This is a genomic window from Streptomyces sp. HUAS 31, assembly GCF_028198125.1.
Classification (GTDB): Bacteria; Actinomycetota; Actinomycetes; order Streptomycetales; family Streptomycetaceae; genus Streptomyces; species Streptomyces chartreusis.
Map to the genome: position 1 here is coordinate 8,612,675 of NZ_CP116353.1, position 57,671 is coordinate 8,670,345.

Consider the following 57,671-nt stretch of genomic DNA (forward strand, 5'->3'; position numbering starts at 1 on the left):
CCCGGCCGCGCGCCTGCGCGAAGAGCTCCGTGCCCTTCCCGCTGCGACCGAACGCGCCGACCGGCTCCTGCGTCTCGTGAGGGAGAAGAGCGCCGTCGTCCTCGGCCACGGCCACGGCACGTCGGCGGCCGACGCGATCGAACCCGACCGCCCCTTCCGCGACCTCGGCTTCGACTCGCTCGCCGCCGTCGACCTGCGCGACCAACTGGCCCGCGCCACAGGTCTGTCGGTCCCCGCCACGGCCGTGTTCGACCACCCCACCCCGGACGAACTCGCCCGCCACCTGCTCACCGAACTCCTCGGCGGCACCGGAGTGCGGTCCGAGCGGACGGACACCCTCGCGGTCCCCGCCGCGGCCACCGACGACCCGATCGTCATCGTCGGCATGAGCTGCCGCTACCCAGGCGGCGTACGGTCCCCGGAAGACCTGTGGGACCTCGTCGTCGCCGGAGTCGACGCCACCGGCGACATGCCGCTCGACCGCGGCTGGGACTTCGACCGGCTGCTCTCCGGCGGCCCCGGCGGCAGCGTCACCCGGCGCGGCGGATTCCTCGCCGACGCCGCCGACTTCGACCCCGGCTTCTTCGGCATCTCGCCCAACGAGGCCCTCGTGATGGACCCGCAGCAGCGGCTCGTCCTGGAGGCCGCCTGGGAGGCGCTGGAGCGGGCCGGAATCGACCCGACCGGGCTGCGCGGCGGCGACGCGGGCGTGTTCGTCGGCGGCACCAGCGGCGACTACCGGCTCCCGGACGACCTGGGTCGCTGGGAGACCGCGCAGTCCGGCAGCCTGCTCTCCGGCCGAGTCGCCTACGCACTGGGGCTTCAAGGCCCCACCGTCTCCGTCGACACCGCCTGTTCCTCGTCCCTGGTGGCGCTGCACCTCGCCGTGCAGGCGCTGCGCGCGGGGGAGTGCACCGTGGCGCTGGCCGGCGGTGTGACGGTGATGTCGACGCCGGTCGGCTTCGTCGAGTTCAGCGCGCAGGGCGCGCTGTCCGCGGACGGCCGCTGCAAGGCGTTCTCCGCAGACGCGGACGGTACCGGCTGGGCCGAGGGCGTCGGCATGCTCGTCGTCGAACGGCTCTCCGACGCCGAACGCCTCGGACACCGGGTGCTCGCCGTCGTCCGCGGTACGGCCATCAACCAGGACGGCGCCTCCAACGGGCTCACCGCCCCCAACGGGCCGGCCCAGCAGCGAGTCATCCGCCGGGCCCTGGCCAACGCCGGGCTCACCCCGGCCGGCGTCGACGCCGTGGAGGCGCACGGCACCGGAACCAGCCTCGGCGACCCGATCGAGGCCCAGGCCCTGCTCGCCGCCTACGGCCAGGACCGTGAACGGCCCCTGCTGCTCGGCTCCGTGAAGACGAACATCGGCCACACCCAGGCCGCGTCCGGTGTCGCCGGCGTCATCAAGATGGTGCAGGCGATGCACAGCGGACTGCTGCCGCGCACGCTGCACGCCGACACACCGTCCCCGCACATCGACTGGGCCTCCGGCGCCGTACGGCTGCTGACCGAGGCCACCGACTGGCCGGACACCGGCCGGCCGCGCCGTGCGGGCGTGTCCTCCTTCGGCGCGAGCGGCACCAACGCCCACGTCGTTCTGGAACAGGCGCCCGCGGCGCCGAGCGAGGAGCCCGCGCCGGACGTGCGGCACCCGCTGCCGGTCGTCCTGTCCGCCCGTACCCCCGCCGCCCTGCGCGACCAGGCCCGCCTACTGCTCGCCCGGATCACCGCCGAGCCGCGCCCGGCCGTCGCCGACCTGGCGTACGCGCTGGCCACCGGCCGAGCCCTGTTCGAGCACCGTGCCGCGCTCACCGTCACCGGCCACGACGACCTCATGACGGGGCTCGCGGCGCTCGCCGACCCGTCCGGCACCGCCGACACCCCCGGCGTGCTGCGGGCGGACGCCCCTCGTCCCGGCCGGGTCGCGTTCCTCTTCCCGGGGCAGGGCAGCCAACGCCTCGGTATGGGGCGCGAGTTGTACGGCACCCACCCCGCCTTCCGTGCCGCCTTCGACGAGGTGATCGGGCACTTCGACCCGGCCGTGCGGGACGTGATGTGGGGCGACGACGAGGCGGCCCTCGACCGCACCGGCATGGCCCAGCCGGCCCTGTTCGCCGTCGAGGTCGCGCTGTTCCGGCTGCTGGAGCACTGGGCCGTCACCCCGGACTACGTCGTCGGGCACTCCGTCGGCGAGATCGCCGCCGCCCATGTCGCGGGCGCCCTCCCGCTCGCCGACGCCTGCCGACTGGTCGCAGCCCGGGCCCGGCTCATGGACCGGCTGCCCGAGGGCGGCGCCATGAGCGCGGTGCAGGCCACCGAGGACGAGGTGCGTCCGCTGCTCACCGACCGGGTGTCCCTGGCCGCCGTCAACGGCCCGGACGCGGTCGTCGTCTCCGGCGACGAGGACGAAGTCCTGCGCATCGCCGGCCACTTCGCCGGTCTGGGCCGCCGTACCGGCCGCCTCCGCGTCAGCCACGCCTTCCACTCCCCGCACATGGAGCCGATGCTGGAAGACTTCCGCGCCGAACTCACCGGACTCACCGTCATGGCACCCGCGATCCCGGTCGTCTCCAACCTGACCGGACGCCTCGCCGTGGCCGACGACGGCTTCGGGACGCCCGAGTACTGGGTGCGGCACGTACGGGAGGCCGTCCGGTTCGCCGACGGTGTGCGCACCCTGAGCGAGCGTCAGGCGTCGGTGCTGGTGGAGGTCGGACCGGGCGGCTCGCTGCTCGGTCTGGCGGGCGCCGGTGACGCCGCGTCCGCACTCGCCGTGCCGCTGCTGCGCCGGGACCACGCGGAGGCCGCCTCGCTGAGCACCGCCGTGGTTCGGCTGCGGATCGCCGGACTCGGCGTGGACTGGGAGGCGTACTTCGCCGGCACCGGGGCGCGCCGCGTCGACCTGCCGACGTACCCCTTCCAGCACGAGCGGTTCTGGCCCGAGCACACCGCCAAGCGGGCCGCGCGGAGCCTGGACGGTGACTTCTGGGCGGCCGTCGAGCAGGAGGACTTCGCCGAACTGGGCGCCCGTCTCGATGTCGACGACGATGCCCTCGCCGAGGTGCTGCCCGCGCTCCTGGACTGGCGGCGCGGCCGTGACACCGAGACCCGCATGGACGGCTGGCGGTACCGCGTCGAGTGGCAGCCGCTGTCCGGCCTCCCGGCCCGCCGCGCCACCGGCACCTGGCTCGCGGTACTGCCCGATTCCGGCGCCGACGACGCCTGGACGGACGCCGTCCTCGACGGGTTCGGTGCGAGTGTCGTGCGGATGCGTGCCGACAGTACGGAGAGGGCCCGACTTGCTGTTGAAATAGGCAAGTTGAAGGGCGGCTTCGCGGGTGTGCTGTCGCTGCTGGCCCTGGACGACCTCACGGCCGACCACGAGGTTCCCTCCGGGACAGCGGCCCTCGTCCAGGCGCTCGGCGACGCGGGTGTGACCGCGCCCCTGTGGTGCGTCACGCGCGGGGCGGTCGCGGTCGGTGCGGCGGACGTGGCCCCGGCGCCGCGGCAGGCCGCCGTCTGGGGCCTGGGCCGGGTCGCCGCGCTGGAGTACCCCGACCGCTGGGGCGGCCTGGTCGACCTTCCGGCCGCCGTGCCCGGCGCGCGTGAACTCGACGCCCTCGCCGCCGTGCTCGCCGGACAGGACGGCGAGGACCAGGTCGCCGTCCGTGGTGGCACGGCCTTCGCGGGACGCATCGTGCCGGCGCCTGCCGACGGACGTGACGCCGGCCTCCCGGCATCCGGCACCGCCTGGCAGCCCACCGGCACCACCCTCATCACCGGCGGCACCGGTGCCCTGGCCGCCCATGTCGCGCGACGTCTCGCCAAGTCCGGCGCCCCGCACCTCGTACTCGCAGGACGACGCGGACCCGACGCACCGGGTGCGGCCGCACTGCGCGACGAGCTGACCGGCCTCGGCGCGCGCGTCACGCTCGCCGCGTGCGACGTCGCCGACCGGGAGCAGCTCACCGGCCTGCTCGCCGCGATACCGGAAGACCTGCCGCTGAAGGCCGTCGTGCACACGGCGGGGGTCGTCGACGACGGCGTGCTGGACCGGCTCACCCCCGAGCGGTTCGCGACGGTCTTCCGCGCCAAGGCGGCCTCCGCGCTGCTGCTGGACGAACTCACCCGGGACCGCGACCTGGAGGTGTTCGCCCTGTTCTCCTCGGCGACCGCCCTCGTCGGCAACCCCGGCCAGGCCAACTACGCCGCAGCCAACGCCGTCCTGGACGCGCTCGCGGAACGGCGCCGGGGCGAGGGCCTGCCGGCGACGTCCATCGCGTGGGGCGTCTGGGGAGGCGGCGGCATGGCCGGGGGCGCCGCCGCCGAGGAGGCCATGCGGCGGGTCGGCATCGAGCCCATGGACCCCGAACTCGCCGCCGAGATGCTGTGCCGGCTGGTCACCGAACCCCACCCGACGCCACTGGTAGCGGGACTGGCCTCCGGCGCGTTCGCGGGGCCCGCCGCCGGACGTCCCCGCGCCCTGCTGCGCGGCCTGCCCGGCCACGACCGGCCACACGGCACCGCCGAGCCGACCGTCGAGCCGGCCACCGAACTGCGGGAACGGCTCGCCAAGCTGCCCCCGGCACGCCGCACCGACGCCGTCCTCGACCTGGTGCTGGCCCGGTCCGCGGCCGTCCTCGGCCACCGCGACCCGGCCGCCATCGGTGCCGAACGCCTCTTCCGCGACCTCGGCGTCGACTCCCTCGGCGCGGTCGAACTGCGCAACCGGCTCACCGCCGCGACCGGTCTGCCCCTCGCCGCCACCCTCGTCTTCGACCACCCGACGCCACTGGCCCTCGCCGAGCACCTGACGGAGTGCCTGGCCCCCGCGACACCGCAGGGGTCCACCACCCCGCCCGACGACACCCCCGAGGACGCCGGGATCCGCTCGGCGCTCGCCCGGCTGCCCCTGGACCGGCTGCGCGAGAGCGGCCTGCTCGACGAACTCCTCGCCCTCGCCGCAGAGCAGTCGGCGGATCCAGGGCCCGACGCCGACATCGACGGCATGGCGCTCGACGACCTCGTGCGCGCCGCGCTCCAGGGGCACGGAGCCGGCCCCGACGACCCCACCGAACCCGATGACCCGGACGACCTGACCGACGAGTCCGCCGAGTGACGGAGCCAGCCATGACCACGATGCCCAGCGAGCAGGTCGTCCAGGCCCTGCGGGCCGCCATGAAGGACGTCGACCGTCTGCGCAGGAAGAACCGGCAGCTGGCCGCCGCCGCGGCGGAGCCGATCGCCGTCGTCGGCATCGGCTGCCGCTACCCCGGCGGCGTGCGCTCCGGGGAGGACCTGTGGCGGCTCGTCACCGACGGCACCGACGCCGTGTCCGCGCTGCCCGCCGACCGCGGCTGGGACCTCACCGCGCTGAACAGCGCCGGGACCGACGAGCACGGACACGAACTCAGCACCCGCGGCGGCTTCCTCGACGGCGTCACCGACTTCGACGCCGCCTTCTTCGGCATCTCCCCGCGCGAGGCACAGCGCATGGACCCCCAGCAGCGACTGCTGCTGGAGATCTCCTGGGAGGCGATCGAACGCGCCGGCCTCGACGCCACCACCCTGCGCGGCAGCCGCACCGGCGTCTTCATGGGCACCAACGGCCAGGACTACGCCCATCTCGTACTGCGCTCCCTGTCCGACGCCGACGGCGAGGTCGGCAGCGGCATCGGCGCCGGCGCCCTGTCCGGACGGCTCTCCTACACGCTCGGCCTCGAAGGGCCCGCGCTGACCGTCGACACGGCCTGCTCCTCCTCCCTCGTCGCCCTGCACCTGGCCTGCCAGTCGCTGAGGGGCGGCGAGAGCACCCTGGCGCTGGCCGGCGGTGTCAACGTGATGGCGACGCCCGGACCGCTCGTCGAGTTCAGCCGGCAGGGCGGGCTCGCCCGGGACGGCCGCTGCAAGGCCTTCGGCGACGGGGCCGACGGCACCGGGTGGGCCGAGGGCGCCGGAGTGCTGCTGCTGGAGCGGCTCTCCGACGCCGAACGCCACGGCCATGAAGTGCTGGCCGTCGTCCGGGGCTCCGCCGTCAACCAGGACGGCGCCTCCAACGGCTTCACCGCCCCGAACGGCCCCTCCCAGCAACGCGTCATCCGCGCCGCCCTCGCCGCCGCCCGGCTCACGCCCGCCGACATCGACGTCGTCGAGGCTCACGGCACCGGCACCCCGCTCGGCGACCCCATCGAGGCACAGAGCCTGCTCGCCACCTACGGTCAGGACCGCGCGCGGCCCTTACTGCTGGGGTCGGTGAAGTCCAACTTCGGGCACGCGCAGGCCGCCTCCGGGGTCGCCGGCGTCATCAAGACCGTCATGGCGATCCGGCACGGCATCGCACCGCGCACCCTGCACGCCGACACCCCCACCCGCCTCGTCGACTGGACGTCCGGCGCGGTCGAGGTCCTCGGCACCGAGCGGCCCTGGCCCGACACCGGCCACCCGCGCCGCGCCGGCGTCTCCTCCTTCGGCGTGACCGGCACCAACACCCACGTCATCCTCGAACAGGCCCCGCCCGCCCCGCCGCGGCCCGAGCCGACGGCCCCCACCCGCACCCCAGGCGTCCTGCCCTGGCTGCTGTCCGCCGCCACCCCGGCCGCCCTGCGCGACCAGGCCGACCGACTGCGCGACCTCCTCGCCGCCGACGAGAACCTGCGGCCCCTCGACGTTGCCTACTCCCTCGCCGTCACCCGCGCCGCCCTCGACCACCGCACCGCCGCGGTCGACCGTACGCCCGCCGCGCTCGCCGACCCCACCGGCCCCGGCACCCGCCACGGCCAGGTCACCGGCCGGCCCAGACTGGCCCTGCTGTTCTCCGGCCAGGGCAGCCAGCGGCTCGGCATGGGCCGTGAACTGCACGCCCGGTTCCCGGTGTTCGCCACCGCCCTGGACGAGGCGCTGGCCTGCTTCGACCCCGGGCTGCGCGAGGTCATGTGGGGCACGGACGAGGCGCTGCTGAACCGCACGGACCACACCCAGGCCGCGCTGTTCGCCGTAGAGGTGGCGCTGTACCGGCTGCTGGAGTCCTGGGGCGTGCGCGCCGAGTTCGTCGCCGGGCACTCGGTCGGCGAGATCGCCGCCGCGCATGTGGCGGGCGTGTTGTCCCTCGCGGACGCGGCAGCCCTGGTGGCGGCCCGCGGCCGCCTCATGGCGGCCCTTCCGCCGGGCGGCGTCATGGTCGCCGTCGAGGCGAGCGAGGACGAGACACGGCCGCTGCTGACACCCGGCATGGCGGTGGCCGCCGTAAACGGGCCGCGCGCCCTGGTCCTTTCCGGCGCCGAGGCGGACGTCGAGCGGGTGCTCGCGGCGCTGGGGGAGCGGCGGCACACCCGGCTCCCGGTCAGTCACGCCTTCCACTCACCGCTGATGGACCCGATCCTGGACGACTTCCGTGAGGTCGCCGAGGGGCTCACGTGGCACGCACCGGACCTGGCCGTCGTCTCGGGACTTTCCGGCCTGATCGCCGAGCCGGAGGAGCTGTGCTCGGCGGAGTACTGGGTACGGCACGTCCGTGAGACCGTGCGCTTCGCCGACGGTGTGACGGCCCTCGCCGAAGCCGGGGCCACCGCCTTCCTGGAGGTCGGCCCGGACGCCGTACTGTCCGCCGCCGCCCACGGCTGTCTGCCCGAACGCGCCTTCGTGCAGCCGTTGTTGCGCCGGGACCGCCCCGAGGAGCCCGCGCTCGTCGCCGGCCTCACCGGGCTCCACGTCCATGGCGTCACCGTCGACTGGGCCGCGTTCTTCGCCGGCACGGGCGCCCGCCGCGTGGACCTGCCGACGTACGCCTTCCAGCGCGAGCGGTACTGGCCGGCCGGTGGCGCCCGCACCCTGGAGGTGACCGGCGCCGGGCTCGAAGCCGTCGGGCACCCCCTGCTCGGCGCCGCGATGGTCGTCGCCGGCTCCGACGACCTCGTGCTCACCGGCGTGCTCTCCACCGCCGTACAGCCCTGGCTGGCCGACCACCGCGTCGGCGGCATGCTGTTCTTCCCCGGAACCGGCTTCCTGGAACTGGCGATCCGCGCCGGGGACCAGGTGGGCTGCGCCCGTGTCGCCGAACTGACCCTCGCCGTACCGCTCGTGCTGCCCGACGAGGGCGCCGTGCAGGTCCAGCTGAAGGTCGGCGGGCCGGACGGGACCGGCCGCCGTGAGCTGTGGTTCCACTCCCGCCCCGCCGACCGGCCCGAGGCGCCGTGGACCCTGCACGCCACCGGCCGGCTCGCGCCGGACGCCGCCGAACCGGCCCGCCTCGACGTCGCCGAGTGGCCGCCGCGCGACGCGCAGGCCGTCGACATCACCGACCGATACGAACGCTACGAGGCCGCCGGCCTGGTGTACGGGCCCGCCTTCCGCGGGCTGCGCGCCCTGTGGCGGCGCGGCGAGGAACTGTTCGCGGAGATCGCCCTGGACGCCTCGGTCCGCGACACCGGCGAGTACGGCGTGCACCCCGGACTGCTGGACTCCGTACTGCACGCGGCCGCCCTGGCCCAGGACTCCGAGCGCCTGCTGCCGTTCGAGTGGCGCGATGTGACCCTGCACGCCTCGGGGGCCGGACTGCTGCGCGCCCGGCTGCTGCGCACCGGACCGGACACCGTCGTGGTCGACGCCGCCGACGCACAGGGCGCCCCGGTCGTCTCCATCGCCGGCCTCACCCTGCGCGCCGCACCCGACGCCGCTACGCCCGCCCTGCCCGACCCGGCCGGGTCGCTGTTCCGCCTGGAGTGGCAGCACCACGAGGTGCCGGCCGCCGCGCAGGGCGGCTGGGCACTGGTCGGCGAGGACCTGTTCGGGCTCGCGGCCCATCTGGAGGGCGCCGCGCACGTGCCGACGCTGGACGCGCTGTCGGGCGAGCGGGCTTCGCGGCATCCTGTGGTTCCCGTGGGCGGGCCGGGTGATGGTGCTGAGGCGAGCGCGGTGTCGGGCGAGCGGGCTCCACGGCACCTCGTGGTCTCCGTCGCCGGGGCGGGCGAGGGTGCGGAGGCGGCCCGCGCCGCCACCCGTCAAGTGCTCGCCCTGCTGGGGGACTTCCTCGCCGACGACCGCTTCCGCCGTTCCCGGCTGCTGCTGGTCACGCGGGGCGCCGTCGCCGCGACCGACGCCGACGACGTGACGGACCTGGGCGCCGCCGCCGTATGGGGACTGGTCCGGTCCGCGCAGGCCGAGCACCCCGGCCGGCTGCTGCTGGTGGACACCGACGAAGCCTCCGCCGCGCTGCTGCCGGCCCTGCCCGCCCTCCTCGACGACGCCGAACCGCAGGCCGTCCTGCGTGACGGGGAACTGCGGGTCGGGCGGCTCGCACGGGGCGCGGGCGACTCGCTCGTGCCGCCGGTGACGGGGCCGTGGCGGCTGGACGTGACCGAACGCGGCAGCCTGGAGGGGCTCGCCCTGACGCCCTGCGAGCAGCAGGAGCTGACGGGGCGGCAGGTACGGATCACGGTGCGAGCCGCCGGAATCAACTTCCGGGACGTGCTGAGCGCGCTCGGCATGTACCCGGGCGAGGCCGGGCTGCTGGGCTCCGAGGCCGCCGGTGTCGTCGTGGCGACCGGTCCCGAGGCCGAGCTGTGGCGGCCGGGCGACCGCGTCATGGGCATGGTCGCCGGTGGCTTCGCGCCGGACGTCGTCGTGGACGAACGGCAGCTGACCGCCGTGCCCGTCGGCTGGTCCTGGGAGACGGCCGGTTCGGTGCCGCTGGTGTTCCTCACCGCCTACCGTGCGCTCGTCGAACTCGCCGACGTCGGGCCCGGTGAGAAGGTCCTCGTGCACGCGGGCGCCGGCGGTGTCGGCATGGCCGCGATCCAGCTCGCACGCCATCTCGGCGCGGAGGTCTTCGCCACCGCCAGTGAGTCCAAGTGGCCCGCGCTGCGCGAACTGGGCCTGCCGGACGACCACATCGCCTCGTCCCGCGACACCGGCTTCGCCGACCGGTTCGCGGCGGTCGGCCTCGACGTCGTCCTCAATGCACTGTCCGGGGAGTTCGTCGACGCCTCGCTGCAACTCCTGGGAGCCGGCGGACGGTTCCTGGAGATGGGCAAGACCGACCTGCGCGCCGCCGACACCGTCCCCGACGGCATCCGCTACGAGCCCTTCGACCTGGGCTGGGTGGACCCCGACGGCATCCGGCGCATGCTGACCGCCCTCGACACGCTGTTCGCCGAAGGCGCCCTGCGGCCCCTGCCGGTCCGGTCCTGGGACGTACGTCGGGCCGCCGAGGCGTTCCGTTTCATGAGCCTCGCCCGGCACACCGGCAAACTCGCCCTCACCCTGCCGCCCGCCCTTGACCCCGACGGCACGGTCCTGATCACCGGCGGCACCGGCGGCCTCGGCAGCCTCCTCGCCCGCCATCTCGTCACCCGGCACGGCGTACGGCACCTGCTGCTGGCCGGCCGCCGCGGACCGGACGCGCCCGGCGCCCGCGAACTCGCCGGGGAACTCGCGGCGCACGGCGCCGAGGTCGGCCTCGTCGCCTGCGACCTGACCGAGCCCGGCGCCGTGGCCGCCTTGCTCGACGCCGTTCCCGCGGCGCACCCCCTGACGGCGGTCGTCCACACGGCGGGTGTCCTCGACGACGGCGTGCTGGACGCCCTCACACCCGACCGGCTCGACACCGTGCTGCGGCCCAAGGCGGACGCGGCCTGGCAACTGCACGAGCAGACCCGAGACCTGGACCTGGCCGCCTTCGTGCTGTACTCGTCCACCGCCGGCCTGATGGGCAGCCCCGGCCAGGCCAACTACGCCGCCGCCAACGCCTTCCTCGACGCGCTCGCCGAGCACCGCCGCGCGCACGGCCTGCCCGCGCTGGCGCTGCGCTGGCCCGGCTGGGAACAGGACGGCGGCGGCATGACCGCGGCGCTCTCCGACCGCGACCGGCACCGCGTCTCCGCCCTCGGGCTCCCGCCCCTGACCGCCGAGCAGGGCCTCGCCCTCCTCGACGCCGCCCTCGTCTCCGACGCGGCCACCCTGGCCCCGCTGCCCGTCGGCGGCGCCCCCCTGCCCCCGGGCGTCCCCGTCCCCGCGCTGCTGCGCGGCCTCGTCCGCCCCGGGCGACGTACCGCCGGCAGCGGAACCGTCACGCGTGGCGCCCTCATGGACCGGCTCGCGGGACAGCGGCCCGACGAACGCCGCCGCCACCTCGTCGAGTTGGTGCGGGCGGAGGCGGCCGGTGTGCTGGGGCACGGCACGAGCGACGCGGTCGACGCCGACAGCGAGTTCCGCCGGCTCGGCGTGGACTCGCTCACCGCGATCGAGCTGCGCAACCGGCTGGCCACCGCCACCGGCCTCCAACTCCCCGCCACGCTGGTCTTCGACTACCCCACGCCACGCCGTCTCGCCGTCCACCTGCTCGGCGAACTCATCGAGGAAGGCGCCGTCGCCGACGCTCCCACGCCCAGCACCCCCGCCACGGACGAACCGCTCGCCGTCGTCGGCATGGCCTGCCGCTACCCCGGCGGCATCACCTCGCCCGAGGAACTGTGGGAGTTCGTCGCGGCCGGCGGTGACGCCATCTCCGGCATGCCCGACGACCGGGGCTGGGAGAAGCACACCGGCGTCGCCTCCGCCGACGGCGTCGCGGGCGGATTCCTGCGCGGCGCGAGCGAGTTCGACGCCGCGTTCTTCGAGATCTCCCCGCGCGAGGCCGTGGCGACGGACCCGCAGCAGCGGCTCCTGCTGGAGACCGCGTGGGAGGCACTGGAGCGGGCCGACCTCGACCCGCACGGCCTGCGCGGCAGCCGCACCGGCGTCTTCGTCGGCCTCAGCGGCCAGGACTACGGCACCCTCGTCATGCAGTCCGCCGTCGACGTCGAGGCCCACGCCACCACCGGCCTCAACACCAGCGTCGCCTCCGGCCGGCTGGCGTACGTGTTCGGTCTTGAGGGCCCGGCCCTCACCGTCGACACCGCCTGCTCCTCCTCCCTCGTCGCCCTGCACCTCGCCGGGCAGGCGCTGCGCGGCGGCGAGTGCGGACTCGCCCTCGTCGGAGCGGTCACCGTCATGTCCACACCGGTGGGCTTCGCCGGGTTCTCCCGCATGGGCGGACTCGCCACCGACGGCCGCTGCAAGGCCTTCGGCGACGGAGCCGACGGCACCGGGTGGTCCGAGGGCGTCGCGGTGCTCGTCGTCGAGCGGCTGTCGGACGCCGTGCGCAACGGGCACGACGTCCTCGCCGTGGTGCGCGGCTCCGCCGTCAACCAGGACGGTGCCTCCAACGGGCTCACCGCCCCCAACGGCCCCTCCCAGCAGCAGGTCATCCGCCAGGCCCTCGCCAACGCCGGACTCACTCCGGCCGACGTGGACGCCGTGGAGGCGCACGGCACCGGCACCAGCCTCGGCGACCCGATCGAGGCCCAGGCCCTGCTCGCCGCGTACGGCCGCGACCGTGAACGACCCCTGCTGATCGGCTCCGTGAAGTCCAACCTCGGCCACACCCAGGCCGCCGCCGGCGCCGCCGGACTCATCAAGACCGTGATGGCGATGCGGCACGGCGTCCTGCCGCGCACCCTGCACGCCGACCCGCCGTCCCGGCACGTCGACTGGTCGAGCGGCGCGGTCGAACTCCTCACCGGGAACGTCCCCTGGCCGGACACCGGCCGCCCCCGCCGCGCGGGCGTCTCCTCCTTCGGCATCAGCGGCACCAACGCGCACGTCGTGCTCGAACAGCCGCCGCAGGACGGGCCCCCGTCGGATGCACCGGAGCCGGACCTTTCGACGCCCACAGCCGGGCTCCCGTGGGTGATCTCCGCCCGCACCGAAACCGCCCTCGACGCCCAGATCGCCCGGATTCGGGCCGCCGCGGAAGGGCTCGACGCCCGCGACGTGGCCTGGACGCTGGCCGGACGTGCCGGCCTCGAACACCGTGCCGTCCTGCACCCCGACGGCACGACCGAACTCGCCCGCGGCCTCGCCGCCGACCGTCCCCTCGCCGTCGTCTTCCCCGGCCAGGGCAGCCAGCGCCCCGGCATGGGCCGCGAACTGCACGCCCGCTTCCCGGAGTTCGCCGCCGCCCTCGACGAGGTCCTCGGCCACTTCGACCCGGCTGTCCGGGACGCGATGTGGGGCACGGACGAGGTGCTGCTGGGCCGCACCGACCACGCCCAGTGCGCAGTGTTCGCCGTCGAGGTGGCCCTGTTCCGGCTGCTGGAATCCTGGGGCGTCACCGCGGGACACGTCACCGGGCACTCCGTCGGCGAGGTGGCCGCCGCCCATGTCGCCGGTGTCCTCTCTCTCACGGACGCCTGCGCGTTGGTGGCGGCCAGGGGCCGGCTGATGGCCGCGCTGCCGCCGGGCGGCGTGATGATCGCGGTCGAGGCGACCGAGGACGAGGTACGGCCACTGCTCACCGACGGCGTCTCCCTCGCCGCGGTCAACGGCCCCACCGCGGTCGTCGTCTCCGGCACCGAGGACGAGGCGACCGCCGTCGTCACCGCCCTCGGAGAGCGGCGCCACACCCGCCTCGCCGTGTCCCACGCCTTCCACTCGCCGCTCATGGAGCCGATGCTGGACGACTTCCGGCAGGCCCTGGCCGGACTGGAGTTCCGCGCGCCCCGGATGACGGTGGCGTCCGCCCTCACGGGCCGTGTCGCCGAGCCGGAGGAGCTGTGCTCGGCGGAGTACTGGGTGCGGCACGCCCGGGAGACCGTGCGGTTCGCCGACGCGGTGGACGCCCTGCGCACCGCGGGTGCCGGGGCCTTCCTGGAGGCCGGCCCGTCCGGTGTGCTCAGCGGCATCGTCCTCGCCACCGGCCCGGCCGACTGCGTCGCCACCCCGATGCTGCGCCGCGACCGGGGCGAGGAGGACACCGTGATCGGGGCGCTGGCCACGCTCCACGCCGCGGGCGTACCCGTCGACTGGCGTGCCGTCGGCGCGGGCACCGGGGCACGCCGCGTGGAGCTGCCGACGTACCCCTTCCAGCGGGAGCGCCACTGGCCCGACGGCGGCCCCGCCGCCCCGCGGCCCGTCCCCCGGACCGAGCCGGCCGTCCCCCAGAAGGAGCTTGCCGCGCGGCTCACCGCCCTTGGTCCGGAGGAGCGCAAACGACATCTGCTGGGGCTGGTGCGCACGGAAACAGCCGTCGTCCTCGGCCACCGCGGCCACGACGAGATCGACCCCGACCACGAGTTCGGCAGGCTGGGCATGGACTCGCTCACCGCCGTGGAACTGGCCCGACGGCTCACCGCCGGCACCGGTCTCCAACTGCCCGCTACCTCGGTCTACGACTACCCGAGCCCGCGCCGACTGGCCGCGCACCTGCTCGCCGAACTGCTCGGGGACACCGCCGAGCGGTCGGCCGTGCCGGCCGCGCCCGTCGCCCAGGACGAGCCGCTGGCCATCGTCGGCATGGCCTGCCGCTTCCCCGGCGACGTCAGCACCCCCGAGGAGTTCTGGGAGCTGATGCTCGCCGGCCGCGACGGCACCGGGCCCTTCCCGGACGACCGCGGCTGGGACCTCGACACCCTGCACGGCACCGGCCCCGGCAGCAGCGCCACCGGCCGCGGCGGATTCCTGTACGACGCCGCCGACTTCGACCCCGCCTTCTTCGGCATCAGCCCCCGCGAGGCCCTCGCGATGGACCCGCAGCAGCGGCTGCTCCTGGAGACCTCCTGGGAGGCGTTCGAACGCGCCGGACTCGACCCCGAGGCGCTGCGCGGCAGCCGCACCGGCGTATTCGTCGGCACCAACGGCCAGGACTACGTCCACCTCGCCACCCGCGCCCGCGAGGACATCGGCGGCCACCTCGGCACCGGCCTCGCCGCGAGCGTGATCTCCGGCCGGCTGGCGTACGTGTTCGGCCTGGAAGGCCCGGCGATGACCGTCGACACGGCCTGCTCCTCGTCCCTCGTCTCGCTGCATCTCGCCGCCCAGGCGCTGCGCGGCGGCGAGTGCGAACTCGCCCTGGCGGGCGGCGTCACCGTGATGACGACCTCGGTCAGCTTCGTCGGCTTCAGCATCCAGGGCGGCCTCGCGGCGGACGGCCGCTGCAAGGCGTTCTCCGAGGACGCCGACGGCACCGTGTGGTCCGAGGGCGTCGGCATGCTGGTCGTGGAGCGGCTGTCGGACGCCGTGCGCAACGGGCACGAGGTGCTGGCCGTGGTGCGCGGCTCGGCCGTCAACCAGGACGGTGCCTCCAACGGGCTCAGCGCCCCCAACGGGCCCTCCCAGCAGCGTGTCATCCGCCAGGCACTCGCCAGCGCCCACCTCACCCCGGCCGACGTGGACGCCGTGGAGGCGCACGGCACCGGAACCCGGCTCGGCGACCCGATCGAGGCACAGGCGCTGCTAGCCACCTACGGCCGCGACCGTGAACGGCCCCTGCTGCTCGGGTCGGTGAAGACGAACATCGGCCACACCCAGGCCGCCGCCGGAGTCGCCGGCGTCATCAAGTCGGTGCTCGCGCTGCGCCACGGCCGGCTGCCCCGCACCCTCCACGCCGGCACACCCTCCAGCCGTATCGACTGGTCCTCGGGCGCCCTGTCCCTGCTCACCGACACCACCGAGTGGCCCGAGACGGGCAGGCCGGCGCGGATCGCCGTGTCCGCGTTCGGGATCAGCGGCACCAACGCACACGTCATCATCGAGGGCGCGCCGACACCCGAGCCGGAGACGTCCGAGGCCACACCCGCCCGCGCGGAAACGACCCTCGCGGCCTGGCCGGTGTCCGCCCGCACCGAGGAGACCCTCCACGCACGGATCGCCGCGCTGACCGACTGGGCGCGCGGCCGGACCCCGCGCGACGTGGGCCACTCCCTCGCCGCCCGCTCGCACTTCGCCCACCGCGCGGTGCTCCTCGCCGACGGCGACACCGTGCGCGGCACCGCCGCCGAACGCAGCCCGGCCCTGGTCTTCTCCGGACAGGGCGCACAACGGCCCGGCATGGGAAGGGAGTTGTACGACCGCTTCCCGGTGTTCGCCGCAGGCTTCGACGAGGTGCTCGGCCATCTCCCGCCCGGCCTGCGCGACATCGTCTGGGGCGACGACCCCGACACCCTGCGCCGCACCGAGCACGCACAGCCCGCCCTGTTCGCCCTCCAGATCGCCCTGCACCGCCTCGTGACGTCCCTCGGCGTCACACCGGATTACGTCACCGGGCACTCCGTCGGCGAGATCGCGGCCGCCCATGTCGCCGGCATCCTCACCCTCGACGACGCCTGCGCCCTGGTCTGCGCCCGCGCCCGCCTGATGGGCGAACTGCCGGCCGGCGGCGTCATGGTGGCCGTCGCCGCCACCGAGGACGAGACGCTGCCCCTCCTCGCCGGAGACGTGGCGGTCGCCGCCGTCAACGGCCCGAACGCGCTCGTGCTGTCCGGTGCCGAACCCGCCGTGGAGGCCGTCCTCGCCCGGCTCGGAGACCGCCGCACCCGCCGACTGGACGTGTCCCACGCCTTCCACTCCCCGCTGATGGACCCGATGCTCGACGACTTCCGGACCGTCACCGCGACCCTCACCCACCACCGGCCCCGCATCCCGTTCGTGTCCGCCGCGACCGGCGCCCCGGCCGGCGACGACCTCGCCTCACCCGAGTACTGGGTGCGGCACCTGCGCGAACCCGTCCGCTTCGGCGACGCCATCGGCACGCTCACCGGCAGCGGAGCCGACGCCTTCCTGGAGATCGGCCCCGACGGCGGCCTCACCACCCTCGTCGCCGACCTCGCACCCGACGCCGCCGTCGCCGTACCGCTGCTGCGCCGCGACCGCCCCGAGGAGGCGTCGGCCGTGGCCGCGCTCGCCGCCCTGCACGTCCAGGGCGTCACGGTCGACTGGACCGCCCTGTACGCCGGCACGGGCGCCCGCCGCCTGCACGACCTGCCGACCTACCCCTTCCAGCGGCGCCGGCTGTGGCCCACCGCCTCCCTGCGCTCCGCCGACGCGACCGGACTCGGCCTCGCCGCCACCGACCACCCCCTGCTAGGCGCCGCGCTGCCCGTCGCCGGAGCCGGGGACCTCGTCCTCACCGGCACCCTGTCCCGCACCCTGCACCCCTGGCTGGACGGCTCGGCCCTCGACGGCACGGTCCGGCTGCCCGGCGCCGCCCTGGTGGAGGCCGCCGTACGCGCCGGCGACCAGGTCGGCACACCACACGTCGCCGAACTCGCCCTGACCGAGCCGGTGACCGTGCCCGACCAGGGTGCCCTCCAGCTCCAGCTCCGTATCGGCGCCCCCGGCGACGACGGCGCCCGCCCCCTGTGGTGCCACACGCGGCCCGCCCACGAACCGGACGCCGCCTGGACCGAGCACGCCCACGGCCGCCTCACCGCCGAGCCACCGGCCCCCGCACCCGACACCACCCGGTACGCCGCCGGCCAGTGGCCCCCGCCCGACGCCACCGAACTCGCCCTGGACGGCCTCTACGACCGGCTCGCCGACGCCGGAGTCGACCACGGCCCCGCCGCCCGCGCCCTGCGCGCCGCCTGGCGGCACGGCGACGACCTGTACGCCGAACTCGCCCTGCCCAAGGAGACCGGCGAACACACCGGGTTCGGACTGCACCCGGTGCTCCTGGACGCCGCCCTGCACGCCGCCCACCTCGTCACCGAGCCCGGACGGAGCGAGCCGGAGCGGCTGCTCGCCGCCGACTGGCGGGAGGTGTCCCTGCACGCCGTATCGGCCACCGAACTCCGGATCCGGCTGACCGGCGGCGGCGACACACGCCGACTCGTCGCCGCCGACCCCTCCGGCGCACCCGTCCTCACCGCCCGCTCGGTCACCCTGCGTCCCGCACAGCGGCCCGCCGACGCGCCCGCCGCCGGACCCGACCTGCGCACCTCCCTGTTCCACCTGGACTGGGAGAAACGGCCCGTCCCGGCGGCGCCCGCCGAACCGGCCCCCTGGTACGTCCTCACCGACGACGACACCGACCCGGCCCTCGCCCTCGGATCGCTCGCGGAACCAGTGAAGTCCCTAGCCGAACTACGAGAAGGTGACGACGCGCCGGTGCGGCTGCTCGCCGTCCCGCTCACAGGCCGCGCCGACGCGGCCGCGGCGGTCCACGAACTGACGCACCGCGCACTGACGTTGACGCAGGAGTTCCTCGCCGAGGACCGGTTCGCCCGCACCCGCGTGGTGTTCCTCACCCGCGGCGCGGTCGCACCCCACGGCGCGGACGTCACCGACCCGGCCGCCGCGGCGGTCTGGGGCCTGGTGCGGTCCGCCCAGATGGAACACCCCGGCCGGTTCCTCCTCGTCGACGCCGACGGCGGCGCGTCCACCATGTCCGTGCTGCCCGCCCTGCCGGACACGGACGAGGAGCAGTTCATGGTGCGCGACGGATGCCTGCGCGTGGCGCGCCTCGCCCGCGTGCCCGACGCCGCCGCCACAGCCACCGCGGGACCGGCCGGCTGGCGCACCGACGGCACCGTGCTCATCACCGGCGGCACCGGCGGCCTGGCCCGCATCCTCGCCCGCCACCTGGTCACCGCCCACGGCGCCCGTCACCTGCTGCTCGCCGGGCGACGCGGCCCCGACGCCCCCGGCGCCACGGAACTCCGCGACGAACTCGAATCACACGGCGCCCGGGTCACCCTGGCCGCCGCCGACGTCGCCGACCCCGCCGACGTGACCGCCCTGATCGCCGGCATCCCGGCCCAGCACCCGCTGACCGCCGTGGTCCACACCGCGGGCGTCCTCGACGACGGCGTCCTGGACGCCCTCACCCCAGACCGGTTCGACACCGTCCTGCGGCCCAAGGCCGACGCGGCCTGGCATCTGCACCGCGCCACCGCCCACCTCGACCTGGACGCGTTCGTCACGTACTCCTCCACCGCCGGCGTCGTCGGCAGCCCCGGCCAGGCCAACTACGCCGCCGCCAACGCCTTCCTCGACGCCCTCGCCCAGCACCGCGCCGCCACCGGACGGCCCGCCCACTCGCTGGCCTGGGGCCCCTGGGCGCACAGCGCAGGCATGACCGGCGGTCTCGGCGAGGACCACATCCGGCGCATGAACCGCTCCGGCACCCCGCCCCTCGAACCCGAGCTGGGCCTCGCCCTGTTCGACGCGGCCACCGCCCGCGACGACGCCCGGCCCGTGCTGATGCGCACCGCCGCCCGCACCGGCGCGGCGCTGCCCTTCGCCGGACCCGTGCCGCCCGTCCTGCGCGGACTGATCGGCGGCCGCCGCACCGCCGCCGGCCGCAACCGCGCCGCCGAGCTCGCCGCCCGCCTCGACGGACTGCGCCCCCAGGAACGCATCCGGCACCTCACCGACCTGGTGCGCACCGAGGCCGCGACCGTGCTCGGCCACGACACACCCGAACAGATCGGCGCCGAGGACGAGTTCGCCGCCCTCGGCTTCGACTCCCTGACCTCCGTGGAGATGCGCAACCGCCTGGGCACCGTCACCGGCCTGCGCATCCCCGCCACCCTCGTCTTCGACCACCCCACCCCGCAGGCCGTCGCCGAGCACCTCGCCCACCGACTCGGCCGCGGCCCGACGGCACCCGCGGACGCCCTGCACGCCGAACTCGACCGCCTGGACACGGCCCTGACCGGGGCGCTCGACGCGGACGGCCTCGATCCCGCCGCCCGCTCCGGCACCGCCGCCCGGCTGCGGGCCCTGCTGGCCCGGATCACCGACGACGGCTCCGAACGGCAGAGCACGGACGACGACGTGCGCAAGCGCCTCGACGCCGCCGGCGCCGAAGACCTCATCGCCTTCATCGACAGCGAGATCGGCCGACCCACCGACCGCTGAACGGTCGCAACTCCCCACCGGTCTCCCACCGAGGAAAGGGCATCGACCATGCCGGACGAAGCAAAACTCGTCGAGTACCTCAGGTACGTCACCGCCGACCTGCACGAGACCCGGCGACGTCTCGACGAGGCCGAGTCGGGCCGCCACGAGCCGGTCGCCGTGGTCGGCATGGCCTGCCGTTTCCCCGGCGGCGTGCGGACGCCGGAACAGCTGTGGGAGCTGGTCGCCGCCGGCACCGACGCCATCACCGCGTTCCCCGCGGACCGCGGCTGGGACCTCCAGGGCCGCGGCGGCTTCCTGGACGACGCCGGCGGCTTCGACGCGGGCTTCTTCGGCATCAGCCCGCGCGAGGCCCTCGCGATGGACCCGCAGCAGCGGCTGCTGCTGGAGACCGGCTGGGAGGCGTTCGAGCGGACCGGCATCGACCCGCAGACCCTGCGCGGCAGCCAGACCGGCGTCTTCGTCGGCACCAACGGCCAGGACTACGTCCGCCTCGTGCACACCGCGAAGGAGGACCTGTCCGGACACGCCGGCACCGGTCTCGCCGCCAGCGTGATCTCCGGCCGCGTCGCCTACGTCCTCGGCCTCGTCGGCCCGGCGGTCACCGTGGACACGGCGTGCTCGTCGGCGCTGGTGTCGCTGCATCTGGCGGCGCAGGCGCTGCGCAGCGGCGAGTGCTCCCTCGCCCTGGCCGGCGGCGTCACCGTGATGACGACCCCGGCGGCCTTCGCCGGCTTCGACGTCCAGGGCGGCCTCGCGTCCGACGGCCGCTGCAAGGCGTTCTCCGACGACGCCGACGGCACCACCTGGTCGGAGGGCATCGGCGTCGTCGTACTGGAGAAGCTGTCGGACGCGATACGCAACGGGCGCCGCATCCTGGCCGTGGTGAAGGGCTCCGCGGTCAACCAGGACGGTGCGTCCAATGGGCTGACGGCGCCGAACGGTCCGTCGCAGCAGCGGGTGATCCGGCAGGCTTTGGCGTCGGCGGGGCTGAAGCCTGCCGAGGTGGACGCGGTCGAGGCGCACGGCACCGGTACTCGCCTCGGTGACCCGATCGAGGCGCAGGCGTTGTTGGCGACCTACGGCCAGGACCGTGAACGGCCGCTGCTGCTGGGCTCGGTGAAGTCGAACATTGGGCACACCCAGGCCGCGGCCGGTGCCGCCGGACTCATCAAGGCCGTCATGGCGCTGCGCCACGCCGCACTGCCGCCCACACTTCACGTCGCCCGCCCCTCCGGCCACGTCGACTGGACCGAGGGCGCCGTCGAACTCCTCACCTCCACCACCGACTGGCCCGACACCGGCCACCCGCGCCGGGTCGGCGTCTCGTCCTTCGGTATCAGCGGCACCAACGCCCACGTCATCGTGGAACAGCACACCCCTGCCGCCACCACCGAACCGGAGCAGGCCACCGTCACCCCCGGCGCCGTCGCCTGGCCGGTCTCGGCCCGCACCGCAGCCGCACTGGACGAACAGCTCGACCGGATCCGCGCCCAGGCGGTGCACCACCCCGCGCTGGACGTCGGCCACACACTCGCCACCGCCCGCTCGGCCTTCGAACACCGCGCGGTGCTGGTCGCCGCCGGGGACGGGCCGGCCGAGGTGGCCCGGGGCGAGGCCCAGAAGGGTCCGCTCGCCGTGCTGTTCTCCGGGCAGGGTGCTCAACGGCTGGGTATGGGGCGGGAGTTGTACGGCCGGTTCCCGGTGTTCGCGCAGGCCCTCGACGAGGTGTTGGGGCAGTTGCCTTCCGGGGTGCGGGAGGCGATGTGGGGTGTGGACCCGGGGGCGTTGGAGCGTACCGGTGTGGCTCAGCCTGCCTTGTTCGCGGTCGAGGTGGCTCTCTATCGCCTCGTGGAGTCCCTGGGCGTCACTCCCGACCACGTCGCCGGTCACTCGGTGGGTGAGATCGCGGCCGCGCATGTCTCGGGTGTGTTGTCACTGGCGGACGCGTGTGTGCTGGTGTCGGCGCGGGCGCGGTTGATGGAGGCGTTGCCGGAGGGCGGCGCGATGGTCGCCGTGGAGGCGACCGAGGAGGAAGTGCTGCCGCATCTGTCGGAGGATGTGGCGTTGGCTGCGGTCAACGGGCCCCGTGCCGTGGTGCTTTCAGGTACCGAGGAAGGCGTCGAGGCGGTGCTGGCGGCGCTGGGGGAGCGGCGGCACACGCGGCTGTCCGTCAGCCACGCCTTCCACTCGCCGCTGATGGACCCGATGCTCGACGACTTCCGTGCCGCCCTCGCCGGGCTCACGGCCCACGAGGCGCACGTCGATGTCGTCTCCACCGTCACCGGAGCGCCGATTCGCCCGGCCGACCTCGCCTCGCCCGACCACTGGGTGCGGCACGCCCGGGAGACCGTGCGGTTCGCCGACGGTGTCGGTGCGCTCGCGGACGCGGGTGTGCGGCACTTCCTGGAGATCGGCCCGGACGCCGTCCTCACACCCCTGGTGGAGAACGCCGTACCGCTGCTCAGGCGCGACCGTGACGAGGAGACGGCCGCCGTGACCGCGCTGGCCCGGCTCCACGCCGGTGGCGTACCCGTGGACTGGCCGGCGCTCTTCGCCGGGACCGGCGCCCGCACCGTCGATCTGCCCACCTACCCCTTCCAGCACGAGCACTACTGGCCCGTGCCCGCCGACGCGGTGGCACTGGGCGCGTCCGGTGAAGGTGCGGACGCCGACTTCTGGGCCGCCGTGGAGCGCGAGGACCTCGCGGCGCTCGCCAACCGGCTGGACATCGGAACCGAGGCGCTCGGCGGTGTGATCCCCGCGCTGTCCGCCTGGCGCAGCAGACGGCGCGCGCGGTCGCTGGCCGACGCGTTGCGCTTCCGTGAGACATGGCAGCCGCTGCCCATGGCACCCGCCGCCGGACCGTCCGGGACCTGGCTGGTCGTGCTGCCCGTCGACGGACCCGACACGGACAGCGCCTGGCTCGACGCCGTGACCGGCGCGCTCGGACCCGACACCGTGTCCGTCCGGGTCGGCAAGCGGCCCGCGCGCGGTGAACTCGCCGAGGAACTGTCCCGGCTCACCGCCGACGGAACCCCCTTCACCGGCGTGCTCTCCCTGCTCGCCGGCACCGACGCCACCCGCTGGACCAGCGTCCCGGTCGGCCTGGTCGACACCGCCGTACTGCTCCAGGCCATGGACGACGCCGGGATCCGCACCCGGATCTGGGCCGCCACCCGCGGTGCGGTCGCCGCCTCGCCCGACGAGACCGTGCAGCCGCTGCAAGCCGCGCTCTGGGGGCTGGGGCGGGTCGCCGCTCTGGAGTACCCGGACCGGTGGGGCGGGTTGATCGACCTGCCGGGGCAGCCGGACGCCGCCGCACTGCGCCGGTTCACCGCTCACCTGGCCGGCGGGGGCGAGGAGGACGAGGTCGCCGTGCGCGGCACCGGTGTCTTCGGACGTCGCCTCGTGCCGGCGCCGGGTGCGGAGGAGGCTCCGGTGTGGGAGCCGTCGGGGACCGTGCTGATCACCGGTGGTACGGGGGCGTTGGGCGGGCATGTGGCCCGGTGGGCCGCGCGGCGCGGTGCCGAGCATCTGCTGCTGCTCAGCCGACGTGGCCGACAGGCGCCCGGTGTCGAGGAGCTGGAGGCCGAGCTGACCGGGCTCGGCGCGCGCGTGACCATCGCCGCGTGCGACACCGCCAACCGCGCGGAGCTGTCGGCCGCGCTGGACGCGATCCCCGCCGGCGTACCGCTGACCGCCGTCGTCCACGCCGCCGGTGTCCTCGACGACGCCGTGCTCAACGGCCTCACCCCGCAGCGCTTCGGCGCCGTGTTCCGCGCCAAGGTCAATCCCGCGCTGCTGCTGGACGAACTCACCCGTGAGCACGACCTGTCGGCCTTCGTGCTGTTCTCGTCGGTGGCCGGTGCCGTCGGCAACCCGGGCCAGGGCAACTACGCCGCCGCGAACACGGTGCTGGACGCTCTGGCTCAGCGGCGTCGGGCCGAGGGCCTGCCCGCCACCTCCGTCGCCTGGGGCGCCTGGGACGGCGGAGGCATGGCCGCCGCGCTGACCGACGCGCTGCGCGAAACCGGCACCACAGCCCTGGAACCCGGGCTCGCCCTCGGCGTGCTCGCCGAACTCGCCGTCGACGCGGCGCCCGTGACCGTCGTCGCCGACCTCCAGCAGCAGGACACCCTGCGGATGCTGTTCAGCATCCGCCCCTGCGCCGCCCTCAGCGCCCTGCCCACCGCGGCGGAGGCCCGCAGCGCGGCCCGCAGGCTCCGCGACGACACCCGCTCCGCCGCCTCCGTACTGCGCCGCAAGGTGTACGCCGCCCCCGAGGACGAGCGCGTCCCGCTGCTCCTCGAACTGGTCCGCACCCACGCCGCCGGCGTCCTCGGCCACGCGGGACCGGAGGCCGTGGACGCCGAACGCGCCTTCCACGACATCGGCTTCGACTCCCTGACGTCGATGGAACTGCGCAACCAGCTCGCGCGCGCCACGGGCCTCGCCCTGCCCGCGAGCCTCCTCTTCGACTTCACCCGCCCCCGGACCCTCGCCGAGCACCTCGTCGCCGAACTCCTCGGCAGCGAGGACGAGTCGGACGGCCCGCTGCTCGCCGCGGAGCCCGCAGACACCACCGAGGACCCGGTCGTCGTGGTCGGCATGGCGTGCCGATTCCCCGGCGGAGTGCAGACCCCCGAGCAGCTGTGGGAGCTGGTCGCCTCCGGCGGCGACGCCATCACCGCCTTCCCCACCGACCGCGGCTGGGAGATCCAGGGCCAGGGCGGCTTCCTGCACGACGCTGCCGACTTCGACCCCGAGTTCTTCGGCATCAGCCCGCGCGAGGCGGTCGCCATGGACCCGCAGCAGCGGGTCCTGCTGGAGACCGGCTGGGAGGCGTTCGAGCGGTCCGGCATCGACCCGCAGACCCTGCGCGGCAGCCGCACCGGCGTCTTCGTCGGCAGCAACGGCGTCGACTACCACCACCTCATCGCCCGCGCCAAGGACATGGAGGGCCGCGGCGTCATGCTGTCGGCCAGCGTCATCTCCGGCCGGCTCGCCTACGTCTTCGGCCTGGAGGGCCCGGCGGTCACCGTGGACACGGCGTGCTCGTCCGCGCTGGTGTCGCTGCACCTCGCGGCGCAGGCGCTGCGCAGCGGCGAGTGCTCCCTCGCCCTCGCCGGCGGTGTCACCGTCATGACCACCTCCGCCGCCTTCATGGGCTTCCGCCACCACGGCGGCCTCGCCGAAGACGGCCGCTGCAAAGCCTTCGGCGACGACGCCGACGGCACCGGCTGGTCCGAGGGCGTCGGCATGGTCGTACTCGAACGACTCTCGGACGCCGTCCGCCACGGACATCCCGTCCTGGCCACAGTGCGCGGCTCGGCGATCAATCAGGACGGTGCGTCGAACGGGCTGACGGCGCCGAACGGTCCGTCGCAGCAGCGGGTGATCCGGCAGGCTCTGGCGTCGGCGGGGCTGAAGCCTGCCGAGGTGGACGCGGTCGAGGCGCACGGCACCGGCACCCGGCTGGGCGACCCGATCGAGGCGCAGGCCCTGCTGGCGACCTACGGCCAGGACCGCGAACGGCCGCTCCTGCTGGGCTCGGTGAAGTCCAACATCGGCCACACCCAGGCCGCGGCCGGTGCCGCCGGACTCATCAAAGCCGTCATGGCACTGCGCCACGCCGTCGTCCCGCGCACGCTGCACGCCGACGTGCCCTCGTCCCACGTCGACTGGTCCGTGGGCGCAGTCGAGATCGCCACCGCCAACACCGACTGGCCCGACACCGGCCGCCCGCGCCGCATGGGCGTGTCGTCGTTCGGCATCAGCGGCACCAACGCCCACGTCCTGCTGGAACAGGCCCCACGGGCCGAGGCGGAGGAGACGGTCGCCGTCACCCCGCGCGCGGTGCCGTGGCCCGTCACCGCCGTCAGCGAGGCGGCGCTGGACGCCCAGCTCGACCGGATCCGCGTCCACGCGGGCGACCACGCCCCCGCGGACGTCGGCCACTCCCTGGCCGTCGGCCGCTCCACCTTCCCCCACCGGGCCGTTCTGCTCGCCACCCCCGACGGACTCACCGAAGCTGCGAGGGCGGTTGCCGAGCCTGGCCCGCTCGCCGTCCTGTTCTCCGGTCAGGGTGCTCAACGGCTGGGGATGGGGAGGGAGTTGTACGGCCGGTTCCCGGTGTTCGCCCAGGCCCTTGATGAGGTGTTGGGGCACCTGCCGCCGGGTGTGCGGGAGGCGATGTGGGGTGCGGACCCGGGTGCGTTGGAGCGTACCGGTGTGGCGCAGCCTGCCTTGTTCGCGGTCGAGGTGGCGCAGTATCGGCTGGTCGAGTCGCTCGGAGTCGCGCCCAAGTACGTTACCGGTCACTCGGTCGGAGAGATCACGGCCGCACACGTCGCGGGTGTGTTGTCGCTGGCGGACGCGTGTGTGCTGGTGTCGGCGCGGGCGCGGTTGATGGAGGCGTTGCCGGAGGGCGGCGCGATGGTCGCCGTGGAGGCGAGTGAGGAGGAGGTGCTCCCGCTCCTGACCGGCGATGTGGCGTTGGCTGCGGTCAACGGGCCCCGTGCCGTCGTGCTTTCCGGTGCCGAGGAGGGCGTCGAGGCGGTGCTGGCGGCGCTGGGGGAGCGGCGGCACACGCGGCTCTCGGTCAGCCACGCCTTCCACTCGCCGCTGATGGACCCGATGCTCGACGACTTCCGTGCCGCCCTCGCCGGGCTGACCTTCGGTGAGCCCACCCTGCGTCTGGTCTCCAACCTGGCGGACGGCGACGGGCGTTCGGTCGAGCACTGGGTGCGTCACGTACGTGAGACCGTGCGCTTCGGCGACGGGCTGCGCGTGCTCGGGGACGCGGGTGTACGGCACTTCCTGGAGGTCGGCCCGGACGCCGTTCTCGTCCCGCAGGTCGGCGAGAGCGTGCCGGACGTCATAGAGGCCGTGCCGTTGCTGCGCCGGGACCAGGACGAGGAGACGGCCGCGGTGACCGCGCTGGCCCGGCTCCACACCACCGGCGTTCCCGTGGACTGGCCCGCCTTCTTCACCGGCACCGGTGCGCGCCGCGTCGACCTGCCCACGTACGCCTTCCAGCGGGCCCGTTACTGGCCCGAGGCCGCCGAACCGGTACCGCAGGGCTCCGGCGCGGACGCCGAGTTCTGGGCCGCCGTGGAGCGCGCGGACATCTCCGCCCTCGCAGGACGCCTCGACGTTGCCCCAGACGCCCTCGACGCGATCGTCCCCGCGCTGTCCTCGTGGCGAAGCCGCAGCCGGGTGCGTACGACCGTCGATTCCTGGCGTCACCGCGAGATCTGGCAGCCACTGACCGCCACGGCGGCCGGTCGGCGCGAAGGGACCTGGCTCGCGGTCCTGCCCGCAGACCCGGCCGCCTGGGCCCGCGCTGTCGCCGACGCGCTCGGCCCGGACACCGAGCTGCTCGTCGTGGACAGCACCGAGCGCGATGAACTCGCCGCGCAGCTGGCGCAGTTCGCCACGGCCGACTCCGTCACCCGCGTCGTCTCCCTGCTGGCCGCCGACACCGCCACGCTCTCCGGCGACGTGCCCGCCGGCCTGCCCGCGACGGCCCTCCTCCTCCAGGCGCTCGACGACGCCGGTCTGAACGCGCCGGTGTGGTCGGTGACCAGCGGCGCCGTCACCACCGCCGGTTCAGGGGAGGGGCCCGTCGATCCGGCGCAGGCCGCCCTGTGGGGGCTGGGGCGCGTCGCCGCTCTGGAGTACCCGGACCGGTGGGGCGGGTTGATCGATCTGCCGAGCCCCTTGGACGACGCCGCGCTGAGCCGGTTCGCCTCCTTCCTCGCCGCCCCGGGCGAGGAGGACGAGGTCGCCGTGCGCGGCACCGGTGTCCTCGGTCGGCGTTTCGTGCCGGCGCCGGGTGCGGAGGAGGCTCCGGTGTGGGAGCCGTCGGGGACCGTGCTGATCACCGGTGGTACGGGGGCGTTGGGCGGGCATGTGGCCCGGTGGGCCGCGCGGCGCGGTGCCGAGCATCTGCTGCTGCTCAGCCGACGTGGCCGACAGGCGCCCGGCGCACAGGAGTTGGAGGCCGAGCTCGGGGTGCGCGTGACCATCGCCGCGTGCGACGCCGCCGACCGCGCGGAGCTGTCGGCCGTGCTGGAGGCGATCCCCGCCGACGTGCCGCTGACCGCCGTGGTCCATGCCGCCGGTGTCCTCGACGACGCCGTGCTGGACGGGCTGACCCCCGGCAGGTTCACCGACGTCTTCCACGCCAAGGTCCGACCCGCGCTGCTGCTGGACGAACTCACTCGTGAGCACGACCTGTCGGCCTTCGTGCTGTTCTCGTCGGTGGCCGGTGCCGTCGGCAACCCGGGCCAGGGCAACTACGCGGCGGCCAACACGGTGCTGGACGCCCTCGCACAGCGCCGTCGGGGCGAGGGCCTGCCCGCCACCTCCGTCGCCTGGGGCGCCTGGGCCGGGGCAGGCATGGCCGCCGCAGTCCAGGACCCGGAGCGGTCCGCCGGCGCCGCGCTGCTGGACCCGGTCGCGGCGCTCACCGCGCTCGCCGAACTCGTCGCCGAACCCCACCCCGTCACCGTGGTCGCCGGCCTCCGGCATCCGCCGTTCCTACAGGCGCTGTTCAGCCTCCGCCCGTCGCCCGCCCTGGCCGCGCTCCCCGCCGGCCGGGAGGCGCTGCGCACGGCCCGCACCTCACGCGCCGCCGGTGAGGAAGCCCACCGCGCCCTGCGGGAGAAGGTGCACGCAACGCCCCCCGGCGAGCGGCTGCCGCTGCTGCTCGACCTCGTGCGCACCCAGGCCGCGGCCGTCCTCGCGCACCCCGACCCCGCCGCGATCCGCCCCGACAAGCCCTTCCAGGACCTCGGCTTCGACTCGCTCACCTCGATGGAGCTGCGCACCAGGCTGGCCCGGGTCACCGGCCTGCCGCTGCCCGCCGGGCTGCTCTTCGACCACCCGCGGCCCCGCACCCTCGCCGAGCACCTCCTGGACACGCTGCTCGGCGAGCCGGCCGCCGCGCCCATGCCGCTGCCGGCCGGCCGGGCCGCCCCCGACGAACCCCTCGCGATCGTCGGCATGGCCTGCCGCTTCCCCGGCGACGTCCGGTCCCCGGAGGACCTGTGGGAGCTGGTCGCCGGCGGCCGGGACGCCATCGGTCCGTTCCCCACCGACCGGGGCTGGGACCTCGACGTCCTCACCGGGGCGGGCCGCGGGCACAGCGCCACCGCCGAGGGCGGATTCCTCAGCGACGTCGCCGACTTCGACCCGGAGTTCTTCGGCATCAGCCCGCGCGAGGCCCTGGCGATGGACCCCCAGCAGCGCGTCCTGCTGGAGACGACGTGGGAAGCCTTCGAGCGGGCCGGCATCGACCCGCACACCCTGCGTGGCAGCCGCACCGGCGTCTTCGTCGGCACCAACGGGCAGGACTACGCCGAACTCGTCTCCCGTTCCGCCGAGAACATGGAGACCCATCTCGGCACCGGCCTCGCCGCCAGCGTCATCTCCGGCCGGATCGCCTACGTCTTCGGTCTGGAGGGGCCTGCGGCCACCGTCGACACGGCTTGCTCGTCCTCCCTGGTCTCCCTGCACCTTGCCGCTCAGGCGCTGCGCGGCGGCGAGTGCGAACTCGCCCTCGCCGGCGGTGTCACCGTGATGACCAGTTCCTCCAGCTTCTCCGGTTTCACCGCGATGGGCGGCCTCTCCGGGGACGGCCGCTGCAAGGCCTTCTCCGACGCGGCCGACGGCACCGGCTGGTCCGAGGGGGTCGGAGTGCTCGTCGTGGAGCGGCTGTCCGACGCCGAACGGCACGGGCACCGGATCCTCGCCGTGGTCCGCGGCTCCGCCGTCAACCAGGACGGGGCCTCCAACGGGCTCAGCGCCCCCAACGGGCCCTCCCAGCAGCGCGTCATCCGCCAAGCCCTCGGCGCCGCCGGACTCACGCCCGCGGACATCGACGCCGTGGAGGCGCACGGCACCGGCACGACGCTCGGCGACCCCATCGAGGCGGAGGCCCTGATGGCGGTGTTCGGGGCGCCCGAGCGTGCCCGGCCCCTGCTGCTGGGCTCGGTGAAGTCCAACATCGGGCACACCCAGGCCGCCGCCGGAGTCGCCGGCGTCATCAAGACCGTCATGGCCCTGCGCCACGGCACCCTGCCGCCCACCCTGCACGTCGAGACGCCGTCGTCGCACGTCGACTGGTCCTCGGGCCCGGTGACGCTGCTCGACCGCGCCACTCCGTGGCCGGTCACGGGGCAGCCCCGCCGGGCGGGCGTGTCCTCGTTCGGCATCAGCGGCACCAACGCGCACGTCGTCCTCGAACAGGCCGCGGACCCGCTTCCGTCGCCGACGGACGACGACACCGGCGCCCCGGCGTCGGCCGAGCGGGCGTTGCCATGGGTGCTGTCCGCCCGTACCCCGGCCGCACTGCGCGGGCAGGCCGCCGCGCTCGCCGAAGGCATCGGCCGCAACCCCGCCGCGGACCTCGCGGACGTGGCGCACGCCCTTGCCGGCGACCGGGCCGTCTTCGAGCACCGCGCGGTTGTCGTCGGCACCGGCCGCGACGTCCTCCTCGCCGGACTCGACACGCTCGCCGCGGGCGACGCCGTGGCCGCCGGAGTCGTACGCGGAAGCGGCGACGGCGAGGGCCGTACCGCGCTCGTGTTCCCCGGGCAGGGCGCCCAGTGGGCAGGCATGGGCGCCCGGCTGCTGGAGGAGTCCCCGGTGTTCGCCGCGCGGATCGCCGAATGCGCCGCCGCGCTCGCCGAGTTCACCGACTGGTCCCTCATCGACGTCCTGCGCGGCACCGAGGGCGCCCCCGCGCTGGAGCGCGTCGACGTCGTCCAGCCTGCCACCTGGGCCGTCATGGTCTCGCTGGCCGCGGTCTGGGAGGCCCACGGCGTCGTGCCGGACGCGGTCGTCGGACACTCCCAGGGCGAGATCGCCGCGGCCGTCGTCGCCGGGGCGCTGTCCCTGACCGACGGCGCCCGTGTCGTGGCCCTGCGCAGCAGGGCCATCGCCCGCCGGCTCGCCGGACGCGGCGGCATGATCGCGGTCCCGCTGCCCGCCGCCGACGTCGAACCCCTCATCGCCGCCTGGGACGGGCGGCTGTCCCTCGCCGCGGTCAACGCGCCCGACGCCGTCGTCGTCAGCGGCGACGCCGCCTCGCTCGACGAGTTCTTCGGCCGGCTCACCGACGACGGCGTCCGCGTCCGCCGTATCGCCGTCGACTACGCCTCCCACTCCGCCCATGTCGCGGACCTGCACGCCGATCTGCTCACCGACCTCGCGCCCCTGACCCCGCGCGCCCCGCGGATCCCACTGCTGTCCACGGTCACCGGCGAACGCCTCGACAGCGCCGCGACGGACGCCGAGTACTGGTACCGCAACCTGCGGCAGACCGTGCGGTTCGCGGACGCCGTCCACGCGCTGCTCGACCAGGGCTGCACCCGGTTCGTGGAGTCCGGGCCGCACCCCGTGCTGACCGGCGCCGTCCAGTCGTGCGCCGAGGCGGCCGGTGCCGACGCCGTCGCCGTCGGCACACTGCGGCGCGGCGAGGACGGCACGGACCGTGTGCTCACCTCCCTCGCCGAAGCCTTCGCCGGCGGTGTGCCCGTGGACTGGACGACAGCGGTCGGCGGCCGCTCCAGGGCCGTCGACCTGCCCACGTACGCCTTCCAGCGGCAGCGGTACTGGCCCACCGCCGGGGCGATGACCACCGACGTGTCGGCTGCCGGCCTCGACGCGACCGGGCACCCGCTGCTCGGCGCCGCCGTCACCGTCGCCGACTCCGGCGACCTCGTCCTCGCCGGCACCCTGTCCCTGTCCGCACAGCCCTGGCTCGGTCAACACCGCGTGTCCGGCGCCGTGTTCTTCCCCGGCACGGGATTCCTCGAACTCGCCGTCCGGGCCGGAGACGCCGCGGGCTGCGGACGGGTCGACGAACTCACCGTCGCCGCCCCGCTCGTCCTGCCCGAACGCGGCGCCGTGCAGGTGCAGGTCCGGATCGACGCGGCCGACGACGAGGGCAGGCGCGGCATACGGTTCCACTCCCGGCCCGCCCGCGGCGACGCCCCCTGGCAACTGCACGCCACCGGCGCCCTCTCCCACGACCCCGCCGTCCCGGCCCCGCTCGACACCACCGAGTGGCCGCCCGCCGGCGCCACCGAGGTCGACGTCACCGACATCTACCAGCGCTACGCCCGCGCCGGACTCGACTACGGACCGGCCTTCCAGGGACTGCGGGGCGTGTGGCGGCTCGACGACGACGCCTACGCCGAGGTCGTCCTGCCCGAACCGGCCGGCAGCACCCAGGGCCTCGGACTGCACCCCGCGCTCCTGGACGCCGTACTCCACGCCGGTGTCCACGCGGGTGAGGAGAACCACGAGCGGATGCTGCCGTTCGGCTGGCAGGACGTCACCCTGCACGCCTCCGGTGCCACCGTGCTCCGCGCCCGCATCACCCGCACCGGCCCCGACTCCCTCACCATCGCCGCGACCGACGTCGAGGGCGACCCCGTCGTCACCGTCGGCACCCTCACCCTGCGGGCCGGCACCGACCGGCCCGCGGCCACCCCCCTCGACGACCCGCGCGACGCCCTGCTGCACCTCACCTGGGAACCCGCGCCGGCCGAGCTGCCCGCACCCGCGGGCGCCCGCTGGGCCGTCGTCGGCGACGACGCCCACGGCCTCGGCCAGGCCCTGGCGCTGGCGGGGGAGAGCGTGGTCGCCTACGCCGAGACCTTCGCCGCCGCCATCGGCGAGGACGGCGACAACGGCCCCGTCCCGCACGGCTTCCTCGTCTCCGTCACCGGCGGCCAGGACGCCGACGCCGTGCACGACACCGTCACGCGGACCCTGACGCTGCTTCAGGACTGGCTCGCCGACGAACGGCTCGACCGCTCGCGGCTCCTCCTCGTCACACGTGGCGCCGTCGCCCCGGACGGCGGTGCGGTGACCGACCCGGCCGCGGCCGCCGTCTGGGGGCTCGTGCGCTCCGCGCAGTCGGAGAACCCGGGCCGCTTCGCCCTGGTCGACCTCGACGACGCGGAGACCTCCGCCACAGCCCTGCCCGCCGTGCTCGTGGCCGAGGAGGAACAGTGGGCGGTCCGCGACGGCCGCCCGAGCGTGCCCAGGCTCGCCAGAGTCACCGTCGGGCCGCCGACCGAGAGCACCGGCGGTGCCGCCGACGCGAGTGCGGACGGCATCGGCGGTATCGGCGAAGGAACGGACGGCATCGGCGGTATCGGCGACGGGAGTCCGGCCGGCACCGCAGGTGTCGCCGGCTGGAACCCGGACGGCACCGTCCTCATCACCGGCGGCACCGGCGGCCTCGGCGGTGAACTCGCCCGGCACCTGGTCACCCGGCACGGCATACGGCACCTGCTGCTGGCGTCCCGCGGCGGCGAGGCCGCGCCCGGCGCCGACGCGCTGCGCGCCGAACTCACCGACGCGGGCGCCTCGGTGACCGTGGCGGCCTGCGACGCCTCCGACGCCGCCGCCGTCGACGCACTGGTCGCCGCGGTGCCCACGGAACACCCACTGACGGCTGTCGTGCACACCGCGGGCGCCCTCGACGACGGCGTGCTGTCGTCGCTCACCGCCGAGCGGGTGTCCGCCGTGCTGCGCCCCAAGGCCGACGGCGCCTGGCATCTGCACCGGGCCACAAGGGAGTCGGACCTCGCCGCGTTCGTCCTGTACTCCTCGGTCTCCGGCGTCCTCGGCAGCCAGGCGCAGGCCGGCTACTCCGCCGCCAACGCCTACCTCGACGCCCTCGCCGCCCACCGCCGCGCACAGGGGCTGCCCGCCAGCTCCCTGTCCTGGGGGTTCTGGGCCCGCCGTACCGGCATGACCGCGCAGCTGACCGAGACCGACGTGCAGCGCATGGAACGCTCCGGGACCCCGCCGCTCGGCCTGGAGTTCGGGCTGGCGCTGTTCGACGCCGCGCTCAGCCGCGACGAGGCCCACCTCGTGCCGCTGAGGATCGACCGGACACGCGCCGGCGGCGACGTACCTCCCCTGCTGCGCGGCCTGCTCGGCGGAGCCCGGCGCACCGCCGCCACCGCCACCCGGTCCTTCGCCACACTCCGGGACCGGCTCGCCGAGCTGGACGCCGCCGAGCAGCACAAGGCGCTCACCGGCCTCATCGTGGAGACCTCGGCCGTACTGCTCGGCCGCCGCGAGGACGGCCCCCTGGACCCGAACCGCGAATTCCTCACCCTGGGCTTCGACTCGCTCATCGCCCTGGAACTGCGCAACCAGCTCGGCGAGGCACTCGGGCTGCGGGTGCCGACATCGGCCGTCTTCGACCACCGCACCCCCGCCCGGCTCGCCGTATGGCTCCAGGGCCAGTTGGCCGCCCTCGGCAACCGCGCGGCGGCCGGCCCCGGCACGCTCACCGCGAACACCCGCGACAGCGCCCCGGACTCGGTGGTCAACCTGTTCTTCGACACCGTCAGGAACGGCAAGACCCTGGAGGCCATGCGGCTGCTGATGGCGGTCGCGGCGACCCGCCCGCAGGTCGAACTCACCGCGGAGGTACCGGAACTGCCGCAGCCCGTCGCCCTGGCCGAAGGACCCGCGCGACCCCGGCTGATCTGCGTCAGCGCGCCCGGCGCCACCGGTGGCGTGCACCAGTACGCCCGGATGGCCGCCCCGTTCCGCGGCAGCCGGCACGTCAGCGCGCTGCCGCTGCTCGGCTTCGCCGAGGGTGAGGCGCTGCCCGCCGACAGCGAGGCCGCGGTCCGACTCATCGCCGAGAGTGCCCTGCTGGCCAGCGAGGGCGAGCCGTTCGTGCTCGTCGGCTACTCCATGGGCGGCACGTTCGCCTACCGCGCGGCGGGCGTGCTGGAGGAGACCTGGGGCATCCGCCCCGAGGGCGTGATCATGCTCGACACGCTCAGCCTCGAGTACAAGGCGGGGGAGGGCGTCGACTGGGACCTCTTCCACGAGAACTACCTCGCCGACATGGACAAGCCCGCGGTGAAGCTCGACAGCGCCAGGCTGTCCGCGATGGCCCAGTGGTTCCTGCGGATGACCACCGGCGGCGCGGAACGCTACAAGACCGGCGTGCCCAGTCTGCTGATCCGCTGCACCGCCTCCATGCCCGCGGTCGACCGCGGCGACCAGGCACCGCCCGTACCGGCCCACACCACCCGCATGATCGACGCGACCCACCAGACCCTCGTCGCCGAGCACTCCCACGAGACCGCCCGGCTGATGGAGGAGTGGCTGCGGGCCCTGGAGTCCGAAGGGCACTGACCCGCACCCGCACGCACGTCGGCGCACGGCACGACAGACGCCGTGCGCCGACGTGCGTGCCCTGGAAGGCACCGGGCGAGCGGCCGACAGAGGTCTAAGGAAAACCGAGAGCCCCCCGACCTACCTTCCACAACAGTCTCGCTGAGTGTTTGGACCATCGGAGGCGGTGCGGCATGACCATCCTGTCCGGACTGGAGTTCTTCGACCTGCACGACCCCGTCGCCGCCGAGCCGGTCGCGGTCGTCGCCATGGCCTGCCGACTGCCCGGCGGGATCACCGACCCCGAGGGGCTGTGGGAACTGCTCCTCGCCGGCCGTGACACCATCGGCCCGCTGCCGGCCGACCGGGGCTGGGACCCGGACGCCCTCGACGCGCCGGACCGGACAGCCGTGCCCCGGCGCGGCGGATTCCTCGACGGCGTCGCCGACTTCGACGCCGGCTTCTTCGGGCTCTCGCCCCGCGAGGCCGTCGCCACCGACCCCCAGCAGCGGCTGCTGCTGGAGACCGCCTGGGAGGCCGTCGAGCGGGCCGGCATCGACCCGCTGTCACTGCACGGCACCCGCACCGGCGTCTACGTCGGCGTCAGCGGCGAGGACTACGCCCTGGTCACCGAGCGCGCCGCCGACGACATGGCCGCGGGCACCGTCACCGGCACCGCTCCAGGCGTCGCCTCCGGCCGCCTCGCCCACGTCCTCGGACTGCGCGGCCCCGCGCTCAGCCTCGACACCGCGTCCTCGTCCTCGCTGACCGCCCTGCACTGCGCGGTACGCGCACTGCGCGCCGGGGAGTGCACCCTCGCCCTGGCGGGCGGCGCCAACGTGCTGTCCACGCCCCGCAGCCTCGTCGGCTACGCCAGGCAGGGCGGCCTCGCTCCCGACGGCCGCTGCAAGCCGTTCTCCGCCGACGCCGACGGCACCGCGTGGGCCGAGGGCGTCGGCGTCCTCGTCCTGGAGCGGCTCTCCGACGCCCGGCTGAACGGCCACCCCGTGCTCGCCCTCGTCCGCGGCACCGCCGTCAACGCCGACGGCGCCACCGACCGGCTGACCGCGCCGAGCGGCGCAGCCCAGCGCGAGCTGATCGCCCTGGCCCTGCACGACGCGGGGCTCGGCACCGGCGACGTCGACGCCGTGGAGGCACACGGCACCGGCACCCGCGTCGGTGACCCCGTGGAGGCCGAGGCACTCCTCGCCACCTACGGGCGTGAGCGCGAACACCCCCTGCTCATAGGCTCCGTGAAGGCCAACCTCGGCCACGCCCAGGCCGCCGCGGGCATCGCAGGGCTCATCAAGACCGTCCTGGCGCTGCGGCACGGCGTCCTGCCCGCCACCCCGCACCTGTCGGAGCCGACCCCGGCCGTCGACTGGAGCGCGGGGTCGGCGCGACTGCTGAGCGAACCGACCGACTGGCCCGCCACCGGAAGGCCGCGCCGCGCCGCCGTCTCCTCCTTCGGCATCGGCGGCAGCAACGCCCACGTCGTCCTCGAACAGGCGCCGCCCGCACCAGTCCAGGCCGAGCAGCCCGGCAGCAGCCCGCACATCGTGCCCTGGGTGGTCTCCGCACGGTCGGCGAACGCCCTGGACGCCGCCGTCGCCCGGCTGCGCCGGCTGGATCCCGCCGACGACCGGGCCCGCGCCGACATCGCCCACTCGCTGGCCACCGGCCGGGCCACCGCGCTGCCGCACCGGACCGTCCTGCTGGCCTCCGCCGACGGCACGCCCACCGCCGCCCGCTGCGTCGCCGAACGCGGCCTGTCCGCCGTCCTGTTCGCCGGACGCGGCAATCCGCACACCGCACAGACCCGCACCCTCGCCGCACGGTTCCCGGTGTACGCGCGCGCCTTCGCCGCCGTACGCGAGACGTTCGACGGTCTTCTGGCCGAACCGCTGGGCGACCTGGGGGACGGCGACACGCCCGGCGCCGCCGGGCAACGAGAGGACTCGGCGGGCGAGCAGGCCCTGGTCGCGCAGGCCGAACCACTCCTGTTCGCCCACGAGATCGCCCTGTACCGGCTGCTGGAATCCCTCGGCCGGACCCCCACGCACGTCGTCGGGCACGGACTCGGCGAGGTCGCCGCCGTGCATGCCGCCGGTGCGCTGTCCCTCACCGACGCATGCCGGATCGTCGCCGCCCGGGTCCGGCTGGCCCAGCGGCTCGGCACCGCCGCCACCGTCGCCGTACGCGCCACCGAGGCCGAGGTGGCCGCGCTGCTCACCGCGGGCGTCGGTGTCGCGGCCGTCGACGGCCCCGACCGGCTCGTGCTGTCCGGAGCGGCGAGTGAAGTCGCCCGTGTCGCCGACGCCTTGGCGAAGGAAGGGCACGCCACCACCGCTCTCCCGGCCCCGCACGGACTGCACTCCCCGCTCGTGGCCGACGCGCTCGACGCCTTCCGCAGGGACCTGGCCGGCCTCGAACCGCGCACCCCGCGCATCCCGGTCGTGTCCACCCTGACCGGCGCCCGCGTCACCGGCACCGACCTCGCCTCACCCGCACACTGGAGCGGCCAGGTCGCCGACACCGTACGGTTCGCCGACGCCGTCACCGCCCTGCGCGACGCGGGCGTGCACACGTTCCTGGAAGTGGGCACCGACGCCGCCCTCACCGCGAGCACCGTCGAACTGCTCGCGTGGAGCGGCGTGGTGACCGTCGCCGCACAGCGCGCCGGCACCGACCCCGAGACGGCCCTGCTCACCGCGCTCGCCCGGCTCCACGTCACCGGCAGCGACGTGCACTGGCCCGCCCTGTTCACCGGCACCGGCGCCCGCCGCACCGAACTGCCGACATACCCCTTCCAGCGCGAACGCCACTGGCCCGCCCCGGCGGACCGGGCCCGCACGTCCCTGCCCACCCCGCCGGTCCGGCCGACCGGCGAACCCGACGCCCTGCGGGCCCTCACCGGCTCCCGCCGGGTCCGCGCACTGCTCACCCTGGTCCGAGTCGAGGCCGCCGCAGCCCTCGGGCACGCCGACCCCGGCCGCGTCGAACCCCGCACCGCCCTGCGCTCCCTGGGCCTCGACTCCTACGCCGAGACCGAACTGCGGGTGCGCCTCGGCAAGGCCACCGGACTCGACCTGCCGACCACCCTGTTCTACGACCGGCCCACACCGGCCGCGCTCGCCGCCCGGCTCGCCGAACACCTCGACGAGCAGCCGCGCCCGCTGCCCGACTGGCCCGCCGGCTTCGAACAGGCCCTGCGCGACCTGCCCGGGAACCACCCCGAGCGCAGGCGCGCCGTACGCCGCCTGGAAGCCCTGCTGAACGACCTGGGCCGGCGCGCCCCGGCAGGCCGCGCCGACGGCGGCAGCGACGGCGCCGCAGGTCACCCCACGGCGGAGGCCGCCGACATCGCCGCCGCCCCCGTCGACCGGCTCCTGGACCTCATCGACCAGGAGTTCCCGATCGACAAGGAGTTCCCGGTCCGCTGACCGGTGCCCCGGAGCGGCACCCCCACATCCCCGGAAAGCCAGCGACCTCAGCGGGCCACCCCCCACCCGCAGGCCACGTACGCCTCCGCCGACGCGATGGGACATCCCGTGCAGGAAGAGCAGCAGGACACAGTCGTCGACTACCTCCGACGGGTCACGGCGGAGCTGCGCCGTGCCCACCGGCGCATCGAGGAACTGGAGTCGGACCGTGCCCCCGGAGCGCCGGACGACGACCCCGTCGCCGTCGTCGGCATGGGCTGCCGCCTGCCCGGAGACGTCACCTCGCCGGACGACCTGTGGCGGCTCGTCGACACCGGCCGGGACGCCGTCGCCGCGTTCCCCGCCGACCGCGGCTGGGACCTGCCCGCGCTGCTCGCCGCGAGTACCGCCCGCGGGGGAGGGTTCCTCGAAGGCGCCGACACCTTCGACGCGGAGTTCTTCGGCATCTCGCCCCGCGAGGCCGCCACCATGGACCCCCAGCAGCGGCTGTTCCTCGAAGTCGCCTGGGAGGCCCTGGAGAACGCCGGCATCGACCCGCAGTCCCTGCGCGGCAGCCGCACCGGCGTGTACGCGGGCACCTACCAGTGGGACTCCGGCCGCCCGGGACCCGGCGACAGCGCCGGACACGTCATGACCGGCACCGCGTCCAGCGTCCTGTCCGGGCGGCTCGCCTACGTCCTCGGCCTCGAAGGCCCGGCCCTGACCGTCGACACCGCCTGCTCCTCCTCCCTGGTCGCCCTGCACACCGCCGTCCAGGCCCTGCGGACCGGCGAGAGCGAACTCGCCGTCGTCGGCGGCGTCACCGTGCTGTCCGACCCGGCCGTCTTCACCGAGTTCAGCAGGCAGGGCGGCCTCGCTCCCGACGGCCGCTGCAAGGCGTTCTCCGCGGACGCCGACGGCACCGGCTGGTCCGAGGGCGTCGCCGTACTCGTCGTGGAGCGCCTCTCCGACGCACGCCGCCACGGACACCCCGTCCTGGCGCTCGTACGGGGCACCGCCGTCAACTCCGACGGTGCCTCCAACGGCCTGACCGCCCCCAGCGGCCGCGCCCAGCAGCAGGTCATCCGGCAGGCACTCGCGAGCGCCCGCCTCACCCCCGCCGACGTCGACGCCGTCGAGGCGCACGGCACCGGCACGCGGCTCGGCGACCCCGTCGAGGCGTCCGCGCTCCTCGCCACCTACGGCCAGGACCGCGAACGGCCCCTGCTGCTCGGCTCGTTGAAGTCCAACATCGGGCACACCCAGGCCGCCGCGGGTGTCGCCGGCGTCATCAAGACGGTGCTCGCGATGCGGCACGGCAGGCTGCCCCGCACCCTGCACGCGGACGACCCGACCGACGCCGTCGAGTGGACCGCCGGCCGCGTCGAACTGCTGCGCCAGACCGCCGACTGGCCGCGCACCGGCCGCCCCCGGCGGGCCGCCGTGTCCGCGTTCGGCATCAGCGGCACCAACGCCCACGTGGTCCTGGAGGCGGCTCCCGAGCCCGAGCTGCAACCGGCAACCGAACAGGCTTCCCGGTCGCAGGCGTCACCCGCACACGCCGTGCCCTGGCCCCTGTCCGCCCGCACCGCCGACGCCCTCACCGACCACATCACCCGTGTCCGTGAGCGGGCCACCGGACTGGCTCCGCTCGACGTCGGCCACTCACTGGCCACCGGACGGTCCTCCTTCGAGCACCGGGCCGTACTGCTCGGCTCGGCCCCGGACGCCCCGCCGCTCGCCGAGGCCGTCGCGGACGACGAGCCGTCCGTCGCCCTCCTGTTCTCCGGCCAGGGCAGCCAACGCCTCGGCATGGGACGCGAACTCGCCGACCGCTTCCCGGTGTTCGAAGCGGCCCTGGACGAGGTCCTCGCCGAGCTCGACCCGAACGTGCGGTCGGCGATGTGGGGCCCGGACGAAAAGACCTTGCACCGCACGGAATTCGCGCAGCCCGCGCTGTTCGCCGTCGAGGTCGCCCTGTACCGGCTCGTGGTGTCCTGGGGCGTACGTCCCGAGTACCTCATGGGCCACTCCGTCGGCGAGATCGCCGCCGCGCACGTCGCCGGCGTGCTGTCCCTGGCGGACGCCTGTCGCCTGGTGTCCGCGCGGGCCCGCCTGATGCAGGACCTGCCCGCGGGCGGCGCGATGGTCGCCGTGGCCGCCGGTGCGGACGAGGTCCGTCCGCTGCTCACCGACGGCGTCGTCCTCGCAGCCGCCAACGGCCCGCGTTCCGTGGTCCTTTCGGGCCCCGACGAGGCCGTGGACGCGGTCGCGGCCCGGCTGGCCGAGGCCGGGCACCGCACCGCGCGCCTGCGGGTTTCGCACGCCTTCCACTCACCGCTGATGGACCCCGCCCTCGAACCCTTCCGTACGGCCGTCGCCGAGCTGTCCTTCGCCGAACCCACCTTGCCCGTCGTCTCCAACGTCACCGGACGCGTCGCCGAGCCCGGCGAACTGACCACCCCCGACTACTGGGTGCGCCATCTGCGCGAGACCGTCCGCTTCGCCGACGGCGTGCGCACGCTGGCCGAGTACGGCGTCGGCGCCTGGCTGGAGGTCGGCCCCGGCGGTGTCCTCGCGGCCCTCGCCCAGGAGACCCTGCCGCCCGACGCCGTCGTCACACCCCTGCTGCACGGCGGCCCCGACGAGGAGCACTCCGCCGTCACGGCCCTGGCCAGGCTGTACGTCCACGGCGTCCCGGTCGACTTCACGGCCCTGCTCGCCGGGACCGGGGCCCAACGGGTCGCCCTGCCCACCTACCCGTTCCGCCGCAGCCGCTTCCCCTTCCGCCACGCCGACCGCGAGACGGCAGGCACGGACCTGTGGTCGGCGCTCCGCCGCGCCGAACCCGCCGCGCTCGCGGGCCGCCTCGGCGTCACCGAAGGTGCCGTCCGCTCCGTCGTACCCGCCCTGCTGTCCTGGCGGTCCCGGCACCGCAGCCGGACCGCCCTCGACGCCCTGCGCCACCGCGAGCACTGGCAGCCGCACACCTTCCCGTCGCCGGGTGGGACGACCGGCCCGTGGCTGGTTCTCCTGCCCGAGCACGACGACCCCTGGGCCGCCGCCCTGACCGACGCCCTCGGCACGGCGGCCGTACCGGTCCGCTGCCCCGCCGGCACCGACCGCGCCACGCTCACCGCACTGCTCCGGGACGCCGAGCCGGCCGGCGTCCTGTGCCTCACCGCGCTCGAGGACTCGGACGCGGCGGACGTGCCCGCCGGGCTGCTCGCCGCGCTGACCGCCGTACAGGCGACCGGCGACGCCGGACTGCGGGCACCCGTGTGGTGTGCGACCCGGGACGCGATGGCCGCCGTCGACACCGACCGGGCCCATGGCCTCGGGGGAGCCGCCCTCTGGGGTCTCGGCCGGGTCGCCGCCCGTGAGATACCCGACCGCTGGGGCGGCCTGCTCGACCTGCCCGCCGAAGACCCGAGCGGCCCCACCGTCGCCCTCGCACTGGCCGCCCTCACGGCCCGGGGCGGCGAGGACGAAGTGGCCGTACGCGCCACCGGAGCCCTCGTACGGCGGCTCGTGCCCGCGCCCCGGGTGCCCGATGGGACACCCATCGGTTGGCGTCCCACCGGCACGACCCTCGTCACGGGCGGCACCGGTGGCCTGGGCGCGCAGGTGGCGCGTCGGTTGGCCGACGAGGGTGCCGAGCGGCTGTTGCTGGTCTCGCGCCGTGGCCCCGGCGCGCCCGGTGCGGACGACCTGAGACATGAACTGGCCGCCGCCGGCTGCGAGGTGGATATCGCCGCCTGCGACGTCGCCGACCGGGGCGCGCTCGCCGCACTGCTCGCCGGGATCCCCGCCGAGCGGCCGCTGACAGCTGTCGTGCACGCGGCCGGAGTCCTCGACGACGGCGTGCTGGAGCGGCTCACCCCGGACCGGTTCGCCGACGTCTTCCGCGCCAAGGCCACCGCCGCGGTGCACCTCGACGTGCTGACCCGGGACCACGACCTCTCGGCGTTCGTGCTGTTCTCGTCGGTGTCCGGCGCCCTCGGCAACCCCGGCCAGGCCAACTACGCGGCGGCCAACACCGTCCTCGACACCCTCGCCGCCCGCCGCCGCGCCGAAGGGCTCCCCGCGGTGTCGATCGCCTGGGCGGCCTGGCACGGCGCCGGCATGGCCGCCGGACTCGACGACGCGCAGGGCCGACGATCGGGCCTGGGCGGCCTCGACCCCGAACTGGCCCTGACCGCCCTGCTGGAGGCCACCTCCGACCCCCACCCCGTCCTCCTGGTCGCCGACCTCGAGCCCCTGGCCGCCGCACTCCGCACGGGCCCGCGCCGCAGCCCGGTCCTGGACGGCCACCCCGCCGCACCCGCCCCGGCGCCGGCCACCATGCCCCTGGCCGACCGGCTGCGTACTGCACCGCCCGGCGAGCACACCACGCTCGTGCTGGACATGGTGCGCGCCGAGTCCGCGGGCGCCCTGGGGCACCGCCGGGCCGCCGACGTCCCGCCCGACCGGGCCTTCCGGGCCTCCGGGTTCGACTCGCTCACCGCTGTGGAACTGCGCAACCGGCTGGTCGCCGCGACGGGTCTGCCACTCGCCGCCGGAGTCGTCTTCGACCACCCCACCCCGCGCGAACTCGCCGCACACCTGCTGGCCGCCCTGACCGGCACCCATGAAGCCGCCCTCGCCGATCCGTCCGGCATCGGAGAAGACACCCCTGAAGCCGCCTCCGCCGCCGCTGACGCCGACGACCCGGTCGTGATCGTCGGCATGGCCTGCCGGCTGCCCGGCGGCGCCGACTCCCCGCAGCTCCTGTGGGACCTGCTCACCGAGGAACGCGACGCCATCGGCCCCTTCCCCGGTGACCGCGGCTGGGACCTCAGCGAGTTCGCGGACGGCGGGCGGCTCGAAGGCGGTTTCCTCTACGACGCCCACGACTTCGACGCGGCCTTCTTCGGCATCTCCCCGCGCGAGGCGGTCACCATGGACCCGCAGCAGCGGCTGCTCCTGGAGACCGCCTGGGAGGCCGTGGAGCGGGCCGGCATCGACCCGCAGACCCTGCGCGGCACCCGCACCGGAGTCTTCGTCGGCAGCAACGGGCAGGACTACGCCCATGTCGTCAGCGGCTCCGCCGAACGCACCGAGAGCCACGCCGCCACCGGCCTCGCCGCCAGCGCCCTGTCCGGCCGTGTCTCCTACACCCTCGGCCTGAACGGCCCCGCGGTCACCGTCGACACCGCCTGCTCCTCCTCGCTGGTCGCCCTGCACCAGGCGGTCCGCGCGGTCCGCGCCGGCGAGTGCGGGCTCGCCCTCGCCGGCGGGGTCACCGTCATGACCGACTCGGCGAGCTTCGCCCGTATCCAACGGCTGGGCGCCATCGCCCGCGACGGCCGCTCCAAGGCGTTCTCCGAGGACGCCGACGGCACCGGCTACTCCGAGGGCGTCGCACTCCTCGTCGTGGAGCGGCTCAGCGAGGCCCGGCGCCGGAGCCATCGGGTTCGGGCCGTGATCCGCGGGTCGGCCGTGAACCAGGACGGCGCCTCCAACGGGCTCACCGCGCCCAACGGGCCCGCCCAGCAGCGCGTCATCCACGAGGCCCTCGCCGACGCCCGCCTCGGGCCGGCCGACGTGGACGCCGTCGAGGCGCACGGCACCGGCACCCGGCTCGGCGACCCCATCGAGGCCGGGGCCCTCCTCGCCGCCTACGGCCAGGACCGCGAACGGCCCCTGCTGCTCGGGTCGGTGAAGTCCAACATCGGCCACACGCAGGCGGCGGCCGGCGCGGTCGGCGTCATCAAGACGGTCCTGGCCCTCGAACACGGCACCGCGCCGCGCACCCTGCACGCCGACACGCCCTCCACCCGAGTCGACTGGACCACGGGCGCCGTACACCTTCTGCGGTCCGCCCAGGAGTGGCCCGACACCGGACGCCCCCGCCGAGCCGCGGTGTCCGCGTTCGGCATCAGCGGCACCAACGCCCATGTAGTACTGGAACAGGCGCCCGCGCAGACCGTCGAGGAGCCCGCCGGTTCGGTGCCCCGGCCGGTCGACACCCACGACGTACCCCTGCTCCTCTCCGCCCGGACCGCGCCCGCGCTGGTCGAACAGGCCGCCCGCACCGCCCGGTTCCTGCGCTCCCACCCCGAGACCGATCCCGCGGCGGCCGGCTGGTCGCTCGCCGCCACGCGCGCCGCCCACCAGCACCGTGCCGTCGTCCTCGGCCCGGACCGCGCCGGGCTCCTCGACTCGCTGGACGCCCTGACCAGCGGCACCGCCGACCCTGCCGTGGTACGCGGCGCGACCGCCGACAGCGCCACCGGACCGGTGTTCGTCTTCCCCGGCCAGGGCTCCCAGTGGTGGGGCATGGGCCGTGAACTGTACGACTCCTCACGGGTGTTCCGCGCCACCGTCGACGACTGCGCGGACGCCCTCGCCCCTTACGTCGACTGGTCGCCGGTCGACCTGCTGCGCGGCGACGGCGACGACCCCGACGTACTGCACAGAGCGGACGTCGTCCAGCCCGCGCTGTTCTCCACCATGGTCGCCCTCGCCGCCCTCTGGCGCTCCCTCGGCGTCGAACCGGGCGCGGTCGTCGGCCATTCGCAGGGAGAGATCGCCGCCGCCCATGTGGCGGGCGCCTTCACGCTGGAGGAGGCGGCCCGGCTGGTGGCCTTGCGGGGCCGGACCATGCTCGAACTCGGTGGACTGGGCGGCCTGATGACGGTGTTCGCACCCGTAGACCAGGTCGAACCCCTCCTGGACGCCTGGCCCGGACGGGTCGGCGTGGCCGTCCTCAACGGGCCCTCGACGGTCGTCGTCTCCGGAGAGAACGCCGCCCTCGACGAACTGCGCGAGGTGTGCGCACGCATGGACCTGCGCACCAAGGACGTCAAGTCCGACATCGCCGGGCACGGCCCGCAGACCGAGGCGGTGAAGGACCAACTGCTCTCGGTCCTGGGTGAGTTGAACCCACGCCCGGCCCGCGTCCCGTTCTACTCCACGGTGACCGGTGGCCGGCTCGACACCACCGCCCTCGATGCCGGCTACTGGTATCGCAATCTGCGGCAGACCGTGCGCATGGAGGCTGCCACCCGTGCGCTGCTCGCGGCCGGGCACCGGGTCTTCGTCGAGAGCAGCCCGCACCCCGTCCTGGCCGGCGCGATCGGCGAGACCTGTGAGGCGGCGGGAGCGGAGGACGCCGTAGTGCTCGGCTCCGTGCGCCGGCAGGCCGGTGACGCCCGGGCATTCCTGCTGTCGGCGGCGGCCGGCTGGGCGGCGGGCCTGCCCGTCGACTGGCGGCCCTGCTTCCCCTCCGCCGTCCGCTCCGGACCGGCCGTCGAACTGCCCACCTACCCCTTCCAGCGCCGCCGCTACTGGCCCACCGCCGACACCGCGCCCGTGCGGTCCGGCGGCGGTGCGGACAGTGCCTTCTGGGACCTGGTCGAGGACGCCGACACCGCCGCTCTCGCCGCCGAGACCGGCGCCGGCGAACCCGAACTCGCCGCCGTACTGCCCGCCCTCGCCGTCTGGCGGCAGCGGTCCCGGCGCCGGGCGCTCGCCGCGTCGTGGAGCTACCGCGACGCCTGGCACCCGCTGCCGGTGGGGGGCCCGGCGCAAAGTGCCGCCGGCGGCCGTGCGTCGTCTGCGGGCGCGTCGGGGCCGGTCGCGCAGTTCCCCGCGCCCCTTCGGGGCACCGACGAACGCCTCGTCGTCGTCCCGTCCACCCACGCCGACGACCCCTGGGTGACCGCCGTAGTCCGCGCACTCGGCCCCGGCACCGCCCGCATCGAGGTGGACCCGGCCACCGCCGACCGCGCCTCGCTGGCCGCCTCCCTGCCAACTCAACCTCCCGTCGTCGTCTCCCTACTGAGCCTCGCCGAAGAGCCGGCGGACGCCCGCCACCCGGCTGTTCCCGCCGGGCTCGCCGCCACCGTCACCCTGCTCCAGGCCCTCGCCGACCGGCCCGCCGGACCCCGCCTGTGGTGCCTCACCCGCGAGGCCGTCGCCGCCGTACCCGGCGACCTCGTCCGCCACCCGGCACAGGGCACCCTGTGGGGGTTCGGCCGGGTCGCCGCCCTCGAACACCCCGCGCTGTGGGGCGGCCTGGCGGACCTGCCGGACACCGTCGACACCCACTGCGGGACGCTGCTGACCACGCTGCTCACGGCCGACGCCACCGAGGATCAGCTGGCACTGCGGGCGTCCGGCGCGTATGTGCGGCGTCTTGTCGATGCCGGGGAGCCGGCCGCGCTCAAGTCCGGGCGGACCGGCGGCACCGCCTTCGCTACCGGTGGCACCTTGGTCACCGGCGATCCCGGCCGCCGTCTCGACCCCGCCGATAAACTCAGCGCGGCCGAGCCCATGCCCAGCGGCGACACCAACCGCCGTCTGCTCCCCGCCGGCGAACCCACCGCAGCCAACCCCTGGCGCACCGGCGGCACCGTCCTCGTCACCGGCGGCACCGGGGCCCTCGGCAGCCGTCTCGCCCACTGGGCCGTGGCCCGGGGTGCCGCCCACGTCCTGCTGCTCAGCCGACGCGGGCCCGACGCCCCAGGCGCCGACACCCTCGCCAAGCAGCTCGCCGAACTCGGTGCCCGTGTCACCGTCGCAGCCTGTGACATCGCCGACCGGGACGCGCTCGCCGCCCACCTCGACGCCCTGCCCACCGAGCAGCCGCTGACCGCCGTCGTCCACGCCGCCGGTGTCTCCGAAGGGGACAGCGACACCACCGCCCTCACCCCGGACACCCTCCAGACACTGCTCAGCGCCAAACTCCTCGGCGCCCGGCACCTCCACGAACTCACCGCGGACCGCGACCTCGACGCGTTCGTGCTGTTCTCCTCCGGCGCCGCCTCCTGGGGCAGCGGAGGCCAGCCCGCCTACGCCGCCGCCAACGCCTACCTGGACGCGCTCGCCGCCCACCGCCGCGCCGCCGGACTTCCCGCCACGTCCGTCGCCTGGGGCGCGTGGGGCGAGACCGGCATGGCCACCGAACCCGGCCTCGCCGCCGAACTCGCGCGCCGCGGCGTTCACCCCATGGATCCCGACACCGCGCTCGCCGCCCTGCAACGCGCCCTCGACGAGGACGTGAGCGCCCTGACCGTCACGGCCACCGACTGGGCGGCGTTCCTGCCCGCCTTCACCGCCGCCCGGCCCAGCCCCTTGCTGTCCGAACTGGCGCGGGCCACCGGCCCCGGGCCCGCCGACGCCCCCGAACCCGAGGACGGCCCCGGCCTGCGCGAGCGGCTAGCCGAGCTGCCCGACGTCGAACGCACCCGGCTGCTCCTGGACCTGGTCCGCACCGAGGCCGCCGCCACCCTGGGGCACTCCGGCGCCGACGCCGTGCCCGCCGAACGCGCCCTGCGCGACCTCGGCTTCGACTCCGTCAGCGCCGTCGACCTGCGCAACCGGCTCAAGGCCGTCACCGGCCTGGCCCTGCCCGCCTCCCTCGTCTTCGACCACCCCAACGCCACCGCCGTCGCCGCCCATCTGCGCACCGAGCTCTTCCCCGACGCCCCCGCCGCCACCGACGCGGACGACGACCCGGACGCCGCGGTCCGCGCCGCCCTCGCCGCCGTGCCGCCCGCCCGGCTGCGCAAGGCCGGACTGCTGGAGCTGATCCTGCAACTCGCCGACGGCGACCCCGCGACCCCCGACGCCCCCACCGACGGGGGCGACGCACACGACCTGGACGCCCTCGACGGCGAGAGCCTGCTGCGGCTCGCGGCCGAGACCACCTCGGACTGACGCCCCGCCCGACTTGAGAGAGCCCGCCTTGAACACACCCAACCCCTACGTCGAGGCGCTGCGGACCTCCCTGAAGGAGAACGAGCGGCTGCGGCGGCACAACCAGCAGCTGATCTCGGCCGCCGTGGAACCCATCGCCGTCGTCGGCATGGGCTGCCGCTACCCAGGCGGCGTCGCCTCCCCGGAGGACCTCTGGGACCTCGTCGTCGACGGCCGGGACGCCATCGGCCCGTTCCCCGCCGACCGCGGCTGGGACCTGGCCCGCCTCACCGGCGACGGACCCGGCCGCAGCCGCGCCCACGAAGGCGGCTTCCTCGACGCGATGACCGAGTTCGACCCCGCGTTCTTCGGCATCGCCCCCCGTGAGGCCCTCGCCATGGACCCCCAGCAACGGCTCCTGCTGGAGACCGCATGGGAGGCCCTCGAACGCGCCGGCATCGCCCCCACCGCACTGCGCGGCACCCGCACCGGCGTCTTCGCGGGCACCACCATCCAGGACTACGGCAAGGTCGTCGCCGAGGCCCGCGAGAACATGGACGTCTACGCCACCACCGGCCACGCCGCCGGCGTGATCTCCGGACGCATCTCCTACGTCCTCGGCCTGGAGGGGCCCGCCATCACAGTCGACACCGGCTGCTCCTCCTCCCTCGTCGCCCTGCACTGGGCCGTGCAGTCCCTGCGCGCCGGCGAGTCCGCGCTCGCCCTCGCCTGCGGCGCCACCGTCATGTGCACCCCGGGCACCTTCGTGTCCTTCACCGCGCAGGGCGGCCTCGCCTCCGACGGCCGCTGCAAGCCCTTCTCCACCACGGCCGACGGCGTCGGCTGGAGCGAGGGCGCCGGCGTCCTCGTACTGGAACGCCTCTCCGACGCCCGGCGCAACGGCCACCCCGTACTCGCCGTGGTCCGCGGCACCGCCCTCAACCAGGACGGCGCCTCCAACGGCATCAGCGCCCCCAACGGGCCCGCACAGCAACGCGTCATCCGAGCCGCCCTCGACAACGCCGGCCTCACCCCGGACCAGATCGACGCCGTAGAGGCCCACGGCACGGGCACCACCCTGGGCGACCCGATCGAGGCACAGGCCCTCCTCGCCGCCTACGGCCAGAACCGCGAACGGCCCCTGCTGCTGGGCTCGGTGAAGTCCAACATCGGGCACACCCAGGGCGCCGCCGGAGTCGCCGGCGTCATCAAGACCGTCATGGCGCTGCGGGCCGGCCTGCTCCCACGCAGCCTGTACGCCGAGCGGCCGACCTCCGACGTCGACTGGACCGCCGGTTCCGTACGGCTCCTCACCGCGAACACGCCCTGGCCGCACACCGACGCCCCACGCCGCGCCGGCGTCTCCTCCTTCGGCATCAGCGGCACCAACGCCCACATCGTCCTCGAACAGGCCCCGCCCGCCGAGGAACCCGAGCGCACGGCCGTCCCGGACCTGACGCCGTGGCCGGTGTCCGCCCGCACCGCCACCGGCCTCGACACCCAGCTCCACCGGATCACGACCGCCGCCGCCGACCTGACCGCCCCGGACGTCGGCCACTCCCTCGCTGCCGGACGCGGCCACCTGGAACACCGCGCCGTGCTCCTACCGCACGAGGACGGGGTGAGGGAACTGGCCCGCGGCACGGCGGGGGAGGGCGGCCTCGCCGTTCTCTTCACAGGCCAGGGCAGCCAACGCCTGGCCATGGGACGGGAGTTGTACGACCGTTTCCCTGCCTTCGCGGAGGCCCTCGACGAACTGCTCGGACACCTCGACCCCGCCCTGCGGGACGTGATGTGGGGCGATGACGAGACCGCGCTCAACCGCACCGAACACGCCCAGCCCGGGCTCTTCGCCGTCGAGGCCGCCCTGTACCGGCTCGCCGAATCCCTGGGCGTGCGACCCGGCTTCGTCGCCGGGCACTCCGTCGGCGAGATCACCGCGGCGCACGTCGCCGGAGTGCTGTCCGCGGAGGACGCCTGCGTCCTCGTCACCGCCCGAGGCCGTTTGATGCAGGCGCTGCCCGAGGGCGGCGCCATGGTCGCCGTGGCCGCGCCCGAGGACGTGGTGCGCACGCTGCTCGGGGACGACGTCGCCCTCGCCGCCGTCAACGGCCCGGCCTCCGTGGTCCTCTCCGGCACCGAGGACGCCGTACTCACCGCCGCCGAGCGGCTGCGCGACGCCGGGCACCGCACCCACCGGCTGGCGGTCTCGCACGCCTTCCACTCACCGCTGATGACGCCGATCCTCGACGACTTCCGTGCCGTCGTCGCCGGGCTCACCTTCAACGACCCGCGGCTGCCAGTCGTCTCGACGGTCACCGGCCGCACCGCCACCGCCCGCGAACTGCGCGACCCGGACCACTGGACCCGGCACACCGTCGCCACCGTGCGGTTCGCCGACGCCGTACGCACCCTCGCCGCCCAAGGCGTACGCGCCCACCTCGAACTCGGCCCCGACGCCGTCCTCAGCCCTCTCGTCGACGAAACCCTCACCGACCCGGAGACGACCACCGACCCCGGGGTGATCGCCGTACCCCTCCTGCGGGCCGACCGCCCCGAGGAACTGTCCCTCATCACCGGCCTCGCCCGGCTGCACACCGCCAGCGCCGCCGGAACCGTCGACTGGGCCGCCCTCTACCGGGACACCGGCGCCCGCCGCGTCGACCTGCCCACCACCGCCTTCGAACGACAGCCCTACTGGCCCACCGGCACGGGCCGCGCCCGCGACGCCGCGGGCCTCGGCCTCGGCGCGTCCGGCCACCCGCTGCTGGCCGCCACCGTCGACCTGGCCGACGGCGAGGGCGTCGTCCTCACCGGCCGCCTGACCCCCGCCCGGCAACCCTGGCTCGCCGACCACGTCGTCCACGGCCGCACCCTGCTGCCCGGCACCGCCTTCCTCGAACTCGCCCTGCGGGCGGGCGACGAAGTCGGCTGCGACCGCGTCCACGACCTCACCCTCACGGCACCGCTGGAGATCGCCGATCGCGCGGCCGTCCACCTCCAGGTACGAGTCGGCCCACCTGCCACCGACGGCCGCCGCCCCGTCACGGTCCACTCTCGCCCTGACAGCGCCGACCCCGTTGCCGAGTGGACGGTCCACGCCACGGGCCGACTCGACACGGCGCCGGACAGCCGTGAGAACCCGTCATTCGGCATGATGCCGGGCAGCCCGACGGACCCGGCCCTCGACATCGCATGGCCGCCGCCCGGCGCGGAACCCATCGACCTCACCGACTGCTACGACCACCTCGCCGAGCTCGGCTTCGACTTCGGGCCGGTCTTCCGTGGCCTGAGCGCCGCCTGGCGACGCGGCACCGAACTCTTCACCGAGGCCACCCTGCCCGGCCCCGGGCACACCGACGCCACCGCCTTCCTGCTCCACCCGGCCCTGGCGGACGCCGCCCAGCACGCCGCGACCCACGGCGACCTCGGCACCCTCAGCGAAGGCGGCCTGCCCTTCTCCTGGGAGGGGGTCCGCCTGCACGCCACCGGCGCCACCGCGCTGCGCACCCGCATCGCCCGCCTGGACGACGACACCGTCACCCTCACGGCCACGGACCCCGCGGGCAACCCGGTCCTGACGGTGGACGCCCTGGTCACACGACCCGCGACAGCGGCCACCCGAACCACCCCCGACGCCCTGTTCACCGTCGACTGGCAGGCCCTGGGCAAGCCCACGGCCACCGACCTCGACGTCGCCGTCATCGGCCCCGACGCCGCCGACCTGGCCGACGCCCTGCGTACCCCCGACACCGGGGTCGCCGTCGCCCCCGACCTCGCCGCGCTCGAAACGGCACCGGCGGTAGTCCTCACCCACATCACCGGCGAATCCGACGAGTCACCGATCCCCACAGCCCTCCGGTCAACCACCGAGCGCGCCCTAGCCCTCGTCCACTCATGGCTGGCGGACCCACGCTTCGCCGACTCCCGCCTCGTCGTCGCCACCCCCGCCACCGGCGACCTCCCGGCCGCCGCCGCACGCGGCCTCCTGCGCACCGCACAGACCGAGAACCCCGGGCGCATCACCGTCCTCCACCTCGACGGCCCCCTCGACGGCGAACAACTGCGCCGCGCCCTGACCACGACCGAGCCCGAAATACGCGCCGACGCCGAGGGCCTGCGCGTCCCCAGACTCGTCCGGGCCCCGCGCGCCGCGGCACAGCAGCCGGCGTGGGAAGTCTCCGGCACCGTCCTCGTCACCGGCGGGACCGGCGGCCTGGGCGCCCTCGTCGCCCGCCACCTCGTCACCCGGCACGGCGCCCGCGACCTCCTGCTCGTCTCCCGCCGGGGCCCCGACGCCCCCGGCGCCGACCGGCTCACCACCGACCTGACCGAACTCGGCGCCCGCGTCCGCGTCGCCGCCTGCGACATCGCCGACCGCGACGCCCTCGCCCGCCTCCTCGACGGCGAGCACCTCACCGCCGTCGTCCACGCCGCCGGCACCGTCGACGACGGCGTCCTCGGCGCCCTCACCGCCGAACGCCTCGACACCGTCCTGCGACCCAAGGCCGACGCCGCCTGGCACCTCCACGAACTCGCCCCCGACGTCGGCACGTTCGTCCTGTTCTCGTCCGCCGCCGGCACCCTGGGCGGTGCCGGCCAGGCCAACTACGCCGCCGCCAACGCCTTCCTCGACGCCCTCGCCGCCCACCGCCACACCCTCGACCTGCCCGCACTCTCCCTCGCCTGGGGCCCCTGGGACGTCGAGGGCAGCGCCATGACCGGCGAACTCACCGACGTCGACCGGGCACGTCTCGCCCGCTCCGGCTTCCCCTTCCTCACCCCTGACGACGGCCTCGCCCTCCTCGACGCCGCCCCCGCCACCGGCCACACCACCGTCCTGCCCATCCGCATCGACCTCGCCGCGCTGCGTGCCCGGGACGACGTCCCGGCACTCCTCACCGGCCTGGCCGCCCGCCGCACCACGACGGGCCGTACGACACTGACCACGGCCACGTCCGCCACCACTCCGACGGACGCCCCCGTCCAACGGCTCGCCCCGCTCGACCCCGCCGACCGCAGGGCCGCGCTCCTCGACCTGGTCCGCGAGCAGGTGGCCGCCGTCCTGGGCCACCAGGACGCCGGACGCGTCGAGCCCAGCCGGGCCTTCCGCGACCTGGGCTTCGACTCCCTGACGGCGGTGGAACTGCGCAACGCCCTCAGCACGGCGACCGGACTCCGCCTACCCGCCACCCTGATCTTCGACCACCCCACACCCCGGGCACTGGCCGAGCACCTGCTGTCGAACCTGTTCCCGGGCACCGCCACGGGCACCACGGCACAGGTAGCGCCATCCACGACGATCCCGGCCGACGACCCGGTCGTGGTCGTCGGGATGGCGTGCCGCTACCCCGGCGGAGTCCGCTCCCCGGAGGACCTGTGGCGGCTGGTGTCGGAGGGCGTGGACGCGGTGGGCGACTTCCCGTCCGACCGTGGCTGGGACCTCGATCGCCTCTACCACCCCGACCCCGAGAACCCGGGCACCTCCTCGACCCGGGCAGGCGGCTTCCTCCACGACGCCGGCGAATTCGACGCGGACTTCTTCGGGATGAGTCCGCGTGAGGCGTTGGCGACGGATGCGCAGCAGCGGTTGCTGCTGGAGTCGGTGTGGGAGGCGATCGAGCGGGCGGGTATCGACCCGACGTCCCTGCGCGGCAGCCGCACAGGTGTCTTCGCGGGTGTGATGTACAACGACTATCGGGAGTTGCTGACGGGGGAGGAGTTCGAGGCCTTCCGGGGCAACGGCAGCGCCCCGAGCATCGCTTCAGGGCGTGTTGCGTACGCGCTGGGCCTCGAAGGACCTGCGGTGTCCGTGGACACGGCGTGTTCGTCGTCGTTGGTGGCGGTGCATCTGGCTGCGCAGGCGTTGCGTGGTGGTGAGTGCTCGCTGGCGGTTGCCGGTGGTGTGACGGTGATGTCGACGCCGACGACCTTCGTGGAGTTTTCCCGTCAGGGTGGGTTGGCGCCGGACGGGCGGTGCAAGGCGTTCTCGGATGCGGCTGACGGTGTCGGCTGGGCCGAGGGTGTGGGCGTACTGCTGTTGGAGCGGCAGTCGGATGCCGTGCGTAATGGGCACCGGGTTCTGGCGGTTGTTCGGGGCAGTGCCGTCAATCAGGACGGCGCCTCGAATGGGCTGACCGCGCCGAACGGCCCGTCGCAGCAGCGGGTGATCCGGCAGGCGCTGGCGTCGGCGGGGCTGAGTGCCGGGGATGTCGATGTCGTCGAGGCGCACGGCACTGGCACCGCACTCGGTGACCCGATCGAGGCGCAGGCGCTGCTGGCGACTTACGGTCAGGATCGTGAACGGCCGCTGCTGCTGGGCTCGGTGAAGTCGAACCTGGGTCATACGCAGGCCGCCGCTGGTGTGGCCGGCGTCATCAAGAGCGTGCTGGCGATGCGGCACGGTGTCGTCCCGCGCACCCTGCATGTCGACGCACCGTCCTCGCACGTGGACTGGTCGGCCGGTGCGGTGGAGCTGGTCCGCGAGCCGATTGCATGGCCGGACAGCGATCGTCCGCGCCGCGTCGGCGTTTCCTCGTTCGGCGTGAGCGGCACCAATGCCCACCTGATTCTTGAAGAGGGGCCGGCAGAGCCGGAGGCCGCGGACCCGTTCGGGATCGTCCCGTTGGTGGTGTCCGGCAAGACGGCCGACGTGCTCGACGCTCAACTGGCCCGACTGCACGCGGACGTTGAGGCAGCCAATCTCGGTCACGTACTTGCCACCGGACGGACCCGGTTCGCGCATCGGGCTGTGTTGCTGGCGTCGGCGGAGGGTGTCTCCGAGGCGGCCAGGGGAGTGGTGGCCGAGGGGCCGTTGGCGTTCGTGTTCTCCGGTCAGGGCGCTCAGCGTCTGGGGATGGGACGTGAGCTGTACGGCCGTTTCCCGGTGTTCGCCCAGGCTCTGGACGAGGCCCTGACTGAACTGGGTCCGGGTCTGCGCGAGGTGATCTGGGGCGACGACGAATCCGCCCTGAATCGCACTGAGTTCACTCAACCCGCGCTGTTCGCCATCGAGGTGGCGCTCTACCGTCTCGCCGAATCGTTGGGCGTACGGCCGGATTTCGTGGCCGGTCACTCCGTCGGCGAGATCGCCGCCGCCCATGTCGCGGGCGTCCTCTCACTCACGGACGCCTGCGTACTGGTGTCGGCACGTGCCCGGTTGATGCAGGCCCTGCCCGAGGGCGGGCTGATGCTGGCGGTCGAGGCCACCGAGGACGAGGTCGCCCCGTACCTCACCGACGAGGTGAGCATCGCCGCGATCAACGGCCCGACCTCGCTGGTGCTCTCCGGCACGGAAGAAGCGGTACTCGCGGTCGCCGCCGACCTCCCCGACCGCCGCACCACCCGCCTGCGCGTCTCCCACGCCTTCCACTCTCCGCTCATGGACCCGATGCTGGAGGACTTCCGGGCCGCCATCACCGACCTCCGCTTCACCGAGCCCGGCATCCCCTTCGTCTCCAGGACCAGCCCGACCACGCCCGACTACTGGGTCCAGCACGTCCGCGACACCGTCCGCTTCGCGGACAACATCCGCACCCTGACCGACCACGGCGTCACCCGCTTCCTCGAAATCGGCCCCGACGGCACCCTCACCGCCCTCATCGAACAGACCACCCCCGAGGACGCCCTCATCGTCCCGGCGCTTCGCAAGACCCAGCCAGAGGAGGAAGCCGTTCTCACGGCTCTGGGTCGCCTGTTCACGCACGGTGTGCCTGTCGACTGGGCGGCCCTCTTCGCCGGGACCGGACCCCGACTCCCCGAAGTCGTCCCCACCTACCCCTTCCAGCGCCGTCGCTTCTGGCCGGAGCCCTCCCTGTCGGTGAAGGACGCCATCGCGCTGGGACTGGAACCGGTCGGGCACCCCTTGCTCGGCGCGGTCGTGTCGCCGGCCGGTTCGGACGGCGTCGTGCTGACCGGTCGGCTCTCGCTCGCCTCGCACCCCTGGCTCGCCGACCACACGGTGCACGGTCGCTCGTTGCTGCCCGGCGCCGCACTGGTCGAACTCGCCCTGCGTGCCGGTGAGGAGTACGCCTGCCGACGCCTTGCCGAGCTGACGCTGGGCACACCGCTGATCGCGCCCGACGAGGGTGCCGTACGCCTACAGGTCACCGTAGGACCGGCCGACGCGGACGGAAAACGGCCCGTGACCGTGCAGTCCTGCCCGGAAGGCGACCCGGGAGGCTCTTGGGCCGTCAATGCGACCGGGGTGTTGGAGCCTGGGGAGGAAGTACCGGCGCACGAGCCGGAGTCGACCGCCTGGCCGCCGCCCGGTGCCGAGCCGGTCGTACTCGACTCCTTCTACGCCGAGCGGGCGTTGACCGGATTCGGATACGGGCCTGCCTTCCAGGGGCTGCGTGCAGCCTGGCGGCGTGGTGACGACGTCTTTGTCGAGGCCGAGCTGCCCGAAGGCACGGAGCCGGGTGGGTTTGTGCTGCATCCTGCCCTGTTCGACGCCACTCTGCACGGTACGTCACTGCTGGTGGGGGACGGTGTGGTGCCGTTCTCCTGGGAGGGCGTCGCGCTGCATGCCGAAGGGGCCGCGGCGGTGCGGGGCCGGTTGTCGCTCGTAGCGCCGGACCGCGTGCGAGTGGCCCTCGCCGACTCGTCCGGACGGCAAGTGGCCAGTGCCGATGCGCTGGCTGTCCGTGCCGTCACGGCGGGGCAGTTGGCCGGCCCGCTCTACCGCGTCGACTGGGTGGCGCCGACCTTCGAGGCAGCCCGCGACATCGGCGTGCTGTGCGTCTCCGGCGACCATGACGGCACGCTCACCGCGATGTTGCGTGAGGCCGGGCTCGCTGTGGGCGAGGACGGTGCCGAGGCGGAAGTCCTGCTGCTGCCGCCCGCGTCGGAGGTGCCGTCCGCCGTCGTCGATGCCCTGGCGCTGTTGCAGCGTGCGCTGGTAGACGAGTCCGAGCGCCGCCTCGTACTGGTCACCCGGGACGACGACGATCCCGCCGGGGCCGCCGTACGCGGGCTGTTGCGGTCGGCCGCCGCCGAGCATCCGGGCCGTCTGGCCGTGCTCGCCCTCACCGATCCGGCACCGCAGACGCTCCGCGCCGCATTCGGGTTGCTCCGGGACGCGGCTGAGCCGGAGGTCGCCGTCCGGGGTGGGGAAGTGCTTGTGCCCCGGCTCGGGCCGGTGCGGGCGTCCGCGGGAGCAGGACGGGAAGCCGCTTGGGGCCGGGGGAGTGTGCTGGTCACCGGCGGGACCGGTGGGCTCGGTGCTGCCGTGGCGCGGCATCTCGTCGCCCGACACGGTGTGCGGGATCTGCTGCTGGTCTCCCGCCGGGGGCCGGACGCGCCGGGGGCCGGCGAGCTGGTCGCCGAACTGACGCAGGCCGGTGCCGTTGCCGAGGCCGTGGCCTGTGACGTGGCCGATCGTGACGCGTTGGCGGCGCTGCTTGCCGGGCGGACGGTCGGTGGTGTGGTGCACGCGGCCGGGGTTCTCGACGACGGTGTGGTCGCCGCGTTGACCGAGGAGCGGGTGGCGGCCGTATTCCGGCCGAAGGTGGAGGCCGCCCGGCACTTGCACGAACTCGTCGACGCCGATGTGCCGTTCGTGGTGTTCTCGTCGGCCGCGGGGGTGCTCGGAAGTGCCGGTCAGGGGAACTACTCCGCCGCCAACGCCGGCCTGGACGCGCTGATACGCGAGCGGCGCGGCGCCGGGCTGCCCGGGCTGTCGCTCGCCTGGGGCCCGTGGGAGGCGGCCGCCGGAAT

Annotated in this window: 5 protein-coding genes and 1 pseudogene (2 of these 6 running past the window's edge); all 6 read left to right on the plus strand. The window is 75.0% G+C overall.

Annotation, left to right across the window (positions count from 1 at the left end):
• Window positions 1–5,122 carry the final stretch of a type I polyketide synthase gene (locus PGH47_RS38020; protein WP_271667213.1) on the plus strand. Its footprint begins 33,860 nt before the window's first position, so 5,122 of the gene's 38,982 nt are visible here — the last part of the coding sequence; the start codon falls outside the window, past its left edge; the stop codon is at window positions 5,120–5,122.
• 20 nt (window positions 5,123–5,142) lie between these two features.
• A complete protein-coding gene (locus tag PGH47_RS38025; protein ID WP_443048628.1) occupies window positions 5,143–19,677 on the plus strand; it encodes an SDR family NAD(P)-dependent oxidoreductase in 14,535 nt (4,844 codons plus the stop codon).
• Between the two features lie 48 nt (window positions 19,678–19,725).
• Window positions 19,726–34,869, plus strand: a complete 15,144-nt coding sequence (locus tag PGH47_RS38030; RefSeq protein WP_271667215.1) for a type I polyketide synthase — start codon at window positions 19,726–19,728, stop codon at window positions 34,867–34,869.
• Window positions 34,870–35,090: 221 nt separating this feature from the next.
• Window positions 35,091–38,291 (plus strand): annotated as a pseudogene (locus PGH47_RS38035) (type I polyketide synthase); the annotation flags it as partial.
• Between the two features lie 108 nt (window positions 38,292–38,399).
• On the plus strand, window positions 38,400–47,975 hold the full coding sequence (locus PGH47_RS38045; RefSeq protein WP_443048597.1) for a type I polyketide synthase: 9,576 nt from the start codon (window positions 38,400–38,402) through the stop codon (window positions 47,973–47,975).
• Window positions 47,976–48,003: 28 nt separating this feature from the next.
• Window positions 48,004–57,671, plus strand: the 5' portion of a protein-coding gene (locus tag PGH47_RS38050; protein ID WP_271667217.1) for a type I polyketide synthase. 10,972 nt of this gene lie beyond the right edge of the window; only the first 9,668 of its 20,640 coding nucleotides appear in the window; its start codon is at window positions 48,004–48,006; its stop codon lies off the right edge, out of view.

Bases quoted from the DNA above. Each gene is read 5' to 3' on its own strand.
- PGH47_RS38025 (WP_443048628.1), top strand. From the start codon at position 5,143: ATGCCCAGCGAGCAGGTCGTCCAGGCCCTGCGGGCCGCCATGAAGGAC.
- PGH47_RS38030 (WP_271667215.1), top strand. From the start codon at position 19,726: ATGCCGGACGAAGCAAAACTCGTCGAGTACCTCAGGTACGTCACCGCC.